52 protein-coding genes (2 of these 52 cut by a window edge) are annotated in these 56,310 nt (G+C 65.1%); 36 read left to right on the top strand and 16 right to left on the bottom strand.

Annotated elements, in window-relative coordinates:
• The 3 genes from DW352_RS06215 to DW352_RS06205 form a co-directional block, all read right to left on the bottom strand.
• Window positions 1-83 carry the 5' end (the start) of a DUF2946 family protein gene (locus DW352_RS06215; RefSeq protein WP_115689523.1) on the bottom strand. It extends 280 nt beyond the left edge of the window, so 83 of the gene's 363 nt are visible here — the first part of the coding sequence; it begins with the start codon at window positions 81-83; its stop codon lies off the left edge, out of view.
• A 137-nt stretch (window positions 84-220) separates the two neighbouring features.
• Entirely contained in the window at window positions 221-2,188 is a 1,968-nt protein-coding gene (locus DW352_RS06210) for a TonB-dependent receptor family protein (RefSeq protein ID WP_245434339.1), read from the bottom strand.
• Window positions 2,189-2,404: 216 nt separating this feature from the next.
• Window positions 2,405-2,818: a hypothetical protein gene (locus DW352_RS06205; RefSeq protein ID WP_115689519.1), complete on the bottom strand. Its 414-nt coding sequence runs from the start codon at window positions 2,816-2,818 to the stop codon at window positions 2,405-2,407.
• Window positions 2,819-3,025: 207 nt separating this feature from the next.
• Between DW352_RS06205 and DW352_RS06200 the strand changes: the two genes are divergently transcribed.
• The 4 genes from DW352_RS06200 to DW352_RS06185 all read left to right on the top strand — a co-directional run bounded on the left by DW352_RS06200 (window position 3,026) and on the right by DW352_RS06185 (window position 8,320).
• Window positions 3,026-4,576, top strand: a complete 1,551-nt coding sequence (locus DW352_RS06200; RefSeq protein ID WP_210209937.1) for an asparagine synthetase B family protein — start codon at window positions 3,026-3,028, stop codon at window positions 4,574-4,576.
• Window positions 4,577-4,742: 166 nt separating this feature from the next.
• A complete protein-coding gene (gene proS, locus DW352_RS06195) occupies window positions 4,743-6,065 on the top strand; it encodes a proline--tRNA ligase (RefSeq protein ID WP_115689515.1) in 1,323 nt (440 codons plus the stop codon).
• Window positions 6,066-6,327: 262 nt separating this feature from the next.
• Entirely contained in the window at window positions 6,328-7,596 is a 1,269-nt protein-coding gene (locus DW352_RS06190) for a lipoprotein-releasing ABC transporter permease subunit (RefSeq protein ID WP_115689513.1), read from the top strand.
• Window positions 7,589-8,320, top strand: coding sequence for an ABC transporter ATP-binding protein (locus tag DW352_RS06185; protein ID WP_115689511.1), 732 nt, complete (start codon window positions 7,589-7,591; stop codon window positions 8,318-8,320). The genes DW352_RS06190 and DW352_RS06185 overlap by 8 nt, the downstream gene beginning before the upstream one ends.
• A 102-nt stretch (window positions 8,321-8,422) precedes the next feature.
• Here the strand turns inward: DW352_RS06185 and DW352_RS06180 are convergent, their stop codons facing one another.
• Window positions 8,423-8,764, bottom strand: coding sequence for a hypothetical protein (locus tag DW352_RS06180; RefSeq protein WP_162826814.1), 342 nt, complete (start codon window positions 8,762-8,764; stop codon window positions 8,423-8,425).
• 206 nt (window positions 8,765-8,970) lie between these two features.
• Complete coding sequence (locus DW352_RS06175; protein ID WP_115689507.1) at window positions 8,971-9,441, bottom strand: HXXEE domain-containing protein; 471 nt, start codon at window positions 9,439-9,441, stop codon at window positions 8,971-8,973.
• 567 nt (window positions 9,442-10,008) lie between these two features.
• Here DW352_RS06175 and dnaE point away from each other — a divergent pair.
• Window positions 10,009-13,443 carry a DNA polymerase III subunit alpha gene (dnaE, locus tag DW352_RS06170; RefSeq protein WP_115689505.1) on the top strand — a complete coding sequence of 1,145 codons (3,435 nt, stop codon included), beginning with the start codon at window positions 10,009-10,011 and terminating at the stop codon, window positions 13,441-13,443.
• Between the two features lie 111 nt (window positions 13,444-13,554).
• Complete coding sequence (gene nhaA / locus DW352_RS06165) at window positions 13,555-15,426, top strand: Na+/H+ antiporter NhaA (RefSeq protein ID WP_115689503.1); 1,872 nt, start codon at window positions 13,555-13,557, stop codon at window positions 15,424-15,426.
• A 34-nt stretch (window positions 15,427-15,460) separates the two neighbouring features.
• On the opposite strand, the gene xth is transcribed toward nhaA, so the two are convergent.
• Window positions 15,461-16,252 carry an exodeoxyribonuclease III gene (gene xth, locus DW352_RS06160; protein ID WP_115689501.1) on the bottom strand — a complete coding sequence of 264 codons (792 nt, stop codon included), beginning with the start codon at window positions 16,250-16,252 and terminating at the stop codon, window positions 15,461-15,463.
• A gap of 195 nt (window positions 16,253-16,447) precedes the next feature.
• On the opposite strand from xth, the gene DW352_RS06155 reads away from it, so the two are divergent.
• The 3 genes from DW352_RS06155 to DW352_RS06145 all read left to right on the top strand — a co-directional run bounded on the left by DW352_RS06155 (window position 16,448) and on the right by DW352_RS06145 (window position 21,753).
• Complete coding sequence (locus DW352_RS06155) at window positions 16,448-17,584, top strand: efflux RND transporter periplasmic adaptor subunit (protein ID WP_115689499.1); 1,137 nt, start codon at window positions 16,448-16,450, stop codon at window positions 17,582-17,584.
• A 3-nt stretch (window positions 17,585-17,587) separates the two neighbouring features.
• Window positions 17,588-20,710: an efflux RND transporter permease subunit gene (locus DW352_RS06150; RefSeq protein ID WP_115689497.1), complete on the top strand. Its 3,123-nt coding sequence runs from the start codon at window positions 17,588-17,590 to the stop codon at window positions 20,708-20,710.
• 80 nt (window positions 20,711-20,790) lie between these two features.
• A complete protein-coding gene (locus DW352_RS06145; RefSeq protein ID WP_115689495.1) occupies window positions 20,791-21,753 on the top strand; it encodes a Bug family tripartite tricarboxylate transporter substrate binding protein in 963 nt (320 codons plus the stop codon).
• A gap of 78 nt (window positions 21,754-21,831) precedes the next feature.
• Here the strand turns inward: DW352_RS06145 and erpA are convergent, their stop codons facing one another.
• Window positions 21,832-22,185: an iron-sulfur cluster insertion protein ErpA gene (gene erpA, locus DW352_RS06140; RefSeq protein WP_245434338.1), complete on the bottom strand. Its 354-nt coding sequence runs from the start codon at window positions 22,183-22,185 to the stop codon at window positions 21,832-21,834.
• A 182-nt stretch (window positions 22,186-22,367) separates the two neighbouring features.
• Between erpA and DW352_RS06135 the strand changes: the two genes are divergently transcribed.
• From DW352_RS06135 to DW352_RS06125, 3 genes are all read left to right on the top strand, one after another.
• Window positions 22,368-23,576: a deoxyguanosinetriphosphate triphosphohydrolase gene (locus tag DW352_RS06135; protein ID WP_115689493.1), complete on the top strand. Its 1,209-nt coding sequence runs from the start codon at window positions 22,368-22,370 to the stop codon at window positions 23,574-23,576.
• A 130-nt stretch (window positions 23,577-23,706) separates the two neighbouring features.
• The gene (locus DW352_RS06130; protein ID WP_115689491.1) at window positions 23,707-24,168 is read left to right on the top strand and encodes a DoxX family protein; all 462 of its coding nucleotides are present in this window, start codon (window positions 23,707-23,709) and stop codon (window positions 24,166-24,168) included.
• A gap of 44 nt (window positions 24,169-24,212) precedes the next feature.
• On the top strand, window positions 24,213-24,785 hold the full coding sequence (locus DW352_RS06125) for a hypothetical protein (RefSeq protein WP_115689489.1): 573 nt from the start codon (window positions 24,213-24,215) through the stop codon (window positions 24,783-24,785).
• An 18-nt stretch (window positions 24,786-24,803) separates the two neighbouring features.
• On the opposite strand, the gene DW352_RS27285 is transcribed toward DW352_RS06125, so the two are convergent.
• Window positions 24,804-25,343 carry an HdeA/HdeB family chaperone gene (locus tag DW352_RS27285; RefSeq protein ID WP_245434337.1) on the bottom strand — a complete coding sequence of 180 codons (540 nt, stop codon included), beginning with the start codon at window positions 25,341-25,343 and terminating at the stop codon, window positions 24,804-24,806.
• 69 nt (window positions 25,344-25,412) lie between these two features.
• Entirely contained in the window at window positions 25,413-26,303 is an 891-nt protein-coding gene (gene bla, locus DW352_RS06115) for a class A beta-lactamase (RefSeq protein ID WP_115689487.1), read from the bottom strand.
• A gap of 694 nt (window positions 26,304-26,997) precedes the next feature.
• On the opposite strand from bla, the gene DW352_RS06110 reads away from it, so the two are divergent.
• The 11 genes from DW352_RS06110 (at window position 26,998) to surE (ending at window position 38,196) form a co-directional block, all read left to right on the top strand.
• Window positions 26,998-28,773, top strand: a complete 1,776-nt coding sequence (locus tag DW352_RS06110; RefSeq protein ID WP_115694262.1) for an arginine--tRNA ligase — start codon at window positions 26,998-27,000, stop codon at window positions 28,771-28,773.
• Between the two features lie 181 nt (window positions 28,774-28,954).
• Entirely contained in the window at window positions 28,955-30,310 is a 1,356-nt protein-coding gene (locus DW352_RS06105; protein WP_162826813.1) for an SPOR domain-containing protein, read from the top strand.
• 47 nt (window positions 30,311-30,357) lie between these two features.
• Complete coding sequence (gene nagZ, locus DW352_RS06100) at window positions 30,358-31,389, top strand: beta-N-acetylhexosaminidase (protein ID WP_115689483.1); 1,032 nt, start codon at window positions 30,358-30,360, stop codon at window positions 31,387-31,389.
• On the top strand, window positions 31,386-32,192 hold the full coding sequence (locus DW352_RS06095) for a segregation and condensation protein A (protein ID WP_115689481.1): 807 nt from the start codon (window positions 31,386-31,388) through the stop codon (window positions 32,190-32,192). The genes nagZ and DW352_RS06095 overlap by 4 nt, the downstream gene beginning before the upstream one ends.
• Window positions 32,193-32,296: 104 nt before the next feature.
• On the top strand, window positions 32,297-33,211 hold the full coding sequence (scpB, locus tag DW352_RS06090; protein WP_245434455.1) for an SMC-Scp complex subunit ScpB: 915 nt from the start codon (window positions 32,297-32,299) through the stop codon (window positions 33,209-33,211).
• 183 nt (window positions 33,212-33,394) lie between these two features.
• Window positions 33,395-33,628 (top strand): twin-arginine translocase TatA/TatE family subunit, encoded by a 234-nt coding sequence (locus DW352_RS06085; protein WP_115689477.1) that lies wholly within the window; start codon window positions 33,395-33,397, stop codon window positions 33,626-33,628.
• A 78-nt stretch (window positions 33,629-33,706) separates the two neighbouring features.
• Window positions 33,707-34,189, top strand: a complete 483-nt coding sequence (gene tatB / locus DW352_RS06080) for a Sec-independent protein translocase protein TatB (protein WP_115689475.1) — start codon at window positions 33,707-33,709, stop codon at window positions 34,187-34,189.
• Window positions 34,186-34,992 carry a twin-arginine translocase subunit TatC gene (tatC, locus tag DW352_RS06075; RefSeq protein ID WP_115689473.1) on the top strand — a complete coding sequence of 269 codons (807 nt, stop codon included), beginning with the start codon at window positions 34,186-34,188 and terminating at the stop codon, window positions 34,990-34,992. The genes tatB and tatC overlap by 4 nt, the downstream gene beginning before the upstream one ends.
• A gap of 177 nt (window positions 34,993-35,169) precedes the next feature.
• Window positions 35,170-35,778: a DUF2336 domain-containing protein gene (locus DW352_RS06070; RefSeq protein WP_115689471.1), complete on the top strand. Its 609-nt coding sequence runs from the start codon at window positions 35,170-35,172 to the stop codon at window positions 35,776-35,778.
• Window positions 35,779-35,927: 149 nt separating this feature from the next.
• Entirely contained in the window at window positions 35,928-37,277 is a 1,350-nt protein-coding gene (serS, locus tag DW352_RS06065; RefSeq protein ID WP_115689469.1) for a serine--tRNA ligase, read from the top strand.
• 157 nt (window positions 37,278-37,434) lie between these two features.
• Window positions 37,435-38,196, top strand: a complete 762-nt coding sequence (gene surE / locus DW352_RS06060; protein WP_115689467.1) for a 5'/3'-nucleotidase SurE — start codon at window positions 37,435-37,437, stop codon at window positions 38,194-38,196.
• Window positions 38,197-38,407: 211 nt separating this feature from the next.
• Here surE and DW352_RS06055 read toward each other — a convergent pair whose 3' ends face one another.
• Complete coding sequence (locus DW352_RS06055; protein WP_115689465.1) at window positions 38,408-38,776, bottom strand: response regulator; 369 nt, start codon at window positions 38,774-38,776, stop codon at window positions 38,408-38,410.
• A 113-nt stretch (window positions 38,777-38,889) separates the two neighbouring features.
• On the opposite strand from DW352_RS06055, the gene DW352_RS06050 reads away from it, so the two are divergent.
• Both DW352_RS06050 and DW352_RS06045 read left to right on the top strand, forming a co-directional pair.
• The gene (locus tag DW352_RS06050; RefSeq protein ID WP_210209987.1) at window positions 38,890-39,552 is read left to right on the top strand and encodes a protein-L-isoaspartate(D-aspartate) O-methyltransferase; all 663 of its coding nucleotides are present in this window, start codon (window positions 38,890-38,892) and stop codon (window positions 39,550-39,552) included.
• 114 nt (window positions 39,553-39,666) lie between these two features.
• Window positions 39,667-41,121: a LysM peptidoglycan-binding domain-containing M23 family metallopeptidase gene (locus DW352_RS06045; RefSeq protein WP_115689461.1), complete on the top strand. Its 1,455-nt coding sequence runs from the start codon at window positions 39,667-39,669 to the stop codon at window positions 41,119-41,121.
• A 67-nt stretch (window positions 41,122-41,188) separates the two neighbouring features.
• Here DW352_RS06045 and DW352_RS06040 read toward each other — a convergent pair whose 3' ends face one another.
• The gene (locus tag DW352_RS06040; protein WP_162826812.1) at window positions 41,189-42,055 is read right to left on the bottom strand and encodes a Bug family tripartite tricarboxylate transporter substrate binding protein; all 867 of its coding nucleotides are present in this window, start codon (window positions 42,053-42,055) and stop codon (window positions 41,189-41,191) included.
• Between the two features lie 238 nt (window positions 42,056-42,293).
• Window positions 42,294-43,238 (bottom strand): dihydrodipicolinate synthase family protein, encoded by a 945-nt coding sequence (locus DW352_RS06035; RefSeq protein ID WP_115689457.1) that lies wholly within the window; start codon window positions 43,236-43,238, stop codon window positions 42,294-42,296.
• Window positions 43,239-43,402: 164 nt separating this feature from the next.
• Between DW352_RS06035 and DW352_RS06030 the strand changes: the two genes are divergently transcribed.
• Window positions 43,403-44,314: a LysR family transcriptional regulator gene (locus DW352_RS06030; RefSeq protein WP_115689455.1), complete on the top strand. Its 912-nt coding sequence runs from the start codon at window positions 43,403-43,405 to the stop codon at window positions 44,312-44,314.
• A 42-nt stretch (window positions 44,315-44,356) separates the two neighbouring features.
• On the opposite strand, the gene DW352_RS06025 is transcribed toward DW352_RS06030, so the two are convergent.
• Window positions 44,357-45,328, bottom strand: a complete 972-nt coding sequence (locus tag DW352_RS06025; protein ID WP_115689453.1) for an ATP-binding protein — start codon at window positions 45,326-45,328, stop codon at window positions 44,357-44,359.
• A 217-nt stretch (window positions 45,329-45,545) separates the two neighbouring features.
• Here DW352_RS06025 and yajC point away from each other — a divergent pair, with 217 nt between their 5' ends.
• The 5 genes from yajC (at window position 45,546) to DW352_RS06000 (ending at window position 49,879) form a co-directional block, all read left to right on the top strand.
• Complete coding sequence (gene yajC, locus DW352_RS06020; protein WP_115689451.1) at window positions 45,546-45,899, top strand: preprotein translocase subunit YajC; 354 nt, start codon at window positions 45,546-45,548, stop codon at window positions 45,897-45,899.
• A 39-nt stretch (window positions 45,900-45,938) separates the two neighbouring features.
• Window positions 45,939-47,537 (top strand): protein translocase subunit SecD, encoded by a 1,599-nt coding sequence (secD, locus tag DW352_RS06015; protein WP_115689449.1) that lies wholly within the window; start codon window positions 45,939-45,941, stop codon window positions 47,535-47,537.
• A 57-nt stretch (window positions 47,538-47,594) separates the two neighbouring features.
• Window positions 47,595-48,494: a protein translocase subunit SecF gene (secF, locus tag DW352_RS06010; protein WP_115694261.1), complete on the top strand. Its 900-nt coding sequence runs from the start codon at window positions 47,595-47,597 to the stop codon at window positions 48,492-48,494.
• Between the two features lie 92 nt (window positions 48,495-48,586).
• Window positions 48,587-49,006, top strand: a complete 420-nt coding sequence (locus DW352_RS06005; RefSeq protein ID WP_245434336.1) for an Mth938-like domain-containing protein — start codon at window positions 48,587-48,589, stop codon at window positions 49,004-49,006.
• A 21-nt stretch (window positions 49,007-49,027) separates the two neighbouring features.
• Window positions 49,028-49,879 carry a phytoene/squalene synthase family protein gene (locus DW352_RS06000; protein WP_115689445.1) on the top strand — a complete coding sequence of 284 codons (852 nt, stop codon included), beginning with the start codon at window positions 49,028-49,030 and terminating at the stop codon, window positions 49,877-49,879.
• A 114-nt stretch (window positions 49,880-49,993) separates the two neighbouring features.
• Here DW352_RS06000 and trmFO read toward each other — a convergent pair whose 3' ends face one another.
• Complete coding sequence (gene trmFO / locus DW352_RS05995) at window positions 49,994-51,415, bottom strand: methylenetetrahydrofolate--tRNA-(uracil(54)-C(5))-methyltransferase (FADH(2)-oxidizing) TrmFO (protein WP_115689443.1); 1,422 nt, start codon at window positions 51,413-51,415, stop codon at window positions 49,994-49,996.
• 61 nt (window positions 51,416-51,476) lie between these two features.
• Here trmFO and DW352_RS05990 point away from each other — a divergent pair, with 61 nt between their 5' ends.
• On the top strand, window positions 51,477-52,094 hold the full coding sequence (locus DW352_RS05990; protein WP_162826811.1) for a hypothetical protein: 618 nt from the start codon (window positions 51,477-51,479) through the stop codon (window positions 52,092-52,094).
• A gap of 64 nt (window positions 52,095-52,158) precedes the next feature.
• Here DW352_RS05990 and DW352_RS05985 read toward each other — a convergent pair whose 3' ends face one another.
• Window positions 52,159-52,314, bottom strand: coding sequence for a DUF1127 domain-containing protein (locus DW352_RS05985; RefSeq protein ID WP_115689439.1), 156 nt, complete (start codon window positions 52,312-52,314; stop codon window positions 52,159-52,161).
• A gap of 449 nt (window positions 52,315-52,763) precedes the next feature.
• Here DW352_RS05985 and DW352_RS05980 point away from each other — a divergent pair, with 449 nt between their 5' ends.
• From DW352_RS05980 to DW352_RS05965, 3 genes are all read left to right on the top strand, one after another.
• Window positions 52,764-53,534 carry a molybdate ABC transporter substrate-binding protein gene (locus DW352_RS05980; protein WP_115689437.1) on the top strand — a complete coding sequence of 257 codons (771 nt, stop codon included), beginning with the start codon at window positions 52,764-52,766 and terminating at the stop codon, window positions 53,532-53,534.
• Between the two features lie 38 nt (window positions 53,535-53,572).
• Window positions 53,573-54,748, top strand: a complete 1,176-nt coding sequence (locus DW352_RS05975) for an MFS transporter (RefSeq protein ID WP_115689435.1) — start codon at window positions 53,573-53,575, stop codon at window positions 54,746-54,748.
• Window positions 54,749-54,967: 219 nt separating this feature from the next.
• Window positions 54,968-55,426, top strand: coding sequence for a MaoC family dehydratase (locus DW352_RS05965; RefSeq protein ID WP_115689431.1), 459 nt, complete (start codon window positions 54,968-54,970; stop codon window positions 55,424-55,426).
• 41 nt (window positions 55,427-55,467) lie between these two features.
• On the opposite strand, the gene DW352_RS05960 is transcribed toward DW352_RS05965, so the two are convergent.
• Window positions 55,468-55,776 (bottom strand): hypothetical protein, encoded by a 309-nt coding sequence (locus DW352_RS05960; protein WP_115689429.1) that lies wholly within the window; start codon window positions 55,774-55,776, stop codon window positions 55,468-55,470.
• A gap of 284 nt (window positions 55,777-56,060) precedes the next feature.
• On the opposite strand from DW352_RS05960, the gene DW352_RS05955 reads away from it, so the two are divergent.
• Window positions 56,061-56,310 carry the 5' end (the start) of a protein-methionine-sulfoxide reductase heme-binding subunit MsrQ gene (locus DW352_RS05955; protein ID WP_115689427.1) on the top strand. It continues 623 nt past the right edge of the window, so 250 of the gene's 873 nt are visible here — the first part of the coding sequence; it begins with the start codon at window positions 56,061-56,063; its stop codon lies beyond the right edge, outside the window.

Below are 56,310 nucleotides of genomic sequence, written 5' to 3'. Positions count from 1 at the left end.
CCGCCGCCGGCCAAGGCCATTGCGGGCGCGGCAAGCGCCCACAGCATGGTGTGCATGGCGACCGCGAAGATCGCCAGCATCATCACGCTTGTTTTAAGCCGTTGCCGCAAACCCGCGACTCCGTGTTGCCACTGGTCTTGGAAAGTCCGCCGCGAAGACCGCGGCGGCCGAGACGTTAGTTGAAAGACCCTATGCTGACTAGCACCGCCCGACGAAGCTCTCACATTTTATACCGCAGGCCGGCATACACCGCACGCCCGGTCCCCGGATTGAAGATCTCCGATGCGGCATTGGCGCTCCCGGCCACGGCGACGCTCGATATATAGCGCGTATCGAACAGATTGCGCGCTTCGAGATAACCGGACCAGCCTTTGCCGCTGTCGTAGCCGATCTTGAAGTTCAGGACCGCGTACGGATCGACCGTCAAGGAGTTGGTGTTATCGGCGTAGTAGCCTTGCGGCACCCACTCGACATTCGGTCCGACATAGAAGCCGCTCGGTTGCTTGTAGAGCACCTCCGCACGGATGTAATGCGAGGGCACTCCCGGAAGCCGGTTGTTGCCGTAGCGAGCATCTCCATCGAAGAAGAAATCGCTGTAGGTGTAAGCGAGGTTGAACCAGAAGCGATCATTCTGGGCGAAGACCGATTTGAGGAACGCAACGCCGCCCCCGAGTTCGATCCCCTGATGCACGGTCCGGTCGGCGTTGACGATCGTACAAGGTGCCCACGGTGCCGTTGTCAAACACTGCAGTTCGTTCTTGACGTCGGACCGGTAGAGAGAGATGTCCCACGTGATATCCGGCCGGCGGCCGCGCGTGCCGATCTCGTATGTGGTCGCCGTCTGGGCGCTGAGGTCGGAGCTGGACGCGCCCGCGAACGTGTTCGCGTCGAAGGTCGGCACTTCGCCGCTCCGAGATACGTTGCCGAACACCTGCCATGTCGCATCGACGTCCCAGAGCAGGCCAACCTTTGGGCTGAAGATGTTGTAGGTGCGCCGCCCGGATTGGTCGCCGTCCGACAAGAAGCGGTCCTGCTGGTCGCGGACCGCGTAGAGGAACTGCCCGCCGGTGACGAGCGCTACATTCTGCAGGAAGTAAAACGAGTTCTCCGCGTAGGCGGAGACATTCTGCGACTTCCAAAGATAAGACGCCGCCAGCGCGCCTTTCACGGCCCCGCCGGGATTTTGATAGTAGTTTATGTCGATGTCGCCATTGTGCACATTGACGCCGGCGACCAGACGGTTCCGATGACCGCCGATGATGCGGTCATCGGTCGCGCGCGCGAAGCCGCCATAGTCGTACGCCGTAAAGTCGAGCCACTGATAGATCGGATGCATCACGTGGCGGTCGAGGCCGAAAATGCCCAAGTCCACCGTGGTGGAATCGAAGCGCAACGTCGTTTTGTTGGACAGACGCAGCGAGTCGATGTTGCGCTGCTGGTCCTGCTGAACGAACGTGGGATTGGCGGCGCGCGGCGAATTCAGCGCCGTGTCTTTCGTGACCTCGCCCGGCAGCTGGGCGCGCCATCGGTCCGCATTCACATAGAAGCGTGTTTCGGCGCTGGGTGAGAATTGATAGCCGAAGTTGGCGTTCAGCCGTTCGGAATCGGTTCTGCTGTGTTCGCGATATCCGTCTTCGCGTTGTGCCGATCCGGTGAGGAACCAGTCGTAAGGACCGCTCGATCCGCCGGTCGCGGCCTGGCTGCGAACGAAGCCGAACGATCCGGTATCGATCCGGCCGTCGAAGACGGTCGCGTCGCGCCCCGTCGGCATGACGAAATTGATGGCGCCCCCGAGTGCGTTGGCCCCGTAGCGTAGGGCGTTGGCGCCTTTATAGACCTCCGTGTACCGGTAGGCGGTCGGATCGATCTCGAACAGATCGAACAACCCGTCGGCGGTGTTGAGCGGGATGCCGTCCATATAAATGTTGATGCCGCGGTTGCCGTAAGCGCGCGACAGGCCCGAGCCGCGGATCGAGAGTCGGCCATCGGGTCCCCACCGCGGCTGCACCAGGACGCCCGGCACCCAGCCGACGATGTCCTTGATCGTATTCGCCGGGCCGTTCTTGACGGCGGTGTCCGGCACGACCTCGACCCCGCCAGGCGTTTGCTCGATGGCGCGGCGGGCTTCTTCGGTGTTGGGCACGGTTAGAGCGCCGGGTGCGCCGACCACGATCTCAGGAATCTGCACACTGTCTTGCGCGCGGACGGCCGCTGGCAGACCGGTCGCGACGACGGCAGACAAAGCGCACAGCAGTTTCAGGCGGACTGTAGATTGGGAGAATGCGGGGCAGGCGACATCAAACGCACGCGTTGCGCGCGCGCGGCCACGAGGGCTCGGGCGAGACATGGATACGGTCCTTGCAACAACAGAATCGGGAAGGGCGGCCGTGACGGCCGCGGGACTTCACGCCTGTTGCGGCGGACCTCGGGCGAGCTTGGGATCGGACGTGAGGCCGTCACGTTGCGGCAGGCTGACGGGGCTGAGGAGCGCAATGACGCGCTCCGGCAAAAGCCGCCCGAGCAGCACGACATCCGGCTCGGCCGCAGGGCCCGTGGCGCTGCAGAGGTTGCAGTGATCGCAGGCCGAGGTCGGTTTGGACAGCGGCGCACCGGGCGTCGTATCGGCCGCGACGTCCGCCGGGCTGGGGCTGTGGCAGATCACCAGGAACGGGTCGATAGAATCGGCGCTGCCGGCCAAGGCCATTGCTGGCGCGGCAAGCGCCCACAGCATGGTGTGCACGGCGACCGCGAAGATCGCCAGCATCGTCACGCTTGTTTTCAGCCGTTGCCGCAAGCCGCCGCCCCAAAACTCATCCATCGCGGCTCGCTTTAAACAGAAAGGCGGCACGCGTCATCCCTCAGCGTGGTCAGCTTAAGGCAAACTTAACCCGTTAGCCATCATGGTAAATGCATCGTGAACATGCGGATTGGCGGGGTCCCCAGGGGCGTGCGCTTAAGTCCGCCGGGGGAAGTTTCTTCAATGTGCGGATTTGCGGTGGCCGTCGGTTGGCCTGAAGCCGAAAGCGTGGTCAAGCAGCTGATTCAGGGAATCCTTCATCGCGGTGACGTCACCGACCCGGTTCTAAGTCCCAATTCGACCACGGCGATGGGCACGCGCCGGCTGCGCATCGTCGATGCCGCGCATGGCACGCAGCCGCAGATTTCGTTCAACGGGCGTCTGGCGCTGTCCTTCAACGGCGAGATCTATAACCACGTCGCGCTGCGGCAGGAGCTCGAAAGCCTCGGCGTGCCGTTCCGCACCCATTCCGACACCGAAGTGCTCGCCAATGCGCTGCAGGCCTGGGGCCCGCTGGCGCTCGAGCGCCTCAATGGCATGTACGCCTTCGTCGCCGTCGATCTCGCCACCGGCGAGTTCCTCGCCGCGCGCGATCCGTTCGGCGTCAAGCCGCTCTATGTGATTCAGTCCGACACCGGCTTCGTCTTCTGCTCGGAGATGCGGCCGCTGCTCGACACCATCGAGCAGGGCGATGTGATGCTGCTGCCGCCGGGCTATGCGCTGGCGCGCAAAGCCTGCGTGCAGTTCAAATCGCCGGTCTATCCGCGCACCGAGACGCCGGTCGCCAACGATCCGAAGGCGCTCGACCGCATTCTCGCCGAAGCCGTGCACACGCGTCTGCCGCCCGATCTGCCGGTGGCGACCTTGTTCAGCGGCGGCATCGACTCGACCTTGGTCGCGCATTACGCGCGGCAGCTGCGTCCCGAGATGCCGGGCTATTTCATCGGCAGTACCAATGCGCCGGACTTCCGTTATGCGGCCGAATACGCGGCGAAGACGGGATTCGACTTGCGCATCATCCCGTTCGATGCGGAGAGCGACGAGGTCTTCGCGCAGATCGACGAGGCGGTCGCCGCGGCGGAGTCTTTCGAGCCGAACCTTATCCGCGGCGCCGTGTGCTCGTTGAAGGTGTCGGAGCGCATGCAGGCCGACGGCTTCCGCGTGGCGCTGTGCGGGGAGGGCGCCGATGAATTGTTCTGCGGCTATCCGCCGCTCGAAGTCGCCTTCGACGCGCGGGACCCGCAGGCGCGGACGATGCGCGAGGACGTGTTGGGGCTCATGCACCGCGTGAGTCTGCAACGTGTCGACCGCTGCTCGATGCGCTACGGCATCGAAACGCGCGAGCCGTTCCTCGATCCGAACGTGGTCAATTATGCGCTCGGCCTGGACCCGTCAGCGCTGGTGCGCGATCTGCGCGGCCTGGCTACCGGCAAGATGCCGCTGCGCGATCTCTACGACCTCTATCCCGACGCGCTGCCGGCCTCGATCCGCGACCGCACCAAGGTGTTGTTCAGCGAGGGCGCCGGCCTCGACGTCAGTCCGAGCAATTCGCCGTGGAAGCAGCGCTTCGAAGCGGCGATCTCGGACAGCGACTTCCTCGACGGCCGGATCGAATACGCGCCCTTCAACATCCAGACCAAGGAAGAGCTCTATTACCTGCGCAAGCTCGCCCAGGTCATGGATGTGACGCGGGTGCCGCATCTGCGCGGGCGCGCCTGGATTTCGGTATCGATCGCGCATCATGCCGAGCGACTGAAGAAGTACGCCTACGCGCTTTGATCCTCCTCCCGTCGCGCGGATGAGCCAACGGGGCGGCGCTTCGGCCCGGCCCGTTGGCCCCGCCCAGGCGACGCCGAGTGCCCCGCGGCCCGCCCGGCACTTGCCTTTCCCCGGCCGATCCGCTTTGTCTGGCGGGACTTAAAAGCCCTCAAATCCGACGGATACCATGCGCCTTTCCCGCTATTTCCTGCCCATCCTGCGCGAAGCGCCGCGCGAAGCCGAGATCGTCTCGCACCGCCTGATGCTGCGCGCCGGCATGTTGCGCCAGGAGTCGGCCGGTATTTACGCCTTCCTGCCGCTGGGCCTGCGGGTGCTCAACAAGATCTGCGCGATCGTGCGCGAGGAGCAGAATCGCTCCGGCGCCATCGAGCTGTTGATGCCGACGATCCAGTCCGCCGAGCTGTGGCGCGAGAGCGGCCGCTACGAGGCCTATGGCAAGGAAATGCTGCGCATCGAGGACCGGCACGAGCGCGAGATGCTGTTCGGTCCGACCAACGAGGAAATGATCACGGAGATCTTCCGCGCCTATGTGCGCTCCTACAAGGATCTGCCGCTCAACCTCTACCACATCCAGTGGAAATTCCGCGACGAGGTGCGCCCGCGCTTCGGCCTGATGCGCGGCCGCGAATTCCTGATGAAGGACGCGTATTCCTTCGACTTCGATCAGGCGGGCGCCGAGCATTCCTACAACAAGATGTTCGTCGCTTATCTGCGCACCTTCGCGCGCATGGGCCTCAAGGCGATCCCGATGCGTGCCGATACCGGACCGATCGGCGGCAACCTGTCGCACGAGTTCATCATCCTGGCGTCGACCGGCGAGTCCGAGGTGTTCTGCCACAAGGACTACCTCGAGATGGCGGTGCCGCCGGCGGACGTTAATTTCGACGACGTCGACGGGCTGAAGCAGATTTTCGGCCAGTGGACGGCGCAATACGCCGCGACGTCCGACATGCACGAGGCGGCCGAGTTCGCCAAGGTGCCGGCCGACAAGCAGGTGTCGGCGCGCGGCATCGAGGTCGGTCACATCTTCTATTTCGGCACGAAGTATTCCGAGCCGATGAAGGCCGTGGTGGCCGGCCCGGACGGCAAGGAGACGCCGATCCATGGCGGTTCCTACGGCATCGGCCCGAGCCGCCTCGTCGCCGCCATCATCGAGGCGTCGCACGACGACGCCGGCATCATCTGGCCGGAGCCGGTGGCGCCGTTCAAGGTGGCGCTGCTCAACCTCAAGCAGGGCGATGCGGCGACCGACGGCGCCTGCGAGCAGATGTACCAGGAACTGACCGCCAAGGGTGTCGAGGTGCTCTATCACGACCGTGACGAGCGGCCGGGCGCCAAGTTCGCCACCGCCGACCTGATCGGCCTGCCGTGGCAGGTGATGATCGGCCCGCGCGGCCTCGCCGAGGGCAAGGTCGAGGTCAAGAAGCGCGCCGACGGCTCGAAGGAGCTGATGAGCCCCGCTGCGGCGGTGGATTTGCTGACGAAGTAGTTCTTTCCCTGCCCCCGCGAAGCGGTGGGGAGGGTCGGTCTGCAATCGCTGACGATTGCAGACCGGGGTGGGGGGCTTTTGTTTCGAAGACCTCGCGCGCCGTTTGAATTGCCCCCACCCCCAACCCCTCCCCACACTCGCTTCGCTCGTGGGGGAGGCGAGAAGTGAAAAATCCTGTGCGCTGCCAAATACTTTTCCGCGACCGGCGCCCACGAAAGCGCCCGAATCGTGTGAAAACCCGTGATCCGGGACCAAGAACACGATGACCGAACCCAACGGGACGCGGCCCTTTTCCCCGTTCGAATGGATGCTGTCGCTGCGCTACCTCAGGGCGCGGCGCAAGGAAGGATTCATCTCGGTCATTGCCGGGTTCTCCTTCCTCGGCATCATGCTGGGCGTTGCCACGCTCATCATCGTCATGGCGGTGATGAACGGCTTCCGCAAAGAGCTCCTCGACAAGATCCTCGGCCTCAACGGCCATCTCCTGATCCAGCCGCTGGAAAAGCCGCTGACCGACTGGGAGGAGGTCGCCGCCCGCATCAACGGCGTGAAGGGCGTCAAGGTGGCCGCGCCGATCGTCGAAGGCCAGGCGCTGGCGTCCTCGCCGTTCAACGCCGGCGGCGTGCTGGTGCGCGGCATCCGGCTGATGGACCTGGAGAAGCTGTCCTCCGTCATCAACAATATCAAGCAGGGCTCGCTCGGCGGCTTCGACGAGGGGCAGGGCGTCGCCATCGGGCGGCGTCTCGCCGACCAGCTTTCGCTGCGCGCCGGGGATAACATCACGCTCGTCGCGCCGCGCGGCGCGGTGACGCCGATGGGCACGACGCCGCGCATCAAGGTCTACAAGATCGCCGCGGTGTTCGAGATCGGCATGTCGGAATACGACAGCGCCATGGTGTTCATGCCGCTGAAGGAGGCGCAGGCCTATTTCAACCGCGCCGGCGACGTGACCGCCATCGAGGTCTACACCGACAATCCGGACAACGTCGTCGCCTATCGGGAGGCGGTGCAGAAAGCCGCGCAGCGACCGATCTTCATCATCGATTGGCGCCAGCGCAACGCGACCTTCTTCAATGCGCTGCAGGTCGAGCGCAACGTGATGTTCCTGATCCTCACGCTGATCGTGCTGGTGGCGGCGCTCAACATCGTCTCCGGCCTGATCATGCTGGTGAAAGATAAAGGCCAGGACATCGCCATCTTGCGCACGATGGGGGCCTCGCAAGGCTCGATCATGCGTGTGTTCCTCATCACCGGTGCCGCGATCGGTGTGGTCGGCACCCTGGTGGGCTTCCTGCTTGGCCTCCTGATCTGCGCCAATGTCGAGAGCATCCGCCAGTTCCTGTCCTGGCTCACCAGCACCGAAATCTTCGATCCGACGATCTATTTCCTGTCGAAGCTGCCCGCCGATGTCGATGTCGGCGAGACCAGCGCCGTCGTGGTGATGGCGCTGGTCCTGTCGTTCCTCGCCACGCTCTACCCGTCGTGGCGGGCCGCGCGCCTCGATCCGGTGGAGGCGATGCGTTATGAGTGAGACGATCGTGGCGCCGGAGGCGGGAGCCCAGACGTCCGACGAGGAAGTGCCCGTCCTCTTCCTGCACGGTGTCGAACGGCATTATCAGCAGGGCGATGCCACGCTGAACATTCTCAACGGTGCGGAACTGGCGATCTGGGCCGGGCAATCGGTGGCGCTGGTCGCGCCGTCGGGCGCCGGCAAGTCGACGCTGCTGCACATCGCCGGTCTGCTCGAGCATCCGGACCACGGCGAGGTCTATATCGACGGGCGCGCCACGGCGATCCTGCCGGACTCGGAGCGCACCCGCATCCGCCGCAACGAGATCGGCTTCGTTTACCAGTTTCACCGGTTGCTGCCCGAGTTCTCGGCGCTGGAGAACGTGATCATGCCGCAGATGATCCGCGGCCTGTCCAAGAGCGAGGCGGCCAAGCGCGCGACCGAACTGCTCGGCTATCTCGGCCTCAAGAACCGGCTCACCCATCGTCCGGCGGAGTTGTCGGGCGGCGAGCAGCAGCGCGTCGCCATCGCCCGCGCGGTCGCCAATGCACCGCGCATCCTTCTCGCTGACGAGCCGACCGGCAACCTCGACGTTCACACCGCCGAGCACGTGTTCAACGCGCTGCACCAGCTCGTGCGCGCCTCCGGCCTCGCCACCATCATCGCCACCCACAACATGGAGCTCGCCGCCCGCATGGACCGGCGCGTGACGTTGCAGGAGGGCAAAGTGGTGGAGATGGAGTGACCGCCGATCACTCTTTCGGAGTGACGTGTGCGATACGTCTCCGTGCAGACCGGTTGTTGGAAGCTGTTGAAGAGGAGGCCGTCCGAAGACGGCCTCTCAACCTCAGAGCTTCATCAGGAAAAGAATTTCGGTAAAGGCGGGCCGATTGTCGATCGTGAAAGTCTGGCCGCCGGTTGCCGGGTTGTGGCCGCTGCTCCAAGGCGTGTTGCCCCAGTGGTAATCGCTGCCTTTGCGGCCGTCTTCCGCAACGGTGATGCTGTTTTGATCGGTGCCACCCGAATGTCCCACTTGGCCGATCGACGCCGCGCCACGTAGGAACTTGCCGATCAAATTCGGCGTCCCATTAGCACCGTCGCAGATCGCCCAACCGTGAGGAATGGATCCCGACGTGCCGTACCATGCGATAATTGCGCCTTTCGGCATGTCATGATGTTCGTCTGACATTTCTCCCCCCTTTTTGGTTCTTGCGCTCGCCACGTTAGGAGGGAAGTGCAGGGTTGATAAGTATATTTTGTGCAACTTTTGCGTATGTCCGTCCGCGCTTCCGCCCCCGCTCCATCATTCCCATCCACATCATGGCGCTCGCCGCCCGCATGGAGCGGCGCGTGACCTTGCGGGAAGGCAAAGTGGTGGAGATGGAGTGACCGCCGTCAGCCCTGGCGGAAATAGGGACGATTCTTCAGCTTCAGCATGACGACCGGGTAGGCCATCAGCAGCGCCCCGGCGGCGAAAGCCGCGATGGCGACGCCGAGGCTCAGGCGCCCCTCGTTGTGCGCCTGCCAGAACATGGCGATGCCGAGCGGGTAGAAGAACAGGATCGCGGTCGACAGGCCCGGCGAGTAGCGTCCCTTCGTGCGCGCGAACGGCAACACGTGGAAGAAGGTGGCGTTGATCAGCATCAGCGCTGCGTAAGTGAGCGGGCCGAGCGCAAAGCGCGGCGCCAATTCGGCCTGCGCGAAGCCGAGCACCACGACGACGGCATTGGTGACGTAGAAGTCGGTCCATTCGACCGGCAGGCCGATCACCGCGCGCGCCCAGTTGCGCCAGTCGAGGACGAATTCCTCGAGGATATGCGCGGCGTAAGCGGCAAGCGCGAGCCAGGCGAGGTCGGGGAGGGACATGGCCCCAACCTAATGCGATTCGCGCGGGACCGTGGCGACCCGCGCTTCCGCCGGTCGTCGCAACACACCGGCGAGGTGGAAAGTGCGGGATTTCTCCGAGGATAGCGGGTGCTAGCTCTCGCCGTTAACGGCTGATTCACCCTTTGGGCGGCGACGCTTGACTCAAGAACAGAAGAAGAACTATGTTCTCTGTACGTTCTTAGTGGAGGCCGTCATGATCAAAGCCGTGATCCAGGAAGCTGCTGCCCTCGCGTCCCTCTCGCTGTTCGTTGGCATGATCGCCATCTGGTCGCACGTCCTGGGGGCGCTGTAGCGCTCGTTCCGTAGCGTCGCGTTGCGTTGTTGCCAGTGGTGTAACCCGCGTTGGTCATGACCGGACCTGAGGGCGCGTCCCCGAGCGCCCGAGGCCGGCATGACGGGAACTGTCCGGGCCGTTCATCCTTCGAGGCTCGCCCGTCGGGCCCGCACCTCAGGATGACGGGGATAGATTGGGGGTCGGGTGGACTTACGAGACCTCGATCCCCACTGTGGGTGTCCAAGAGGAATCACCCCAAGTTACAGGCAGATATGGCCGACCTGAACTTCGTGCACCTGCACGTGCACTCGTCCTATTCGCTGCTCGAAGGCGCGCTGCCGGTCGGCAAGCTGGCGGAACTCGCCAAAGCCGACAAGCAGCCGGCGCTGGCGCTCACCGACACCGACAACATGTTCGGCGGGCTGGAGTTCTCCGAGAAGCTCACGGGCTATGGCATCCAGCCGATCGTCGGCTGCGCGCTGGCCATCGATTTCGGCGATGTCGAGCATGGCGGCCGCGGCGGGCCGGTCACGCCCGAGCGTTCGCGCATCGTGCTGCTCGCCGCGCGCGAGGAGGGCTACCGCAGCCTGATGCGGCTCAATTCGCGCGCGTTCCTCGAGTCGCCGCCGAACGAGCCGCCGCGCATCAAGCTCGACTGGCTGCAGGGTGAATCGGCGGGGCTCATCGCCTTGACCGGGGGACCGGGCGGTCCGCTCGACTACGCGATCGCGGCCGGACAGGGCCATCTCGCCGGCACACGGCTCGAGTCGCTGATGGCGCTGTTTGGCGACCGGCTCTATGTCGAGCTGCAACGCCATGGCATGGCCAACGAACGGCGGGCCGAGCCGGTGCTGCTCGATCTGGCCTACAGTAAAGGCCTGCCGCTTGTTGCGACCAACGAGCCGTATTTCGCGACGGTCGCCGACTACGAGGCGCATGACGGCCTGATCTGCATCGCCGAGGGCAAGCTGATCGCCGAGTCCGAGCGGCGCCAGCTCACGCCGGAGCACCGCTTCAAGACCCGCGCGGAGATGACGGCGTTGTTCGCCGATCTGCCGGAGGCTTTGGCGTCGACGATCGAGATCGCCGAGCGCTGCGCTTTCCGCCCGCGCACACACAAGCCGATCCTGCCGCGCTTCTCGCCAGACGAGGACGAGGCCGCGGTGCTGCGCAAAGAGGCCGAGGAAGGGCTCGCGCATCGCATCGCGACCGCCGGTCTTGCCGAAGGCGTGAGCGAAGAGGACTACCGCAAGCGCCTCGACTTCGAACTCAACGTCATCGAGCGCATGAAGTATCCCGGCTACTTCCTGATCGTGTCGGACTTCATCAAATGGGCGAAGGCGCACGGCATTCCGGTCGGGCCGGGCCGCGGCTCCGGCGCAGGTTCGCTGGTCGCTTATGCGCTGACCATCACCGACCTCGATCCGCTGCGGTTCAACCTGCTGTTCGAGCGCTTCCTCAATCCGGAACGCGTGTCGATGCCGGACTTCGACATCGACTTCTGCCAGGACCGCCGCGACGAGGTGATCCGCTACGTGCAGGAGCGCTACGGCCGCGATCAGGTGGCGCAGATCATCACCTTCGGTACCTTGCAGGCGCGCGGCGTGCTGCGCGACGTCGGCCGCGTGTTGCAGATGCCGTACGGCCAGGTCGACAAGCTCTGCAAACTGGTACCGCAGAACCCGGCCAATCCGATCAGCCTCGCCAAGGCCATCGAAGACGAGCCGAAGCTGCAGGCGGAGGCCGAGGCCGAGCCGGTGGTCAAGCGCGCCTTCGACATCGCCAAGAAGCTCGAAGGGCTGAACCGCCACGCCTCGACGCACGCCGCCGGCATCGTCATCGGCGACCGGCCGCTGTCCGAACTCGTGCCGCTCTACCGCGACCCGAAGTCGGACATGCCGGTCACCCAGTTCAACATGAAGTGGGTGGAGCAGGCAGGCCTTGTGAAGTTCGACTTCCTCGGCCTCAAGACCCTGACGGTGCTGCAGACGGCGGTGGCGCTGATCAAGCGGCGCGGCATCGACATCGATCTCGGCCATATCCCGCTCGACGACAAAGCGAGCTACGAGATGCTGGCGCGGGCCGAAACGGTCGGTGTGTTCCAGCTGGAAAGCGCCGGCATGCGCCGCGCGCTGCTCGACATGAAGCCGGACCGGTTCACCGACATCATCGCGCTGGTCGCGCTCTATCGACCGGGTCCGATGGCCAACATCCCGACCTATTGCGCGCGCAAGCACGGGCTGGAAGAGCCGGACTACATCCACCCGAAGCTGGAGCCGGTGCTGAAGGAAACCTTCGGCGTCATCGTCTACCAGGAACAGGTGATGCAGGCCGCGCAGTTGCTGGCCGGCTACTCGCTCGGCGAAGCCGACTTGCTGCGCCGCGCCATGGGCAAGAAGATCCGCAAGGAGATGGAGGCGCAGCGCGCCCGTTTCGTGTCCGGCTGCACCGAGCGCGGCATCGACAAGGCGCAAGCCGACGCCATCTTCGACCTGCTCGAGCGCTTCGCCGAATACGGCTTCAACAAGAGCCACGCCGCCGCTTACGCGCTGGTCGCCTATCAGACGGCGTATCTGAAGGCGAATTTTCCGGTGGAGTTTTTGGCGGCGACCATGACGCTCGATACCGGCAACACCGACAAGCTGTCGGAATTCCGCGCCGAGGCCGAGCGTCTCGGCATCAAGATCGATCCGCCGTCGGTCAACCGCTCGCATGTCGCCTTCGAGGTCGATGGCAACACGATCATCTACGCGCTCGCCGCGCTCAAGGGCGTCGGCAAGCAGGCGGTCGAGACCATCATCGAGGCGCGCAGCGCGAAGCCTTTTGCCGACCTTGCCGATTTTGCCGAGCGCATCAATCCGCGCGCGGTCAATAAGCGCGTGCTGGAGAGCTTGGCCGCCGCCGGCGCCTTCGACGACTTCGAGCGCAACCGCGCGCGTGTCTTCGCCGGCATGGATGTCGTGCTGGGGCGCGCGCAGCGTGCGCATGAGGGCGCGTCGATCGGCCAGAGCGAATTGTTCGGCGGCGGTGGCCAGCGCGAACCGATCGCGCTGCCGAATGTCGATCCGTGGCTGCCGGCGGAACGCCTGCGCCGCGAATACGAGGCCATCGGCTTCTTCCTGTCCGGCCATCCGCTCGACGATTATGCCGGCGTGCTCAAGAAAATGCGGGTGCAGCCCTGGGCCGAGTTCGCCCGCGCGGTGAAGAATGGCGCCACGGCCGGCAAGGTCGCGGCCACCGTCGTGTCGCGGCAGGAACGGCGCACCAAGACCGGCAACAAGATGGGCATCTTCGGCCTGTCGGACCCGACCGGCCATTTCGAGGCGATCGTCTTCTCCGAAGGGCTCGCCGAATATCGCGACCTGCTGGAGCCGGGCGCGGCGGTGCTGCTCGTGCTGGCGGCGGAAGTGCAGGGCGACGAGGTGCGCTGCCGTATCCAGACGGCCGAGCCGCTCGACGCGGCCGCGGCCAGCATGCAGAAGGGCCTGCGCGTGTTCTTGCGCGACGGCGCACCCTTGGAGCAGGTCGCGAAACGCCTCGAGCCGGCGCCGGCGCGCGCGAGCGGGGCCGGCGAGGTGAGCATGATCCTGCTGCTGGGTCAGGGCACCGAGGTGGAGGTGAAGCTGCCCGGCGGCTTCAAGGTCACGCCGCAGATCGCCGGCGCGATCAAGGCCGTGCCCGGCGTCGTCACCGTCGAAGCCTTATGAGCGCCATCACGTCTTGCTGATTGGCGGCCGTCAGGCCGCGACGGTATTGTGCCGCGGCATTGCCGTGCCGCCGCGCGGGTGTAATCCATACAATCACAGGAAGGGGGCCGGGTGTCCGCCGAAAGCTCGAATCATTGGCTCAGCCGTCCGGTCGATCCCACCTTCGATCACTCTCTCGGACCCGACAACGCGCCGATCACCCTCGTCGAATACGGCAGTTACGCCTGTCCTCATTGCCGCGCTGCAAACGACCGCATCGCAGAGGCGCGCGACCGGCTCGGCGATCGCCTGCGCTACGTCTTCCGGCACCGGCCCGTCACGGGCAGCGATCTCGCTCGCCGCGCGGCGGAACTCGCGGAGCGGGCCAGCGACAGCGAGCATTTCTGGCGTGTCCACGTCACCTTGATGACGCGGTCGGAGGCGCTGACGGAGGACGATCTCGTCGCGGCAGCCCGCGAACTCGAACTGCCGTTCGACGACGTCGGGGCGGAGGAGATCGCGCAACGCGCGCATGAGCGTGTCGAGGCGGATGTCGTGAGCGCCCGCGCGAGCGGCGTGATTATCACGCCGACCTTCTTCATCAATGGCCGGCGCTACGACGGCCCCTGGGACGAGTCGTCATTCGCCGATGCGATGTTCGGCACGCTCGGGCATCGCGTGCGATCGGCGGCGCTCGATTTCGCCGGCTGGGCGCCGTCGTCGGGCGTGCTGCTGTTGGTGGCGACGCTGCTCGCGGTGGGGCTCACCAATTCGGCGCTGGGGCCCGGCTTCGACGGGCTGTGGAAGGAATATCTCGGCATCACGTTGGGCGATGCCGCGTTTCGCATGTCGCTGCTGCATTGGATCAACGATGCACTGTTGACCATCTTCTTCTTGGTGGTTGGCTTGGAGATCAAGCGCGAATTTACGGTCGGCCATCTTGCGAGCTTACGATCTGCGGCGCTGCCGATCGCCGCGGCCATCGGCGGCATGGTGGTCCCGGCTGCGCTCTACGCGCTGCTGATCCCGGACGGCCCCTGGGCCTATGGCTGGGGCGTGCCGATGGCGACGGACACGGCCTTCGCCATCGCGCTGATCGTCATGCTGGGCCACCGTGTACCGGTCGAGTTGCGCATCTTCCTGACGGCCGCGGCCATCGTCGACGACATCGGATCGATCGGCGTCGTTGCCGTGTTCTACTCAGGCGCGTTGGACCTGAACTATCTAGCTGCCGCGGGCGCTGTGACCGTGGCGTTGGCGTTGCTCAACCGCGCGCGTGTCTACAGCGTCGCGCCTTATGCCTGGCTCGGCATCCTCTTGTGGGCCTTCGTCCATGCCGGCGGGTTGCATGCGACATTGGCCGGTGTCGTGCTGGCGCTGTTCATTCCGACGCGGCCGCCGGCCAACCTGAAGTCGTTGATGATCCAGGCCAACACGATCGTCGCCGCGGAGGCCAAGCATACCGGGGAGGCGTTGCGGCAGGGACCGTCGACGGCGGCGATCCGCGCGCTTGATGCCATTTACAACCGGTTGGAGTCGCCGGCCGATCGACTGCTGCGTCACGCGGGCGCGCGTTCGAGCTACGTGGTGCTGCCGCTGTTCGCACTGGCCAACGCCGGCGTCGCTATCAGGGGTGACGTGTTGCAGGGCCACGAACCGTTGATGCTCGCCATCATCGCCGGCCTAGTGATCGGCAAGCCGCTCGGACTGATTGCGGCCTCGGCGCTGGCTGTGTGGTTGCGCTTGGCCGTCAAGCCGGCGGAGTATTCCTGGCGCCAACTCGCCGGTGCGGGGGCGCTGGCCGGCATCGGCTTCACGATGTCGCTGTTCATCGCCGGCCAGGCGTTTCAGGTCGAGAGCGATTTTGCCGCGGCCAAGATCGCGGTGTTCGCCGCCTCGATACTGTCCGCCGTGGTGGGCGTGGCCATCCTGTGGGCGGCACCGAAGCCGGAGCGTGAAAACGAAAGCGAGGGTGAGGCCGTGCCCGCACCGCTCGCCGGGTAGGGGGCGATTGCCGCTAGCCTAGCCCCGCGGTCGCCTAGCGGCCTTCGATATCGAGGTCGACATAGACCGGCACGTGGTCGGATGGCTTCTCCCAGCCGCGCACGTGCTTGTCGATGCCGGCGTCGACGAGGTGATCGGCCGCCTGTGGCGACATCAACAAATGGTCGATGCGAATGCCGTCGTTCTTCTGGAAGGCGCCGGCCTGGTAATCCCAGAAGGTGAAAAGGCCGTCGGAATCGCTGACCGCCCGCACGGCGTCGGTGAAGCCGAGATTCATCAAGGATCTGAATTTTTCGCGGGTCTTCGGCAGGAAGAGCGCGTCGTTGACCCAGGCCTCCGGCCGCTTGGCATCGGCGGGCGTCGGGATGACGTTGTAGTCGCCGCACAGCAGGAGCGGTTCTTCCAGCTTGAGCCGCTCACGTGCAAAGTTAGTAAGGCGGTCCATCCAATTGATTTTATAGGTATATTTTTCGGTCGTCGGCGGGTTGCCGTTGGGTAGGTAGAGGCTCACCACGCGCAGGACGCCGGTCTTGGTCGATACCAGCGCTTCGAGAAAGCGCGCCTGCACGTCGCCGTCGTCGCCGATCAGGCCGGGAGCGACCTCGTCGAAGGGCAGCTTGGAAAGTAGCGCAACACCGTTGAAGGTCTTCTGGCCGTGGACTGCGACATTGTAGCCCAGCGCCTCCAGGGGCTCGCGCGGAAAGGCATCGTCCACGCACTTGATTTCCTGCAGGCAGACGATGTCTGGCTCCCGCTCTTTGAGCCAAGCCACGAGGTGATCGAGGCGTTGGCGGACTGAGTTGACGTTCCAGGTGGCGATACGCATGCGATTTGACGTCCGGCGGGCGCGAATAGGGGCAGGTGGCGCTGTGTTTACCAGCGCGCGCAGGGATATGCACTCTGCGGCGTTAATATGCTAAGACAACGGCCGGCACGGCTCCTGAACGCGGGGACAGAAGATCGGCCACGGAAAAGGGGAAATCCGGGGCTGGGCTAACAGGGTCCGGAACGAAGATTGCCGATGAACAAAAAGAAGCTGTGGTTGGGGGTCGCGGTGCTCGCTTTGGTGGGCGCCGCCGTAGCGACGCGTGGCATGTGGAAATCTGATGGCGTCACGGCGCGCTCGCCAGGACAGGCGGCGCGTGTGGTGCCTGTGGAGATTGCCAGCGCCGAACGCAAGAAAATGCCGGTGCGGCTCAGCGCCCTCGGTACGGTGACGCCGATCGCGAGCGTCGCCATCAAGGCGCGGCTGGAGACGGAGATCACCGCGGTCCATTTCAGCGACGGCAGCCTTGTGAAGAAAGGCGACCTGTTGTTCACGCTCGATTGCCGGCAGATCGAGGCCGACATGAAGCGTGTCCAAGCGGTGATCGACGGCGCCGCCGCGACGCTGGAGCAGGGGCTGCGCGACGTCGACCGCTATACGGAATTGGCGTCCCGCAACGCGACGCCCATCGTCACGCTCAACAATGCGCAGACCTCGGTCAACGTGTCGCGCGCGACGGCCGAATCGAACCGCGCCCAACTCGAAAATCTCAAGGTCCAGCTCGGCTACTGCACGATCCGCGCGCCGATCACCGGCCGCATCAGCATGGCCAATGTGAAGGTCGGCAACTTCGTCCGTCCGGCCGACACCTCGCCATTGGCGACAATCATCCAAGTCTCGCCGATCTATGTGAGCTTCGCCGTCCCGCAGAAGAATCTGCCGGATATCCGGCAGGCCATCGCCGCCGAGACCGCCACGCTCGAAGCCGTCATCCCGGGCGACACCAGGCGTGCCGGCGGGTCCGTCACCATGATCGAGAACACGGTCGATGCCGCCACCGGCATGGCGATGATCCGCGCCACGATGCCGAACGCCGACGAACTGCTTTGGCCGGGCACCTTGGTGAATACCGAGATGACCATGCGGGTCGAGGACGCCGTGGCGGTGCCGTCGAGCGCGGTGCAGATCAGCCAGACCGGCAACTTCGTATTCGTCGTCAAGGATGGTGCCGCCAAGATCCAGCCGGTCACGGTCGAGCGGCAGGTCGGTTCGGAGTCGGTGGTCAGCAGTGGGCTATCGGGCGGAGAAACTGTGGTGACCGACGGCCAGTTGCTGCTGTCGGACGGAACGCGCGTCAATCCACGTCCGATCAAGTCCGCCGCAGGCACCTGAGCCATGAACCTTTCCGAGCTCTGTATCCGCCGCCCGGTGTTGACGACGCTGATGACGGCGTCGCTGATCGTGTTCGGCATTTTCGGCTATCGGCTTCTGCCGGTGGCGGCGCTGCCGGCCGTCGATTTCCCGACGATCCAGATCACCGCCACGTTGCCGGGTGCGAGCCCCGAGACCATGGCCGCCTCGGTCGCCTCGCCGATCGAGCGTCAGCTCTCGACGATCGCCGGCATTTCCTCGATGTCTTCGTCGTCCGCGCTGGGCACGACGCAGATCACGATCCAGTTCGACCTCGGCCGCAGCATCGATGGCGCGGCGCTCGATGTTCAGACCGCGCTGTCGGTTGCGCAGCGTCGGCTGCCGATCGAAATGACGACGCCGCCGTCTTTCCGAAAGGTCAATCCGGGCGACTTCCCGGTGATCTTCCTCAGCCTGCGCTCGGATACGATCCCGCTGTCGGTGATCAACGACTATGCCGAGACGCTGCTCGCCCCGCAGCTCTCGCAGCTTCCGGGCGTCGCGCAGGTTCTGGTCTACGGCGCGCAGAAGTTCGCCGTCCGCGTCCAGGTCGATCCGGCGGCGGCGGCGGCGCGTAACATCTCGCTCGACGACATTCGCACGGTGGTCGCCAAGGCCAATTCGTCGGCGCCCGTCGGCACGTTGCAGGGCCCGCGCGAGGCGATCACGCTGCTCGCCACCGGCGCGATGAACAAGGCCGAAGCCTATCGCGACGTCACCATCACCTACCGCAACGGCGCGCCGATCAAGCTCAGCGAAGTGGCGAACGTGATCGACAGCGTCGAGAACGACCGGGTCGCGACCTGGTTCAATGACGCGCGTGCCATCGTGCTTGCCGTGCAGCGCCAGCCCGACGCCAACACCGTCGAGGTCGTCGACATGGTGCGCGGCAAGCTGCCGCAGATGCGCGCCCAGGTGCCGCCGTCCATCCGGATGGAGCCGCTGTTCGACCGCTCGCTGTCGGTCCGCGACGCCGTTTACGACGTGCAGGAGACGCTCGGCATCGCGATCGCGCTGGTGATCATGGTGATCTTCCTGTTCCTGCGAAAGGTATCGGCGACCCTTATTCCGGCTCTGGCTGTGCCGGTGTCGCTCGTCGGCACCTTCGCGGCGATGTATGCGTTCGGGTTCTCGATCAACAACATGACGCTGCTCGCCCTGACCTTGTCGGTCGGCTTCGTGGTCGACGACGCCATCGTCATGCTCGAGAACATCGTGCGGCACATCGAAGGCGGCATGCGCCCGTTCGAGGCGGCGCTGAAAGGGTCTCGCGAGATCGGTTTCACCATCGTCTCGATCACTTTCTCGCTGATCGCCGTGTTCATTCCGGTGCTGCTGATGGGCGGCATGGTCGGCCGCGTGTTCCGGGAGTTCGCCGTCACCATCGCCGTGGCCATCGTGGTCTCGGGCTTCGTATCCTTGACCTTGACGCCGATGCTGTGCGCGCGCGTGCTCAAGGGGCATCACGGCGAGGAGAAGCAGAACTTCGTGCTGCGCGGCTTCGAACGCATGTTCGAGGCTTGGCTGAGCGGCTACGAGAAGTCGCTCGATTGGGTGCTGCGCTTCAAGTCGGTGATGCTGGTGGTCACGCTCGCCACCATCGCCGGCACGGTGTACCTCTACATGGCGGTGCCGAAGGGCTTCTTCCCGACCGAGGACACCGGCTACCTCATCGGCATCACCGAAGGTAAGACCGACATCTCCTTTGCCGCCATGTCCGAGCACCAGCGCAAGGTGGCGGATATCGTGCGCGCCGACCCGGCTGTGGCCTATGTGAATTCGACGGTCGGGACGGGCGGCCCCAACACCGTCGGCAACAGCGGCCGCATGTTGGTGGCGCTCAAGCCGCGCAACGAGCGCGACAACCTGCAAACGATCATCGGACGCCTGCGCCGCAATGCCAACGTCGTGGCCGGCATGCAGATCTTCTTCCAGCCGATCCAGAACATCAATCTCGGCGGACGGCTGAACAAGAGCCAGTATCAGTACACGTTGCAATCCAACGACACCGAGGCGCTCTATCGCATCACGCCGCAATTGCGTGACAAGATCGCGCAATTGCCGGGCCTGCTCGACGTCACCACCGACCTCTACGTGAAGAACCCGCAGGTCACGGTCGAGGTCGATCGCGAAAAGGCCGGCGTCTATGGCGTGACCATCGATCAGGTGCGCCAGGAGCTCTACAACGCCTTCGGCTCGCGTCAGGTGGCGACGATCTACACGCCGGCCAACGACTATCAGGTCATCCTCGAAAGTCAGCCCGAGTTCCGGGCCGACGCAAACGATCTCAGCCGCATCTATCTCAAGACCACGAACGGCACGGTCGTGCCCTTGTCGGCGGTGACCCGCTTCGTGCGTTCGGTCGGACCGCTGCAGATCAATCACCAGGGGCAGCAGCCGGCGGTGACGATCTCGTTCAACCTAGCGCCGGGCTATTCGCTCGGCGACGCGGTCAGCGCGATCCAACGGCTGGAACGCGACGAGAACCTGCCGGCCAGCATCGCCACCAGCTTCCAAGGCACCACGCAGGTGTTCCAGGAGGCGCAGAAGGGCCAGTTCGTCCTGGTGCTGGCGGCGATCTTCGCCGCTTACGTCGTGCTCGGCATTCTGTACGAAAGCTTCATCCACCCGATCACCATCATCTCCGGCCTGCCGTCGGCGGGCATCGGCGCGATCCTGACCTTGATGTTGTTCAGGATGGACCTGTCGGTGATCGCGATGATCGGCATCGTCATGCTGGTCGGCATCGTCAAAAAAAACGCGATCATGATGATCGACTTCGCGCTCGAGCGGCGCCGCGTGGGGCTCTCGGCCGAGGCGGCGATCCGCGAAGCCTGTCTGCTGCGCTTCCGGCCGATCATGATGACGACCTTTGCCGCGATCTTCGGCACGCTGCCGATCGCGCTGGGCACCGGCGCCGGCGCCGAGTTGCGCCAGCCGCTCGGCGTTGCCGTTGTCGGCGGCCTCTGCCTGTCGCAGTTGCTGACGCTCTACATCACGCCGGTGATCTACCTCTACCTCGACGGCGTCGACCGGCTGCTCAAGCGCCGGCTCGAGCCGCAGCTCGAAGAGGTGCCGGACGCGCCGACGGCCGTCGCGGCGGAGTAGGCCGCGGGCGGCCGGGCAGGGCGCCGCTTCTGGCACGGTAGTTGCTCTCGTTTCTACCGTTCTGCAACGGAGAAACGGCCATGCGTGGAGCTCGGATTGTTGCCGCTGCGGTTTTGTTGCTGACCGGCGTGCAGGCGCAGGCCGACAACTGGCCGACCAAGCCGATCCGCGTGATTATTCCCTTTGGCGCCGGCAGTGCGACCGACGTCATCCCGCGCATCGTGCTCGACAAGATGTCGGCTCAGCTCGGCCAGCCGATCGTGGTCGAGAACAGGGGCGGCGCCGGCGGCACGCTCGGGACCGCCATGGTCGCCAAGGCGGACCCAGACGGCTACACGCTGTTGGCGACGTCGTCCGCGCATACGATCGCGCCGGCGCTGTATCCCAACCTGAGTTACGACGCCGGCCGTGATTTCACGGCGGTCGGCGTGATGGGCAGCGTGCCGAACGTCCTCATCGTGGCGCCGTCGTTGGGCGTCAAGACGGTGCAGGAGTTCGTCGCCATGGCCAAGAAAAAGCCCGGCGCCGTCAGCTTCGCGTCGCTCGGCGTCGGCTCGGCGGTGCACATGAGCGCCGAGCGATTCCGCCTTAGCGCCGGTTACGAGGCGGTGCATGTGCCGTTCAAGGGCGGCGCCGATGCGCTGACCGAGGTGATGGCCGGCCGCGTCGACTATTACTTCTGTCCGATCGCGACGGCGCTGCCGTTCATTCAGGACGGCAAGCTCCTGGCGCTCGCCGTCAGCAGCCCGACGCGCGCGGCCGCGCTGCCCGATGTGCCGACCACATTGGAGGCGGGCTTTCCGAACAGCGATTACACGTTCTGGATCGGCATGTTCGCGCCGGCCAAGACACCGAAGGATATCGTCGCCAAGCTCAATGCCGAGATCGCCAAAGCAGTGGCGTCGCCCGATGTGAAGGCGAAACTGACGACGCTTGGCGTGTCGACGGATGTGGTAACGCCGGCGCAGTACGATGCGCTCGTGAAGAACGAGTTCGGCACCTACGCGACCTTCGCCAAGACCGCAGGCATGAAGGTCAACTAGGGGCGCGGTTGCGCTGGTCCGCTACGGCCGGCTCGCTGCGATCAAGGCGACCCGCCGCTGGGTGACGCTAGTCTGGCCTCAGAGCGCGAAGCTGGTGCCGCAGCCGCAGGAGGCGGTGGCGTTCGGATTCTTGATCTTGAACGAGGCGCCGATCAGGTCCTCGACGAAGTCGATCTCGGACCCGCTCATGAAGTTCACCGACACCGGGTCGATCAGCACGACGGCGCCATCGCGCGCGATGACGAGGTCGTCGTCGGCCTTGGCGCGATCCATGTCGAACTTGTACTGGAAGCCGGAGCAGCCGCCGCCCTCGACGGAAACGCGCAACATCGTGCCTTCCGGCTCGGCTTTGAGGATTTCGCCGATCCGTTTGGCTGCCCGCTCACTGACGGTCACGCCTTCAGCCGCTGTTTCGCTCATCGCCTGCGTCATGGGCCCGGTCTCCTGGGCTTGCCGTCTTGCAACTCGATACTATTGGCAGAAGCCCTGCTGGATAGTTAAGTGCGCCCCCCGGTAAGGTCAATGCGCGGCCGGCTGATCCCTGACATGGGAATGCCGGGGTTCGGACCAGATCGTGCGCTAATCCGAATCGCTCAGGCGGGCAAAAGGCTGACATGGCAATTTCGACCCCGATCGCACGTGCGCCCTATGCGGCCGATCCCGCCCAGAGTCGCGGACGCCGTTTCAGCGAGCCGCAAAGCGCCTCTCGCAACGATTTCCGGCGGGACTGCGATCGCATCATCCACTCGGCCGCGTTCCGGCGGCTGGCGCATAAGACGCAGGTTTTCGTCTATCACGAGGGCGACCACTACCGGACCCGGCTCACGCACACCCTGGAAGTGGTCCAGATTGCCCGCTCGCTCGCAAGGGCGCTCGGGCTCGACGAGGACCTCGCGGAGTGTCTGGCGCTGGCGCACGACCTCGGCCATTCGCCGTTCGGCCATGCCGGCGAACGGGCGCTCGACGCCTGCGTGAGCGCCTATGGCGGCTTCGACCACAACGCGCAGGCGCTGCGCATCGTGACCGATCTCGAGCGGCGGTATGCGGATTTCGACGGGCTCAATCTGACCTGGGAGACGCTGGAAGGGCTGGTCAAGCACAACGGGCCGCTGTTGACGCACGACGGCAAGCCCACCGCGCGCTACGCCGAACATGGCGTTCCGGCGCCGATCATCGCTTACAGCAACCTTCAGGATCTCGAGCTGTGGTCGTTCGCTTCCGCCGAGGCACAAGTCGCGGCGATCGCCGACGACATCGCCTATGACGCGCACGACATCGACGACGGCCTGCGCGCCGGCCTTTTCGGTCTCGACGACATCGCGACGGTGCCGTTGATCGGCGACATCCGCGCCGAGATCGATGCACGCCATCCCAAGCTCGACGACAGCCGCCGCGTGCACGAAGTGCTGCGCCGGATCATCACGCGCATGATCGAGGATGTGACGACGGAAAGCCGTCATCGCGTGGCGGCGCTGGCACCCCGCATGAGTGCGGACGTGCGCCGTGCGCCGCACGCCATTATCGCTTTCTCCGAGGCCATGACGACGGCCGACAAGAACATCAAAGGCTTTCTCTATCCGCGCATGTACCGCCACAAATGGGTCATGCAGGTGATGGGCGATGCCGAGCGCGTGGTGCGCGAGCTGTTTGGTCACTACGGTGCGAACCCCGCCGATCTGCCGGCGGAATGGGGCGAGGGCCTGGAGCGCATGGGCGAAAGCGGCCGCGCGCGCCGCATCGCCGACTATATCGCCGGCATGACCGACCGCTATGCGTTGGTCGAGCACGCCCGTTACTTCAAGGACACACCGGAACTTCGTTAGCGCGATCGGGTTCCCCTTGCGATCAAGCGAATTTGACATCGCGTTGATCGCCGGGCGGCGGCGGCATCATTTAGGACTGAGCCGCCGCGTTCGTCGGCAAGGCCGGCAAAACATCACAAGGAACTCGTACATGGCGCTTCGTTCGGATTCGCATCCCGCTCTTTCGGCATTGGACGGCGTCGCCGCCAATACATCGGATGCGTTGCTTCTGATCGGCCGCATCATGCTCGGACTCATCTTCGTGCGCAGCGGCTTCGGCAAGATGCTCGACATTGGCGCGTTTGCCGCCGGCTTGCCGGCGCGCGGCGTGCCGATGTTCTTTGGCTACATCGCCGCCCCTGTGGAATTCTTCGGCGGCCTTGCGCTTATTCTCGGCTTCGCGACCCGTTATTTTGCCGTGCTGCTTTTCGTCTTCACCGTGGTCGCGACTTTGACCTCGCACCGCTATTGGGAGTTCACCGACGCCGCGATGCGTCGCATACAGGACGGCAATTTCTACAAGAATGTCTCGATCCTCGGCGGCTTCGTCCTGCTGTTCGTGGCGGGTGGTGGACGGTTCGGGCTCGACGGCTGGTTGCGGCCGCGCGCCTGACGACGCGTCTACGACGGCGCGTGTTCCTGCGCTAAGGTCCGGCCATGTCCGGCCAAGACCTCACCTGGATCGAGATGGCGGCGGAGACCACCGCCGCGGTCGAGAATCTGACGGCGAACGACGAAGTCTTCGCGCTGCTCGCCGGCGCGGTCTACGTGCTGCATCAGGATACGCTGCGCGCCTGCGCCGTCGACATGGCGCGGGCGGACGACACGGCGCAGGCCGCCGCCATCGACGCCGCGCAGCCGACACCGCTCGGCGATTTCAACGCGCGTGTCGCCACGACGATGAGTGCCCTGCAAGCGATCGAACGCGCGAACCGTGGCGTGCTGACACAGGCCGCGCTGCCCGGCGCCGATGCGACCACCGCTCACATCCATCGCTCGCTGGCTCATTTGCGGCTGACGGCCGCCCGTCTATGGCTGCTGACGCTGCAAGCGCGGGCAGGGGACGAAGGCGGTGCCGGCTTGCGCGTGGGTGTCGCCGGACTTTGGACCAGGCTCGAAACGGTACCGCGCGAGCGCTTGGCCGAAGGTGCGCGCGTCTTCGTCGGGACGTACTACACCAATATTCGCAGCGAGCCGCTCGATCTTGCCGCCTGGCCGCTGAACCCTTAGTCGCGTCGACGCGATAGATCAGCGCGGCGCTTTCTTCAGCACGTCCTCGATCGCCATGGCGACGGTGCGATCTTGGTTGGCCTTGCAATAAACGATCAGCTTCGGAATGGCCGCCTTCGTCGCGGCGATATTGAGAGCAGCCTTCTTCGCCTGGCCATTGTACCAGCCGACGTACCAGGTGCCGAGAAACGCGGCGTCTTCCTGCGAGGCATCGGCCAGTTGTCCGCAGGTCAGGGTCTGCGCGTCGATGTCGCCTTTGGCGTCGGCGTACTTCGCGACGTCAATCGCGGTTTGCGCGGCGGGTACGAGGTTCGCCGGGCATTGCTGTTCAAGCTCGGAGACGACGTTCATGCCCATGATGCTCATGTTGGGCGTGAAGGTCGCTCCCTGATTGACGCTGTAACTGGTGCCCGGGCCGGGCAGGCGGACATTCCGCGCCGCGGTCCAAGAGCCGTCTGCGTTCTTAATGAAGGCATCGCAGGGGAAATTGCTCTGAGCTTGCGCCACGGCGCAAAGCGCGACGACAAGCACGGCGGCGGTCAACAAACGGCGGAGCATGGCGGTTGTCCCGGACGGAGATCGATCTCCGCTCGGGTGACCTGCAAGCCGCGTGCCGGATAGCGGCGTTCAGAAGCTCTCGACGATAAGCCGGCCGATCTCGGCGTGCACCGCCTCGCGATCCTTCAGCGGCGCCTTGCTGCTCGTGTAGTAGATCGCGGCGAGCAGCGGCGCGCGCTGCGGCGGCCGCAATATGGCGATGGTATTGGTGCTGCCGTTCGGGCCGGTCCCGGTCTTGTCGCCGACGCGCCACGTCGCCGGCACGCCCGCGCGCAGCCGCTCGCGTCCGGTTTGAGCCGCCACCATCCAATCCTCGAGCCGCTGCCGCGACACCGGCGATAGGGCGTCGCCGACCAGGATCGCCTGGAGATCGCCGACCATGGCGCGCGGCGAGGTGGTGTCACGCGGATCGCCGGCCGGCACCGTGTTCAACGCCGGCTCCATGCGGTCGAGACGCGTGAGCATGTCGCCGAGCGAATGCGCATAGGCCGTCACAGCCTGCGGTCCGCCGAGATGGTTGAGAAGAAGATTGGCGGCCGTGTTGTCGCTCCAGACCACTGCGGCGGCGCACAAAGCGGCAACGCTCAAGCGGCCGCTGGCGACATGCTGTTTGGCGACGGGCGCATAGTCGAGAAGATCCTTGTCGCCGTAATCGATCTCGTGGTCGAGACGCGTCTTGCCGTCATCGACGCGCTTGAGCACCGCGGCCGCCAGAAGAAACTTGAAAGTGCTGCACATCGGGAAACGTTCGTCGGCGCGATGGGCAAGCTGCGCCTGGCTGCCGGTGTCGCGCACGAACACACCGAGCCGGCCGCCATGTTGGTGCTCGAGGGCGCGGAGCTTGGTCTCGGCCGGCGTCGACGTCCCGGTCGGTGTCACGGCGAACGCCGATGCCGAGATGAACGGCATTGAGACGGCGGCGCCAAGCAGCGCGTGACGGCGGGTGATGGGGCGAGACATGCGAATCCTCCGGCGGGGCGGGGGCGTGCATCCCAGCCGAATGCGGCAACAATCGGTAAGGGAGGGCGCATTGTGCACCGTCGGCGACGGCCTGGCGGCGGTCATACCTTTGACTCAGCACCCGGAATCCATTACCGGCAGCGCCAAGATGGCAGCCAGAGCGAAGCGCAAAAAGGCGAAGACCGCGTCGGCCAAGACGCGGACGAAAGCGGCTGCGCGCAAGGCGAAGGCCAAGCGCCCGGCAAACAAGCGCACGGCAAAGAAGACTGCGAGCAAGCGGGCGAAGACCAAGGCCTCCGCCAAGCGGGCGCCTCAGCGCAAGTCCGCCCGCAGGGCCACGCCGGCGCGCGGCAAGGCCAAGACTGGCAAGAAGCCCGTGAAGAAGCCTGCGACGAAGTCGGCCGCCAAGGCTACGCCAGCATCCGCCGCAAAAGCGCCGCCTAAGTCTGACCTGTCCAAGTCTAAGCTGACGGCGCAATCGAAGTCTCAGCCCAAAGTTTTGCCGAAGGCGCAGGCCAAATCCGGCCCGAGCAAATCCCGCCTCGCGAAGACCGCGCCCAAATCCGGGCCGTCGGCTGCTGCGAAAACAGCGGCCAAGCCTTCAACGCCATTACCCGCCGCTCCACAACAGGCCTCGTCCGTGACCTCCGTGCCATCTTCGGCTGCCGCTCCGCGGCTTCATCTCTTCGCGGACATGCTGGGGCGTGTGCGCGCCGCGGTCGCGCCGCTGGCGCCCGGCGCCGATCTTACCCGCGTGGTGGTCGAGCCGCCGAAGGATGCCAGTCACGGCGATATGGCGACCAACGCCGCCATGGTGCTCGCCAAGGATGCGCGCAAGAATCCGCGTGAACTGGCCGAGGCCATTGCGACCGCCTTGCGGTCCGATGCGCTGGTCGAGAAGGTCGACGTCGCCGGCCCGGGCTTCATCAACCTGACGCTCAAGCCGCATGTGTGGGGCGAGGCGCTGCACCAGGCCCTGGCGGCCGGCAACGACTTCGGCCGCAGCGAACTCGGCGGCGGCGTTCCGGTCAACGTCGAATACGTGTCGGCCAATCCGACGGGACCGCTGCATGTCGGTCATTGCCGCGGCGCCGTGTTCGGCGATGCGCTGGCGAGCCTCTTGGCCTTCGCCGGCTTCAAGGTGACGCGCGAGTATTACATCAACGATGCCGGCGCGCAGGTCGACGTGCTCGCGCGCTCGGCCTATCTGCGCTACCTCGAAGCGCTCGGCGAAACCATCACCATTCCGGATGGCCTTTATCCCGGCGATTACCTGAAGGAATGCGGCCAGGAGCTCGCCCGCGATTACGCGCAGGAGCTCAAGCAGATGCCGGAAGCCGAGTGGCTGCCGATCGTGCGCCGCCGCGCCACCGATATGATGATGGCCGAGATCCGCAACGACCTGATGCGGCTCGCCATCGTGCCCGACGTGTTCTTCTCGGAGCGCTCGCTCATCGAAGGCGAGGAGCCCGATCCGTTCGCGCCAGCGGCCGAGCATCACGTGGTCGTCGACCGCGTGGCCGAGACGATCGACTCGCTGCGGGCGCAGGGACACGTCTATGAAGGACGACTGCCGCCGCCCAAGAGCGGCGCGGTGGAAGATTGGGAAGACCGCGAGCAAACGCTGTTCCGCTCGACCGCCTTCGGCGACGACGTCGACCGGCCGCTGAAGAAGTCGGACGGCAGCTACACCTATTTCGCCACCGACATTGCCTATCACAAGACCAAGCTCGACCGCGGCTTCTCGCATCTCATCGACGTGTGGGGCGCGGACCACGGCGGCTACGTCAAGCGCATGCAGGCGGCGGTCAAGGCGCTGGGCGGCGCCAAGGCCGATCTCGATGTCAAGCTGGTGCAACTCGTGAAGCTCTTGCGCGCGGGCGAGCCGGTGAAGATGTCCAAGCGCGCCGGCGACTTCATCACCTTGCGTGAGGTGGTGGACGAGGTCGGGCGCTCGGCCGTGCGCTTCGACATGCTCTTCCGCAAGAACGACGCGCCGCTCGATTTCGACCTCGCCAAGGTCATCGAGCATTCACGCGACAACCCGGTATTTTACGTCCAGTACGGTCACGCCCGCGGCGAGTCCATCTTCCGCAACGCCCGCGCCGAGCTGGCGGACCTGCCGGCGGACCGCGCGGCGCGGGTTGCGTGGCTGCAGGATGCGGACCTCTCGCAGCTCGACGACGCGGGGGAACAAGCCATTTTACGCCGTATCGCCGTGTACCCGCGGCTCATCGAGGCGGCGGCCCTGGCCCACGAACCGCACCGGGTTGCATTCTACCTCTATGAATTAGCGAGCGAATTTCACGCGCATTGGACACGCGGAAAAGACTTGCCTCATTTACGCTTCATTATCCAGAATGATCCACAAAAGACCAAGGCGAGGCTCGCTTTGGTTCAGGGGATCGTCACCGTACTCGCCTCGGGCCTCGCGCTGCTCGGGGTCGAAGCGCCGGAAGAAATGCGTTAGGCCTCGCCTGCTAGGCCGAGCATGATGATGCGGCCATACGCGAGCGGACGAGAATACGCGCAAACAATCTACCGGGGACAGAATGGCGGACGATTATAGTCAGCGACCCTACCGCTCTAGCGAATCCATTGCCCGCGCCGGCCAGGCGAAGGCGCCCAGTGCCGCGTCTGGCACGGATCCGTTGGCGGAACTTGCAAGGCTGATCGGGCAAAGCGATCCGTTCGGCGAATTTGGTCGCGAGAATGCGCGCCGGGCTGCCGAGCAGCAGCATGCTCAGCTGCAACAGGCGGAGCCGGCACCGGTTTATGCGCAGGCTCCCCTAGTCGCGCCCGCGGCGCCGGTCGAGGACTACGCGGCGCACGAGCATCAAGCCTATCAGGATTACGCGGCGCAGCCGCAGCAGGGTTATGACCCGCAGCAGCACGGCTATGACCCGCAGGAATACGGGCACGTCGCGCAAGGTTACGGCCAGCCTGAGTACGATCCCGCCGCCTATGCCGATCGTAACGCGGAAGGCTTCCAGCAGGGCGCGGTGCCGGCCTATCTGACGCACGGTCAGTACGATCCGAACAATCCGCCCTACGGTGCCGAGGAGCAGGACTTCTACGACGACGAGCCGCCAGCCAAGCGGCGGATGAGCATCATGGTCGTCGCCGGCGTCTTCGCATTGGCCGTCGTCGGCGCCGCCGGCGCTTTTGGCTATCGCGCGGTGTTCGGCTCGTCCGGCATCAGCGGCCCGCCGCCGGTGATCAAGGCGGAAGCGTCGCCGAGCAAAGTCGTGCCGGCATCGGCGTCCAAGGACGCGCAGTCGAACAAGATCATCACGGACCGCGTCGGCTCGCAGGGCGAGAAGCTCGTCTCCCGCGAGGAGAAGCCGGTCGACAACGTTCCGCTCGCGCTCGACAGCGCGACGGGGTCGGCCAGCACCGAGCCGAAGAAGGTTCGCACCATCGCCATCACGCCGGACTCGCAGGGCAACCCGGTCGTCGCCGATGCCGTGCCGCTGTCGGCATCCGCCGCGCCTCTTGCGCTCGTGCCTGAGCAGCCGATGCGGCAGGTGCAGACGCAGCGCGTGACGACCACGGCGCCGGCCCCCGCCGCGGCGGCCGAGCCCACGCCGTATCCGGCGGCGCCGTCGCGTCCCGCGCCGCCGCAGCAGGCCGCTGCACCGGCTCCGGCACCGAGCAATGCGCCGCTCTCGCTGAATCCGAACGCCGCGCCGCCGGCCCGGACGCAGCAGCCGGCCCGCACGGCCTCTTTGACCCCCAGCCGGGCGGCGCCGAGCGGTACCGCCTACGGTGTTCAGGTCACCTCGCAACGGAGCGAGGCGGAAGCCGAGGCTGCGTTCCGCGCCCTGGTTGGCAAGTATGGGGCGCAACTCGGCGGTAAACCGCACTTCATCCACAGGGTCGATCTCGGCGCCAAAGGCACCTATTACCGTGCCCTGGTCGGTCCTTTTGCCAGCGGAAACGAGGCGACCGAGGTGTGTTCCAGCCTGAAAGCCGCCGGCGGGCAGTGCATCATCCAAAGGAATTAGGGGCCCGCAGGGTTGCCCCGGTCTTCGGCGCGGGCTAATTCGCGTCGATGACGGCGCGCGCATTCATCACCGGTCTGGCCGGTCTCACGATTTCCGCCAATGAGCGCGCCTTTCTTCGCGAGGCGGCTCCTTGGGGGCTGATCGTCTTTAAGCGCAACATCAGCACGCCTGAGCAACTAATTGATCTTACGAGTGCTTTCCGCGACGTGGTCGGATGGGAAGCGCCGGTTCTGGTCGATCAGGAGGGCGGCCGGGTGCAGCGGCTTGGCCCGCCGCACTGGCCGGCCTATCCGCCCGGCGCGCGCTACGGCGAACTCTATGACCGCGATCCGGCCTCTGGCCTCGCCGCCGCCAAATTGGCAGGGCATCTGATCGCGGCCGACCTGCGGGCGGTGGGAATCGACGTCGACTGCCTGCCGATCGCGGACGTTCCCGTGTCCGGCGGCGACCCGGTCATCGGCGACCGGGCCTATGGCACCGAGCCGGGCAAGGTCGCCTCGATCGCCGCGGCGGTGGCGCAGGGCCTGATGGCCGGCGGCGTCCTGCCGGTGCTCAAGCATCTGCCCGGACATGGCCGCGCGACGGCCGACAGCCACCACAAGCTGCCGGTGGTGGATACCGACCGTGGAACTCTGGAAGCGACGGATTTCGCGGCCTTCCGGCCCCTGGCGGGATTGCCGCTCGGTATGACCGCACATGTTGTGTTTAGCGCGATCGACCCCATCGATCCGGCCACAACTTCGGTCACAATGGTGCAACAAGTGATTCGCGGCTTCATCGGGTTCCGGGGCCTGCTGATGAGTGACGATGTGTCGATGAACGCCCTGTCGGGCAGCATTGCGGAGCGCAGCAGCGCCTCGCTTGCGGCCGGCTGCGACATCGTCCTGCACTGCAACGGCAAGCTCGACGAGATGATGCAGGTCGCATCGGTCGCGCCTTTGCTGTCGGGCGATGCGGCGCGGCGCGCCGACGCGGCGCTCATGGCGCGCAGCGCGCCGGAAGAGTTCGACATTGCCGCCGCGCGCAAGATCTTCAACGAGATGATCGGCGGCAACGCCCAGGAACGGATGACCTCATGAGTGCCGCCGAGTTTCCCGCCCTCGAGACCGATCGCAGCGACGCCGAACCGGCGATGATCGTCGACGTCGAAGGCTATGAAGGGCCGCTCGATCTGCTCCTGGTGCTCGCGCGTCAGCAGAAGGTCGATCTTGCCAAGATCTCGATCCTGGCGCTCGCGGACCAGTATCTCGGTTTCGTCGAAGCGGCGCGTAAGCTGCGGCTCGAACTGGCCGCCGACTATCTCGTGATGGCGGCGTGGCTCGCTTATCTGAAATCGCGTCTGCTGTTGCCGGAAGCGGCGCCGGGCGAGGGGCCGAGCGCCGAGGACATGGCGCTGGCTTTGGCCAACCGGTTGCGCCGCCTCGAAGCGATCCGCGAAGCCGCCAACAAGCTGATGGAGCGGCCGCAGCTCGGCCGCGATGTCTATCCGCGCGGCGCGCCGGAGCCGATCGCCGAAGTGAAGCAGCCGGAATGGACGGCGACGCTCTACGATCTGCTGTCGGCTTACGCCGTGCAGCGCCAGCGCACCGCGCTGTCGCGCGTGCGTTTCAAGAAGCGCAATGTGTGGTCGCTCGCCGAAGCGCGCGCGACGCTCGAGCGGATGATCGGCACGTCGACCGACTGGTCGCGCATCGATCAGTTCCTCATCAGTTACGTGGTGGAGCCGACGCAGGCGGCGACGGTGTTTGCCTCGTCTTTCGCATCCGCGCTGGAGTTGGTGCGCGAAGGCGTCGCCGAGATCCACCAGAAGGACTCGTTCTCGCCAATCTTTATGCGCAAGCGAGTTGCTGTGAACGGCGGCCCCATCGCGCGTGACGCGTAAAGCCGGCGCCGTTACAAAAGAAGACGTACAAGGAGACGTTGTCGATGCCGAGTGCAGCTCCAAAGCTCGAGGTCGTTCACGCTGATGAGCCGGCGGCGCAGCCTATGGCCGAGCAACCGACCGAGCCGCAGGCGCGTCCCGAAGCGCTCCGTCTTCTGGAGGCGCTGCTGTTTGCCGCCGCCGAGCCACTCGACGAAGCGACGCTCGCCAAGCAGTTGCCGAACGACGTGAACGTCAAGGAGATGCTCGCGCTTCTCGAGACGGAATACGCGACGCGTGGCGTCAATCTCGTGCGCATCGGCCGCAAGTGGATGTTCCGCACGGCTTCCGATCTCTCGTGGCTGCTGACCAAGCACACGGTGGAGAGCCGCAAGCTGTCGCGCGCGGCGATCGAGACCTTGGCGATCATCGCCTATCACCAGCCCGTGACGCGCGCCGAGATCGAAGAGATCCGCGGCGTGCAGACGGCCGGCGGCACGCTCGACGTGCTGCTCAAGACCGGCTGGATCCGCCCGCGCGGGCGCCGCAAGGTGCCGGGCCGGCCGATCACCTACGGCACCACGGACGAGTTCCTGACGCATTTCGGTCTGGAGGAGGTCAGCGACCTGCCGGGCCTCGAGGAACTCAAGGGCGCGGGCCTGCTCGAAGGCGGCCTGCCGACGGGCTTCGCGGTGCCGGTCCCGTCCGACGATTCGACGCTGCGAGACGACGAGGACCCGCTCGAGCCGGGCGATCTCGACCTGGCGCTGGCGCCGGCGGTCGAGAACGCGGAAGGCGAGGCTGGCGCGGAGGCGGAGACCGCCGCCGACGATACTGCCGAGGCCGAAGCGGTGCTCGAGGTGGACGCCGAAGCGGTGCTCGAAGTCGAGGCCGAAGCGGTTCTTGAGGTCGAGGACGAAGCGGTCCTCGAGGTAGAGGACGAGGCAGCCGACGAGGCCTCCCAAGCGGTGTCCGACGAAGCATCTTCGGACGACGAAGCCGCCGACGAGGCGCCAAGCGAAGACGAGGGCGGGAAGTAACGCGTCCTGGTCCGGCTTTGGACGCGTTCAGCGCCGAAATCACGGTAAATTCCACCAGTTAGGACGATCCGGGCGACAATCCGTCATCCGGAAGTCCTTGTTTTTGCCGTGTCCGGGGCCTAGTTTCTAAAGCGAAAAACAGGCGGGGCGCGCTTCATGAAGCGTCTTGCGGAGGGTTAGCCGATGGGTTCGCTGAGTATCTGGCACTGGATGATCGTCATCGTGGTCGTGCTCCTGCTGTTCGGCCGGGGCAAGATTTCCGATCTGATGGGCGACGTTGCCGGTGGCATCAAAGCCTTCAAGAAGGGCATGGCCGAAGACGACACGCCGAAGGCCGAGCCGCCGAAGAGCATCGAGACTGCGGGTGCCCCGCCGAAGACCGAAACCGAGCGCCGCGCCGAAGGTGTGCGCTCCTAAAGCGAGAGCGGTTCGCGGGGGCGCGTTAGGGCCGACGCCGCGGCGTTATGTGTGCCGCGGGGGAAGTTGAGCTAATCCATGTTCGATATCGGGTGGGGCGAGCTCGTCGTCATCGGCGTCGTTGCGCTAGTCGCGATCGGCCCGAAGGAGCTGCCGGGCGTGCTCCGTTCGCTCGGCCAGTGGATGGGCAAAATCCGCCGCATGTCGGCGGAATTCCAGAGCCAGTTCCAGGAAGCTCTGCGCGAAGCCGAGGTCGCCGACCTGCGCAAGGAAGCCGAGGACATCAAGAGCTCGGTCTCGAGCTTCGCGCATTACGATCCGCTCGCCGATACATCGCCCCCTTCGACGCACACCGAAACGCCTTCCGAAGCCACACCACCCGAAGCCACGCCGCCGGAAGCAACGCCGACGACCGGGCCGGAGAGCGCGTTGCCGGCACCGGCCGAGCAGCATGTCGACGTGCCGCTGCCTGATCCTCCGGCGCCCGTGACGAGCGCCGATTTCTCGCCCGAAGCCGCGACCGAGCCGCCACCGGCCAAGAGCGCGGGAGGCGGGGTATGACGCACGAGGACATCGAGGCGACCAAAGCGCCGTTGATGGAGCACCTGATCGAGCTGCGCTCGCGGCTCATCAAGGCGCTGCTCGGATTCGGCGTCGCCTTCGCGATCTGCTTCGTCTTCGCCAAGGACATCTACAACATCCTCGTCTGGCCTTTCGTCTGGATCGCCGGTCCGGAGAACTCCAAGTTCATCTACACCGCGCTGCTCGAATATTTCGTCACGCAGCTCAAGCTGGCAATGTTCGGCGCGGCCTTCCTGTCGTTCCCGATCGTGGCGAGCCAGATCTACATGTTCGTCGCGCCCGGTCTTTACCGGCATGAGCGGCGCGCTTTCCTGCCGTACTTGATCGCGACGCCGTTCTTCTTCGCGCTCGGCGCGGCGGTCGTCTATTTCCTCGTGCTGCCGATGCTGGTGCGTTTCTCGCTCGGCATGCAGCAGGCGGGCACCGCGACGGAGGCCTCCATCGCGCTGATGCCGAAGGTCGGCGAGTATCTCTCGCTGATGATGTCGCTGGTGCTGGCCTTCGGCGTGGCCTTCCAGCTGCCGGTGATCCTCACGCTGCTCGGCCGCATCGGCATCATCACGTCCGATCAGCTCAAGAGCAAACGGCGCTATTTCATCGTCGGCGCCTTCGTGCTCGCCGCGGTGCTGACGCCGCCCGATGTGATCAGCCAGATGTCGCTCGCCGTGCCGCTGCTGCTGCTCTACGAGGGCTCGATCTGGTCGGTGCGCATGGTCGAACGCAAGGCGCGGGCCGAGGCGGCGGCGAAAGCCGCAAGCGCGGCGGAAACGCCGGCGAACTGAGCGGTTGCGGCGTTCGCAACTGGCTCAAGATTGACAATCTACATTATCGATTTGTTGACGCTGTTAACGGCGCGCTCGCCGTTTAATTTTTCGTTGGGGGATTGGCCTGTATGCATATGTCTGGGACGTCCGCGGACCCGGTGAGATTTTGGTGCGCGGCTAAGTAGGAAGTGTGCGATGACCGGGGAAGCCGAAGTACTGCTTTCCGAACTCAACGGCGTGCTGCGCACCGTGTCGCGGACTCGTCATATCGAGATGCTGCGCCAGGTCGCCAACCTGTTCCTGTCGAACGCGCCGATCTACACGGCCGAGCAGCGTGAAGTGTTCGACGTCGTGATCAAGCGGCTCGCGCAGAACGTTTCCTCACGCGACCTCATCGATCTCAGCGGCCGCCTCGCCGCCATGGATGCGGCGCCGGCCGACACCGTCGCCCAGCTTTCGGCGAGCGACGATATCGCGGTCTCCGGGCCGATCCTCGAAAAGTCGAATGTCCTCACCGACAACGATCTCATCGGCATCGCCAAGACCAAGAGCCAGAACCACCTGATGGCGATTGCCAACCGCCGCCACATCAACGCGATCGTCACCGACGTGCTGGTCGATCGCGGCGACAGTGCCGTGAAGCAGAAGGTGCTGACCAACGAGGGGGCCGAGATTTCCGAGTTCGGCTTTGCCTGCCTCGTGAGCGCCGCCAGCAAGGACAGGAAGCTGGCCGAGATCGTTGCCAAGCGGGACGATGTGCCCGCCGAGCTGCAGTCCTTCCTGAGCGTCGCCCTGGCGTCCTGAGCCCGAATTCGAGCGTCCGGCACGGCGCCCCAGGCCGGGCTTGACTCCGTCATGCCCGGCTTTATGCCGGGCATCCACCCTTGGATATTTCCAAGCAGAAATGACGTGGGTGGCCGGGACTAGCCCGGCCATGACAATGGGCGCCTGCCATGTACGACATCAAATCGATCCGTGAGAACCCCGAGGCTTTCGACCGGGGCATGGCGCGCCGGCCCAACCTGAAGCCTGACGAGAAGGAGCGTTTCTCGTCGAAATTCCTCCTGGCGCTGGACGAGAAGCGCCGCGCCGCGATCACCGCCTTCGAGCAGGCGCAGGCGCGCCGCAACGCCGCCTCCAAGGAAGTCGGCGAGGCGAAGAAAGCCAAGGACGAGGCGCGCGCTGCCGCGCTGATGGCCGAGGTCGCCGAGCTCAAGACGACGATGCCGGCGCTCGAGGACGAGGCGAAGAAGCTGGCGGCCGAAGTCGACGCGGTGCTGGCGTGGATTCCCAATACGCCGCTCGACGAGGTGCCGGAGGGTGCCGACGAGCACGGCAATGTCGAATACCGGCGCCATGGCGAGAAGCGCGATTATGCCTTCGCGCCGAAGCAGCATTTCGAGCTGGGCGAGGCGCTCGGTCAGATGGACTTCGAGCGCGCCGCCAAATTGTCCGGCGCGCGTTTCGTCGTGCTGCAGAAGAGCGTGGCGCGGCTCGAGCGCGCACTCGGGCAATTCTTCCTCGACACGCATACGCAGGAGCACGGCTACACCGAAGTCAATCCGCCGTTGCTGGTGCGCGATGAGGTGATGTTCGGCACCGCGCAATTGCCGAAATTTGAGGACGATCAGTTTTGGGCGGTGAGCGGCGAAGTATTCGCGAACAACGCCGCAGCAAGCGACATGAAGGGCAATCGGTGGGGCATGATTCCCACCGCCGAAGTGCCGCTGACCAATCTCGTGCGCGAGTCGATCCTCAGCGAAGACGAACTGCCGCTGCGGCTCACCGCGCTGACGCCGTGCTTCCGCGCCGAGGCGGGCGCGGCCGGGCGCGACACGCGCGGCATGATCCGCCAGCACCAATTCACCAAGGTGGAACTGGTCTCGATCACCGCGCCGGAGAAGTCCAGGGAAGAGCACGAGCGCATGCTCGCTTGCGCCGAAGCGGTGCTGAAGAAGCTCGACCTGCATTACCGTGTCGTCACGCTGTGCACCGGCGACATGGGCTTTGCCTCGCAGAAGACCTACGACATCGAGGTGTGGCTGCCGGGGCAGGGCATGTTCCGCGAGATTTCCTCGTGCTCGGTGTGCGGCGACTTCCAGGCGCGGCGCATGAACGCGCGCTATCGGGCCAAGGACAACAAGCCGACCTTCGTGCACACGCTCAACGGTTCCGGCGTCGCCGTCGGCCGCGCGCTGATCGCGGTGATGGAAAATTATCAACAGGAAGACGGCTCGATTGTCGTGCCGGATGCACTCAAGCCCTATATGGGCGGCCTGACGAAGATCGAGAAAGTGAAGTGATCAAATCTCTCTCCGTCATCCTGAGGTGCCCGCCGCAGGCGGGCCTCGAAGGATGAACGGCCGGGACCTTGAAAGAATTGGCCGTCGCCCTTCGAGGCGCGCTTCGCGCGCACCTCAGGGTGACGGATCGACGAAACGGCAAGTGGTAAGGAAATAGATGCGCATTCTTGTCACCAACGACGACGGCATTCACGCGCCGGGCCTTGCCGCCTGCGAGGAGATCGCGCGCGCGCTCTCCGACGACGTATGGGTCGTTGCGCCCGAGACCGATCAATCGGGCGTCTCGCATTCGCTGTCGCTCAACGATCCGTTGCGCTTGCGCGAGGCGAGCGAGCGTCACTTCGCCGTGCGCGGCACGCCGACCGACTGCGTCATCATGGGCGTGCGCCACATCATGCCGGAGAAGCCGGATCTCGTGCTCTCGGGCGTGAACCGCGGCCGCAACGCGGCCGAGGACGTGACCTATTCGGGCACGGTCGCCGGCGCGATGGAGGGCACCGTGCTCGGCATTCCCTCGTTCGCGCTATCGCAGGCTTACTCGTTCGCGACCAAACGCATGCCGCCTTGGGAATGCGCGATCAAGCACGCGCCCGGCGTCATCCGCCGCGTGCTCGAAACCGGCATGCCGAAGGACGTGCTCGTGAATGTGAACTTCCCCGATTGCGCGCCGGAGGAGGTCGCCGGCATCGCCGTCGCCGTGCAGGGCAAGCGCGATCAGGAGCTGCTGCGCATCGACGCCCGCCAGGACGGGCGCGGCAATCCCTATTACTGGATCGCGTTCGGCCGCGGCGGCGTTTCCGGCGCGACACCCGGCAGCGATCTCGCGGCCTTGAGCGAGAACCGAATCTCGGTGACGCCGCTGCGGCTCGATCTCACCGACGAGCCGTTCATGACCAAGCTCGCGGCTGTGTTCAGCTGAGTGTCGTCACTGGCGACGATGTATTGACCCGGTCCCGTCATACTGAGGTGCGAGCCGCGTGGGCGGCGAGCCTCGAAGGATGAATGGCCGCGGCACATCGGCTGCCAATCTCGGGCGAGCCTGAGATCGGTGGCCGTCGCCTTTCGAGGCGCGCCTTCGGCGCGCACCTCAGGGTGACGGGTTTGATGCCGTGCGAGTGAGTGGCTTACGTCTAAGCCGCCGTTGCGAGCATGTTGGCCAGCGTCTCCTTCAGACGCTCGGCCTGGAACGGCTTCTGCAGCGCCGGACGCGCGCGGTAATGCGCGGGCAGGGAGCCTTCGCCGTAACCGGTGACGAAGACGAACGGCAGGCCGCGTTCGGCGAGGATGTCGGCGACCGGGAATATCTCTTGTCCATCGAGATTGACGTCGAGGATGGCCGCTTGGAAGTTGCCGGTGGAGGCGTGCTCGCGCGCTTCCTTAATGGTGCCGACAGCCGCGGTTACGCTGTAGCCGAGATCGGTCAGCATATCCTCCAGCAACATCCTGATGAGGTACTCGTCCTCGACTACCAGTAAGTTTGCCATCGAGGCTTCGGTCATCGCGCGCTCCCCGCATGCCGCATTTAAGTCTGACATAGGTCATTCGGTTCCAACCGAATTTATCCTAGCCTGTGTGCAACGTGATAAAAATAGCCGTGAAGAGGGGCCACACTTTGTCGGACGGACCGCGAAATCGCCAGGACGTCGGCCGCATGGAATTCCTGTTGACCTTGCGCCGGCGGGGAATCAGCGATGCGGCCGTGTTGCGGGCCATGGACGAAGTGCCGCGGGAGCGTTTCGTCGACGCGGACATGGTCGGAAATGCCTATGTCGATCAGGCCCTCCCGATCGCCTGCGGGCAGACCATCAGCCAGCCTTATGTGGTCGCCTACATGACCGAGCAGCTCGGCCTGCGGCCGCAGGACCGGGTGCTCGAGGTCGGGACGGGCTCGGGTTACCAGGCGGCGGTGCTATCGCGGCTGGCGCAGCAGGTGGTGAGCATCGAGCGCTACCGCACGCTCGCCGACAAGGCGAAAGAGCGCCTCGCGGCCCTTGGTTACGACAATGTCGACGTGATCGTCGGCGACGGCCTGGAAGGTGCGCCTGATCGCGCCCCCTTCGACCGTATTATCGTCACGGCGGCCGGCAGCACAGTGCCTCAGGCTTTGGTCGATCAGCTGACCGAGGGCGGCGTCATGGTGTTACCGCTCGGGTCTCCCAACGGGCCGCAGCAAATCGTGCGGCTGACCAAAGGCGAGGGTGGAACTCTCGAACGCCACGACCTGATTGCCGTGCGTTTTGTGCCGCTTTTGCCCGGCAAAGCGCGGGAACTGTGACGTATTTGTCGTTCCGCCCGTCGGCTATCTAACAATTTGGTAGCGTTAAAGGCTTTTTTACGCGCGGCTGTTTAATTCGAACTCTACCGTTAATGCGTATGAGTGAGTAACCACATGCCGCGCCCCACCGTGCCTTATCGGTCGCATGTCTGGCCGCGTGTCGCAGTCCTTGTGGCGGCCGGTATCGGTCTCGCCGGTTGTGCGGACTCCGCGCGTTTTGACTCCAATCCCTACGCCTCGAATCGGCAGGCGCCATCACGGTCGGAGACGACCGGTTCGATCGGCGGCAACCGGCCCATGTATCGGCCGGCCGTCGAATCGCAGCCTTTGCCGGCGCCGAGCCGCCCGGCGACGGTCGCCGCGAGCCCGAGCTACTCGTCCGGCGGCGGCTACGCCTCGGGCAGCAGCTACGGCTCCGGTGGCGGTTATGCCTCCGGCAGCGCCGGTCTCGGCACCTACCGGCCGAGTGCACCGGTCGCGAGCGACGTCACGGGCTCCGTGCAGGCGCCGCCGCCAGCGCCGCCGCCGCCGGCCGGTCATTGGACCTGGGACGGCGGACGGCCGGTCACGGTCGGCCGCGGCGAGACGGTCGAGACCATCGCCCGCCGGTATGGCGTGCCGGCCTCGGCCATCATGCAGACCAACAACGTTTCGAGCCCGACGGCCGTGCGCCCGGGCCAGCGTCTCGTGATTCCGCGTTATGTGAACGGCGCCACGGCGCAGGCGCCGTCCGCGCCCGTCCAATCACATGTTGCGGCCGTTCAGCCCGCTCCGGCGCCGGCCCCCGTCGCGCCGCGCGTCGCCGCCGGCGATCAGGTTCATGTCGTGCAGCCGGGTGAGAGCCTCATCGGCTTGTCGCGCCGCTACAACGTGCCGCTGTCGACGTTGGCGAAGGCCAATCACGTGCCGGTCTATCACAAGGTGGCCATGGGCGACCGCGTGACCATTCCGGGCGCCGCGCGCACCCAGGCCGCAATGCAGCGGCCCGCGCCGGTGCAACAACCGGCCACGCAGGTGGCGTCCGCGACGCCCGCTTGGCCGCAGCCGGCGCAACCGGCCGCACAGCCGCCGCGCGTTGCCGCGCCGGCCGTCGCCAAGGTCCAGACCGTGCCCGTGGAAACGGCGCGCATTGCCACCGAAGCGCCGGCGGCTGAAAGCGTTGTGAAGCAGGCGGAAGCGACGGGCGCGATGCCATCGTTCCGCTGGCCGGTGAAGGGCCGCATCATTGCCGGCTTCGGTCAGAGTGCCAATGGCGGCACCAATGACGGCATCAATCTCGCCGTGCCGGAAGGCACGCCGGTGAAGGCCGCCGAGGATGGCGTGGTCGCTTATGCCGGCAACGAGCTCAAGGGCTATGGCAATCTCGTGCTCGTGCGTCACTCGAACGGCTTTGTGTCCGCGTATGCCAATGCGAGCCAGCTGCTCGTGAAGCGCGGCGACAGCGTCAAGCGTGGGCAGACGATCGCCCATGCCGGCCAGACCGGCAACGTGACCTCGCCGCAGTTGCATTTCGAGATCCGCAAGGGCTCGACCCCGGTCGACCCGACGAAATATCTCGGCAACATCTAAAACGCGCGCCGCTGACGCGATTGATTACGGCCTGGCCTTGTTGCCAGGCCGTAATGCTTTTGGGCGTTCAGATCGCTTGGAAGTTCGCCGCCTTGAGCAAATCGGCATTGCGATCGCGATAACTTCGCGCGAACGCTTCGAACTGCGGCGGCGTTTCGGTCACGGCGGCGACGCCGATCTTGGTGAGCTTGCCTTCGCCGTCGAGCGTGCGAACGGCTTCGTTGATCGCCCCGTTTAGGTCCGCGGTTAAGTCAGCGGGCAATTTCTTCGGCCCCCACACGCCGTACCAGGACGAGTGATCCATTCCATTGAGGCCGCTCTCGGCCATGGTCGGGATTTCCGGCGCCAGTGCCGTCCGCTTCGCTGTCGTGACGGCGAGGCCTTTGACCTGCTTGGCTCTGGCCAGAGGCAACAAGGCAAGAACCGGATCGATCAGCAGTTGGATGTGGCCGCCGGCGACGTCATTCAACGCCGGTGCCGTGCCGCGATAGGGGTTGATCAGCAGATTGAGACCTGCAAGCCGGTTGAAATCGAGCTCGGCCAGATGGCCGGGCGCGCCGAGCGCGGAGGTGCCAAAGGTCCATTTGTCCTGGCCCTTGCGTGCTTCCGCGATCAACTCCGCGATCGTATTTGCCGCGATCTTCGGCGATGCCACCAGCAGCATCGGTGCTTCGCCAACGCGAGCGATGGAGGTGAAGTCGGCGATCGGATCGTATGGCGCGCTCTTCATGACCTGCTGCGCCATGACATGCGTTCCGGCCGAGAACAGCAGCGTCGTGCCGTCGGGCTCGGCGTTGAGTGTCTGATGTGCGCCAATGGAGCCGTTTGCGCCGGGCCTGTTCTCGACGACCACCGTAAGCCCGTTTTTCTGTCGCAGTTCTTCGGCCAGCAGACGTGCGAAGACATCGACACCGCCGCCGGCTGCGAACGGCACGATGAGGCGAATGGGGCGATCGGGAAGTTTTCGTGGTTGTGCGAAGCTCGGGGCCGTCACGAGTGCGGCGGAAGCCGCTGCAATGGACGACAGTAAGAATCGACGGCGCGCAATCGGCGAGCCCATCGCGCGTGCGAACGAACGATCTGCATTGCGTGCAGGCATCATCTTCCTCCCATGACTTTATTGTTGCTTCGGCGGAGCGGATTTTCCGCTCCGCCGTTTTGTCGCGATAGCTTTAGGCGGCGCGCGCCGCCGACCGGCCGACAAGACCGGCCGATCGGAGCGCATCGGCGATTTCGACCTCCGCGCCGGGCGGGAGCGGCAGCAGCGGCGAGCGAACGGTCGCGTGCTCGAGGATGCCGCGCGCAACGAGTCCGTGCTTCAGCGCCACGGTACCTTCCATGTGCGAGCCGCGATGGTAGACGGTGCGTGTCACCGGCAGCAGCTTGTCATGGATGGCGCGGGCTTTCGCATAGTCCTTGGCCTTTCCGGCGGCGATCATCTCGATGAGCGGCTCCGGGGTCAGACTGCCGTAGCCGACCAGCGCACCGTCAACGTCGAACATCGTGTGCAGCAGATATTCGTCGTGGCAGGTGAGAAGCTGGAGATTCGGTCGCTCGCGACGGACCACCGGGATTTCAGTGTCCCAACGGCGCATATTACGCACGCCGTTCTTCATCGCGAACACGCCGGGCTGGGCGGCAATATCGAGCTGGGTTTCGAGATTATAGGTCGCCTTGGTGGCGTCGGGGTATTGGAAGAGAATGAGCGGCAGACCGCTCTCTTGATAGATGGCGCGATAGCGATCTTGCGGCGCGCCCTTCTGATAGCCGAAGCGCAACCAGCCGTGCGACGGATAAACGAGGCCTGCCTCGGCGCCGGCCTTGACCGCGCGCTTTGCTTCGAGCGCCGCGACCTTCGTGCCTTCGAGCGTGATACCGGCGATGACCGGGATCTTGCCGTCGACCGATTTGACGAAGCTCTCAATAACCGCGCACTGCTCGTCTGGGCTCATGAACGTGCCTTCGCCGGCGTGCCCGAGCACGACCAGGCCTTTGACGCCCTCGAAGCTGCCGAGCCAGGAGCCTAGCCGCTGGATGGCGGCGTGGTCGACGTCGCCGTCGCGGGTGAAGGGGGTGACGGGGGCGGGGACGAGGCCTCTGAGATCCAGCGCTTCCATGTGGGTTTCCTCCGTTGGAATGGTCTTTGCGGATCGTCCGCGTGGACGGCCGGATGGCGGTCCGCGGATCGGTCGCCAAAACCCTAGGCCGAAGCCAACTCATATCTGAAGACTCAGAGCGGATATTTCAGCTATACTTAATATGATATAGCTGGAGATCGCCCGTGGATTACGCCGCCTGGAAGCTGTTCGTCGATGCCGCCGAACTCGGCAGCCTCAGCAAGGTCGCGCTGGCCTATGGCACCAGCCAGCCGCACATCAGCCGGCGCATCAGCGAACTGGAGCAGGAGTGCGGTGGCCGGCTGTTTCAGCGTACCGGTCGCGGCGTGGCCCTCACCGAGCTCGGCCAGCGGATTGCGCCGCAGGTCCGCGCCTGGATGGCCAGCACCGAACAGTTGGCGAGCGATGTACGCGCGTCAGCCGGCACGCCGATCGGCAAGGTGCGTTTGGGCAGTCTGCCCTCCACGGCGCATCCGCTTGTCAGTACGCTCTACAAGCGGCTGAAGGAGCAATACCCGCTCATTCAGCTCGCGGTGCGGGAAGGGCAAGGGTCGCAGCTGGAAACCTGGCTCGAGGACGGCACCGTCGATCTGGCCATCCTTTACCGCACCAGCGGCGAGCCGAAGGGTGGCGACGTCTATCTGGTCGAAACGTCGACCTATCTCGTCAGTGCGGCCGGCGACCCATTAACCGCGCGACCGACCGTCCCGTTTTCGGCGCTGAACAATCTGCCGCTGGTGCTGTTCTGCCGCCCGAGCAGCTGGCGCAATTACCTTGAACAGGTCAGCGGCCAGCATGGCTTCTCGCTCAATGTCGCGCTGGAGGCGGACTCGCTGCGCCTGCAAACTCAGATCGTCTCCGAGGGCGGCATGTACGCGCTGCTCGGGCCTTACGCCGTGAGCGGCGCGTCGCACGAGTGTCGGCTTCAGTCCGCCAAGCTTGTCGATCCGGTCATCACGCGTCACATCGCGCTGGCCATGTCGCGCCATGGCACCATGACGCTGGCCTGCCGTACGGTCATGCAGGTTGCCCGTGAAATCGTGCGATCGGGCTCCGCCGGCCTGCGCCGGACGTAGCCGCAATGACGCGGCCAAATCCGGCACAGCGGAAATACTGGCTCAGCTCAAAGCCACGCCCAGCCGGCCGGCGAGGTCCTGGATGAACTGCCAAGCGACGCGGCCCGAGCGTGAGCCGCGGGTCGTCGACCATTCGAGCGCGTCGCGACGCAGTTCTTCGGCGTCCGCCTTGATCTTGTAGTGCGTGACGTAGCTGTCGATCATCGCCAGGTATTCGTCCTGGCTGCAGCGGTGGAAACCGAGCCACAGGCCGAAACGATCCGACAGCGACACCTTTTCCTCGACCGCTTCGCCCGGATTGATTCCGGTCGAGCGCTCGTTCTCGATCATGTCGCGCGAGAGCAGGTGGCGCCGATTCGACGTCGCGTAGAAGATCACGTTGTCGGGGCGGCCTTCGATGCCGCCTTCGAGCACGGCCTTGAGCGATTTGTAGCTCGTGTCGTCGGCGTCGAAGGAGAGGTCGTCGCAGAAGACGATGAAGCGATAGCGCGAGCCGCGCATCAGCGCCATCAGCTCGGGCAGGCTCTCGATGTCCTCGCGATGAATCTCGACGAGCTTGAGCGGCCCGTCATTGCGGCCTCCCGCCAGTTGCGCATTCACCGTGGCGTGCGACGCCTTCACCAGCGACGACTTGCCCATGCCGCGCGCGCCCCACAGCAACGCGTTGTTGGCCGGCAGCCCCTTGGCGAAACGCTCGGTGTTCTCAATGAGCGTGTCGCGCACGCGATCGACGCCTTTTAAGAGCGACATCTCGACGCGGTTGACGCGCGGCACCGGCGCGAGCCGGCCGTCCGGGTGCCAGATGAAGGCATCGGCGGCAGCGAGGTCGGGCAGTGCCTTCGCCTTCGGCGCCAGCCGCTCGAGGGCGTTGGCGATGCGCTCGAGCACGTCGGCGCTGGCCAGAGCATCGGCTTTGCCATTGCTGGCAGGCTTGGCGGACGTCTTGGCGGATTGCTTGGCGGACGCCTTGGGCGCCGCTTTAGGCTTCGATTTGGAGGATTTCGACTTGGCCATGGGGACATTCTTTCGAGAATGACGCTGCTCTTAGCGGGCGGGGGGTGTGGACGGCAAGGGCGCCTGGAAAAGGCCCCAATCGGCGGCTTTGGCAGGGCCGTGCGGCGTTGCTTTTGACCGGGCGGCGGTTATAGTCCCGCGCAAATTTAGGCGGTGGCGGCGGGTTTTAGGCCCGGCCGGCGCGGCACGGCCAGAACCGGAACGAGGATCTCCAACGATGTTTACGACGCCCGCTTTTGCCCAGGGATCGCTGTTCGGGGGCGCCGGCGGCGAGGGCGGCATGATCATGTCGCTCCTGCCATTCGTCCTGATCTTCGTGATCATGTACTTCCTGATCCTGCGTCCGCAGCAGAAGCGCGTGAAGACGCATCAGGAAATGGTCAAGAATGTCCGCCGCGGCGACACCGTCATCACCAATGGCGGTCTCGTCGGCAAGGTCACCAAGGTGATCGACGACGATCAGGTCGAGATCGAAATCGCCGACGGCGTGAAGATTCGGCAGATGCGGCAGATGCTCACCGACGTGCGCTCCAAGGGCGAGCCCGTGAAAGAGGATGCCGCGGCGAGCTGAGCGGCTTCCTCGTAGTTCTTCAATCGAAGTCGAGACGTCATGTTATATTTTACCCGGTGGAAGGCGGCGGCGATCGTTCTGACGGCGCTCGTCGTCTGCCTGTTTGCCGTGCCCAACTTTTTTCCGTCTTCGGTTGTCGAGAGCTGGCCGAAGTGGGCGCAGCGCCACATCGTGCTGGGCCTCGACCTGCAAGGCGGCTCGCACATCCTTCTGGAAGTCGACAGCAAGGCCGTCCGGCGCGAGAAGCTTGAGTCGCTGCGTGACGACGTGCGCCGCACGTTGCGCGACGGCCGCATCGGCTATACCGGCCTTGCCGTGCGCGGCAACAGCGTGGAAGTGCGCGTTCGCGATGCCGCCAGCGTCGATCAGGCGTTGACCAAGCTGCGCACACTGTCGCAGCCGCTCGGCGGTATCCTGAGCGCGACCGGCCAGAGCAGCCTCGACATCACGCGTGACAACGACCTTATCCGGCTCACCGTCACCGAGCCGGCGATCATCGAGCGCGTGCGGCAATCGGTCGATCAGTCGATCCAGATCATCGAGCGCCGCGTCAACGAGCTTGGCACCGTCGAGCCCTTGATTCAGCGCGAAGGCACCGACCGCATCCTGGTGCAGGTCCCGGGCCTGCAGGACCCGACCCGCCTCAAGCAACTCCTCGGCAAGACCGCCAAGCTCGACTTCCGCATGGTGGACACCTCGATCCCGGCCGAGCAGGCGCAGGGCCGCGTGCCGCCGGATGACGATCTGCTCTACAGCAGCACCGGCCAGCCGAAGACGCCTTATCTGATCGAGAAGCGCGTTTTGGTCTCCGGCGCCGATCTGACGGACGCGCAGCCGGGCTTCGACCAGCGCACCTCCGAACCGATCGTCAGCTTCCGCTTCAACACGTCGGGTGCGCGCAAGTTCGCCGAGGCGACGCAGCAGAACGTCGGCAAGCCCTTCGCCATCGTGCTCGATAACGAGGTGATCTCGGCGCCGGTGATCCGCGAGCCGATTCTTGGCGGCTCCGGGCAGATCTCCGGCAACTTCACCGTGCAGAGCGCCAACGACCTGGCGATTCTGTTGCGCGCCGGCGCGCTGCCGGCGCCGCTGACCATCATCGAGGAGCGCACCGTCGGTCCCGGCCTCGGCCAGGATTCGATCGCCAAGGGCAAGCTGTCGTCCTATGTCGGCGCCGCGCTCGTCATCATCTTCATGCTCGTGACTTATGGCCTGTTCGGCCTGTTCGCGAACATCGCCGTGGCGGTCAACGTCGCCATGATCTTCGGCATCCTGTCGCTGCTCAACGCCACGCTGACCTTGCCCGGTATCGCCGGCATCGTGCTCACCGTCGGCATCGCGGTCGACTCGAACGTGCTGATCTACGAACGCATCCGTGAAGAGGTGCGGGCGGGGCGCACGCCGATCAACGCCATCGATGCGGGCTTCTCGCGCGCGCTGGCGACGATTCTCGACTCCAACATCACGACCTTCATCGCCGCCGCCGTGCTGTTCTACATCGGCACGGGCCCGGTGCGCGGCTTCGCCGTGACGTTCGGCATCGGCATCCTCACCACGGTTTTCACCGCCTTCACGCTGACGCGGCTCATCGTCGCCTATTGGGTACGCTGGTGGCGTCCCAAGAGCGTTCCGATCTAAGGGGAGCTGCCGTTGCGCCTGCTTCGTATCGTTCCGGACGACACCAAATTCGACTTTATGCGCTTCAGGCGCATAAGCTTTCCTATTTCGGCGATCGCTTCGATCCTGGCCATTTCTCTCTACTTCTTCCACGGCCTGAACTTCGGCATCGACTTCAAGGGCGGCCTGCTCATCGAAGTGCAGACCAAGTCGGGCGCGGCGGCCGATCTCGGCGGCATGCGCACGACGCTGGGCGGCCTCGGCCTCGGCGAGGTGCAGCTTCAGGAGTTTGGCGCGCCGAACGACGTGTTGATCCGCATTGCCGAGCAGCCGGGCGGCGATGCCGCGCAGCAGGTGGCGGTGCAGAAGGTGCGCACGGCGCTTGGCGACTCCGTCGAGTACCGGCGCGTCGAGGTCGTCGGTCCGCGCGTGTCGGGCGAGCTGTTGTCCTACGGCGTGATCGGTCTCGGCCTCGCGATCCTGGGCATCCTGATCTATCTGTGGTTCCGCTTCGAATGGCAGTTCGCGCTCGGCGCCATGATCGCCAACGTGCACGACATCGTGCTGACCATCGGCTTCATGTCGGTGACGCAGATCGACTTCGATCTGACCAGCATCGCGGCGCTGCTGACCATTCTCGGCTATTCGCTCAACGACACGGTCGTCATCTACGACCGTATCCGCGAGATGCTGCGGCGCTACAAGAAGATGCCGATGCCGGAGCTGCTCAACGGCGCGATCAATCAGACCTTGTCCCGCTCGGTCATCACCCACTTGACGGTGTCGCTCGCCTTGCTGGCGCTGTTCCTGTTCGGCGGCCAGGCCATCCACTCCTTCACCGCGACCATGCTGTTCGGCGTGGTGCTGGTCGGCACCTACACCTCGGTGTTCATCGCGTCGCCGATCCTCATCTATCTCGGCGTCGGCCGGGGCACCGACGCCCTGACCGGCCCGGCGTCCAAAGACAGCAAGCCGTAACGGCCTGTCCCGCTCGTCCCCGCGAAAGCAGGGACCCAGCGCGCAAATTGCGGCGTTATTGATTGTGATTCTGGATTTCCGCTGGCGCGGGAATGAGCGGAGTGTGGGGCGCTGTCGGCTCCTTGACGATGATGACGGATATCGAAACCCCGCATCTGCCGCGTCCGGCGCTGATCGACGCCTACGGCAATGGCGGCTTTCGCTTCGGCGGGATGTCGCATCGCGGTTCGCTGTTGTGTTTTCCCGACGGCATCTGGGCTTGGCCGGTGACCGGCCTGAGCGAATTGACGACGTCGTCGCTCGAGGCGGCTTTCGCCCGGGCGGAACGTCTCGACTTCTTCCTGATCGGCGGGGGCCGCGATCCGTGGGTGCTGCCGGAGCGGCTGCGCGACCGTTTCGCGCGCGCATCCTTGACCGTGGACGCGATGCCGACCGGCGCGGCGGTGCGCACCTGGAATATCCTGCTCGCGGAGAACCGCAGGGTCGGCGCGGCGCTGATCGCGGTGGATTGAGCGCGGCGCGAGAGTGATCCGATGAAAAGCAATTTCGATCACTGCGCGGCGCTGGTGCGCGAGACCGACCGCGACCGCTATCTCGCGACATTGTTCGCGCCGGAGGCGAGGCGCGAAGGCTTGTTCGCGCTCTATGCGTTCAACGGCGAGATCGCGCGCGTGCGCGACGTGGCGCGCGAGCCGATGCCGGGCGAAATTCGGCTGCAATGGTGGCGCGAAGTCCTCGAAGGCAAGCGCGACGGCGAGGCGGCCGCGCATCCCGTGGCGGCCGCGCTCATGGCCACGGTGAAGCGTCACAAGCTGTCGCAAGAAACGCTGATCGCGCTGATCGATGCGCGTACCTTCGATCTCTACGACGATCCGTTTCCGACGCTCGACGATCTCGACAATTACGCGGTGCTCACCTGGAGCGCGCTGCTGTCTTTGGCGGCGCAAATCCTCGGCGCGGCGAATGAGGCGAGCGGCATTCTCCTGCGCCATGCCGGCATCGCATTGGCCATCGATCATCTGCTGCTGTCGCTGCCGCGGCACGCGTCAAGGCACCAGCTTTATGTGCCGTTGGAGGTGCTGCAACGTCACGGCGCCAAGAGCGACGAGTTGTTTGCCGGGCATGACAGCGAGCAACTGAAAGCCGCGCTGGCCGAGCTGCGGCGTCATGCCCGCCGGCAATTGCACGCGGCGATGATGGAAGCGGGGCAGGTGCCGGTGCAGCTGATGCCGGCCTTGCTGCCGCTTGCGCTGGTCGGGCCGCAGCTCGCGCGTATGGATCGGCGCGGCTATGAGCCGTTCCGGCCCGAGCCTTTGTCGCGGCTGCGGCGGCAGTGGTTGCTGTGGCGGGCGGCGCGGGATCCGAAGCGGATATTTGCGGTGTGATTGCTGTCGTTCCGGGCGACTGAGCGTAGCGAAGGAGGCCCGGGACCCATACGCCGCAGTCTACCGAGAGGGCACGGCGTATGGGCCCCCGCCTTCGTGGGGGCGACAGAAGTGCTACTCCGCCGCCGCCTTTGTCTGTGCGCCGATCCAGGTCCCAAGATCGGTCAGCGCGCGCCGGCTGATCGCGCTCTTCTTGGCGAGCTCCCGTGCCTTGGCGCGGCCGAGCTTGCTCTTGCGGTCGAATTCCGGCGGCTCGGCGAGCGGCGGAAACAGTCCGAAGTTGACGTTCATCGGCTGGAAGGACGACGGGCCGCTGACGATGGTCTCGATGTGACCGCCGGTGATGTGCGCCAGAACGGCGCCATGCGCGGTCGTCGGCGGCGGCGGTGCGAGTTGCTCGCCGCGCCGTTCGGCGGCGGCAAAGCGCCCGGCCATCAGGCCGACGGCGGCGCTCTCGACATAGCCTTCGCAGCCGGTGATCTGGCCGGCGAAGCGCCAGCGCGTGTTGGCTTTCAGCCGCAGCGTGGTGTCGAGCAGCTTCGGCGCGTTGATGAAGGTGTTGCGGTGCAGGCCGCCGAGCCGTGCGAATTCGGCATTCTGCAGCCCCGGGATGGTGCGGAAGACGCGCACTTGTTCGGCATGCTTCAGCTTGGTCTGGAAGCCGACCATGTTGTACAGCGTGCCGAGTTTGTTGTCCTGGCGCAGCTGCACGACCGCATGGGGCTTCACGTCGGGCTGATGCGGATTGGTCAGCCCGATCGGCTTCATCGGCCCGTAGCGCAAGGTCTCGCGGCCGCGCTCGGCCATCACCTCGACCGGCAGACAGCCGTCGAAATAGGGCGTCGCCGCTTCCCATTCCTTGAACACGGTCTTGTCGCCGGTGATCAGCGCGTCGACGAACGCTTCGTATTGCTCGCGGGTGAGCGGGCAGTTGATGTAGTCGGCGCCGGAGCCGCCCGGACCGGCCTTGTCGTAGCGCGACTGGAACCAGGCCTGCGTCATATCGATCGAGTCGCGATGCACGATCGGCGCGATCGCATCGAAGAAAGCGAGCTGATCCTGGCCCGTCAATTCACGGATACTGGCGGCGAGGTCGGGCGAGGTGAGGGGCCCTGTCGCGATGATGACGCTGTCCCAATCATCGCGCGGCCGCGCGATCTCGCCGCGCTCGATCGTGATGAGCGGATGCGACGTGAGCGCTTGCGTGACCGCGTCGGAGAAACCGTCGCGATCGACCGCGAGCGCGCCGCCGGCGGGCACCTGATTGGCATCGCCGGCGCGCATGATCAGCGAGCCGAGACGGCGCATCTCCTCATGCAGCAGCCCGACGGCGTTGTGCTCGGCATCGTCGGAACGGAAGGAGTTCGAGCACACGAGCTCGGCGAGGCCATCCGTCTTGTGCGCGTCTGTGGAGCGCTCGGGGCGCATCTCGTGCAACACGACGGGGATACCGTTCTGCGCGAGTTGCCACGCGGCCTCGGAACCGGCCAATCCACCGCCGATCACGTGCACTGCTTGTAATTCGTCTCTCGTCATTCGATGATGAATAGGTCGTCGCTGCCACGGCGGCAATGGTTGAGTAGTAACGGGTTCCGTCATGCGCGTATCGCCCCGGCTTGTGGGATTGGCCTCCGTTCTGTGGGCCCTGGCATCGCCATTTGCATTTGCCGGCACCGCCGACGTCGTCGCCGCCACCTTCGACGCCTATTCCGTCGTCGCGCCGACGCCGGAGCGCGTGATCGTCTGCCACGGCTTCGGCTGCAAGTACCGGTCGGAGGTGGCGCTCTCGGCGGCGGACCGCGCCAAGCTCGCCCAGATCATGGCCGGCGGGAAAGGCTCGGCCGTGGCCGAGCGTCAGGCGATCGCCGGGGCTTGGGCCTGGTTCGACAAGCGGATCGCGACGGACGCCGGGACGCGCAATCACGTCGCCGCGGCGGGCGCCCAGTATATGTTCGACGCCAACCAGTTCGACTGCGTTGACGCCAGCCGCAACACGACGAGCCTGCTGCTGGTCCTCGACCAGCTCGGGCTGCTGCGGTTCCACGCCGTGGACGTGCCGAAGTCGCGCGGCGCCTTCATCGACGGGCGGCCGTTCCACTACACGGCGGTGCTGCGCGAAAAGGCGAACGGGATCGAGTGGGCGGTCGATTCCTGGACCCGGGCCTACGGCCAGCCGGCCGAGGTGATGACGCTGGCGCGCTGGCTGTCGAGCTGACACCCCCGAAAACGAAAACGCCCGCGTCGAGGCGGGCGTTTGCTGTCGTCAGATAGCGGAAGCGTTAGGCGTCGTGCGCCGCGCTCCAGGCCACGCGCGGGATGTCCGAACGGCTGATGCCGAGGTCGGCCAACTCGCGATCGCCGAGCCGATTCAGCTCGTTGAGGCTCTGGTTGTAGCGCTTCCATTCACGGATGAAGCGAACAATGTGGGCAAGCATGGGAAGCTCTCTCTATTCTCTGGCCGGCCCTCTCTGGCGCCGGCGAACTCCGTTGCGCGCAACATAGGCATATCGTGCTGCAGGAGTAGGCATTATGTTGCGCTGCAGCTATTCACAAAATGCATACGTGATCACATTGATTATTAAGGGAAAATTTGAAAAATGACAGAATGATTATCGCTTCCGGCGGTCGGGCACTTCGCATCTGCAACAGGAAGTGAGAGATCACGGCGCCAGATGACCCATATTCGTTCTCGATCGATGGGATTCGGAAAACGACGCGCCAAAAAATCAGGCAATCGGGTCGATTGAGTACCTTTCGAGCAAATCAGAGCCAGGCGGCCCCATGCGCCTACCGCATGGTTCACTGTTAGGGCCTCAGTCGGCGGCCCGTCGCCCGTATTCGCACGCAAAATGGTATAGAGGGATGCCGAAAGAGGGGGACTTCGATGCCGAGAGCCTTGGGTGCCGCAGCGCTGCTGTCGATCAGTTTCTGGCTGGCTGGGAGTGCGCCGGTCTTGGCCGCCGAGGTCAAGGTGCTGACCACCGGCGCCTTCAAGCAGATGGTCTTGACGCTCGTTCCCGATTTCGAGCGGCAGAGCGGCCATAAGGTGGTGGTCGACAACGACACGGCGGGCGCCGTCAAAAAGCGCATCGAAGGCGGCGAGGTGTTCGATGTCGCGGTGATCACGCCGGGCGCCATCGACGCGCTTGCAGCCGAAGGGAAGATCGCCGCCGGCAGCCGCGTCGACTTGGCGCGTGTCGGGGTCGGCGTCATGGTGCGGGACGGTGCGGCCAAGCCCGATGTCGCCACCCTTGACGCCTTCAAGGAAGTGCTGCTGAAGGCCAAGAGCGTCGCCTACATCGATCCGGCGAGCGGCGGATCGAGCGGCATCTATCTCGACAAGCTGTTCGAACGTCTCGGCGTGGCGCAAGAGGTGCGCGCCAAGGCCAAGTTGAAGAAGGGCGGTTACGTCGCGGATCTGCTGTTGAACGGTCAGGCCGAACTCGGCCTGCATCAGATCAGCGAGATCGTGCCGGTGAAAGGCGTCACGCTGGTCGGGCCCTTGCCCAAGGAAATCCAGAACTACACGACCTATTCCGCCGGTGTGTCGGCGGCGAGCGACAAGAAGGATATCGGCCAAGCCTTGATCAAAGCCTTTACCAGTCCGGCCGCAGCGGCGGTGCTGAAGGAAAAGGGCATGGAGCCGGCGAGCTGAGGGCTTGCGCCTTGTCACATGCACTGCGTGAGCGGGGGTTGGATCGGCGCATCGTCATCACGGCCCTCGGCGTTGCGCAGATCCTGGCCTGGGGCAGTTCGTTCTATTTCCCCGCTGTCTTCGCGGCGCCGATCGTACGCGACACCGGTTGGTCGCTGGGCTTTGTGGTCGGCGGCACATCGTTGGGACTGCTGGTCGCCGGGCTGATCTCGCCGCAAGTCGGACGGCTGATCGATCGCCATGGCGGGCGGCCGGTGCTGCTGGCGAGTTCGCTGCTGTATGCGGCGGGGCTTACCGGCGTCGGGCTGGCGCCGAACCTGCCGGCGTACCTCCTTTCATGGGTCGTGATCGGCTTCGGCATGGGCACAGGGCTTTACGACGCCGTCTTTGCCGCGCTCGGCCGTCTTTATGGCAGCGACGCCCGTGCGCCGATCACCAATCTGACCTTGTTCGGCGGCTTCGCCAGCACGGTTTGCTGGCCGCTCAGCGCCTTCATGATCGATCATCTCGGCTGGCGCAGCGCCTGCTTCGTTTACGCCGGTCTGCATCTGCTGATCGCGTTACCGCTGCAGATGGCCGTGCTGCGCGGCGATACCAAAGCATCGCCGGTCGCCGCCGCCGAAGGCGCCGCGCCACCGACCGCCCGCGCGAACGAAGGTTTGATCTTTGCGATCCTGGCCGTTGTTCTGTCGATCGCCGCCGGCATCGGCTCGACCGTGATCGTGCATCTGATGCTGTTTCTGGAAGCGCGCGGCGTCGAGCTCGCCGTCGCGGTCGGCCTCGGCACTTTGTTCGGGCCGGCGCAAGTCGGCGCGCGCATCGTCGAACGTCTCTTCGGCAACCGTTATCACCCGATCTGGACGATGGTCGCGTCGTGCCTGCTGATGGCGATCGGGCTGGCGCTGCTCATGGCGCACTTTCCCGTGCTGGCGCTGGTGATCCTGCTGTATGGCGCCGGCTACGGCATTTCGTGGATCGGGCGGGGGACGCTGCCGCTCGCGCTGTTCGGCCCGATCCGCTTTCCACGCCTGATGGGGAAGCTCGCTTTTCCGAGCCTGATCGTTCAGGCCCTGGCGCCGTCAGCAGGTGCCTTGCTCATCGAGCGCGTCGGGGCGAATGCAACCATCGGCGTGCTGACCGTCTTGGCCCTGGTCAATATCGGCCTCATCGCCGCGCTGTGGCGGCTCTGCCGAACCGAGACTAGCGTGCCGTGACGACAGCAACGTCGACAGGATTGTCTTGCTCGCTTTGCGCCGAGCTGAGGGAAAGAGCGAGGCCGAGCAAAGCGAGTGCGAAAATGCTGATGGCAAACCGAATGAGGATCATGACACGTACCGTTCTGAAATGATCAACGTCGCCATTGAACACGCTCGAGGCAACAACCGTTATGATGTATGTCAAAATACCGCCAAGCCTTGTGAAAGCATGACGATATGATTTTGCCTTTGCAGATGCTCTATTTCGAAGACCTCTCGGTGGGCATGACCGAGACGCTGCGCAAGACGATCGAATCGTCCGATGTCGTCGGCTTTGCCGAGGTGACCGGCGACCGTAACCCGATCCACCTGTCGGAGCATTTCGCGGCGCAGACGCCGTTCGGCACGCGCATCGCTCACGGCCTCTATACCGCCAGCCTGATCTCGGCGGTGCTCGGCACGCGGCTGCCGGGGCCGGGCGCCGTCTACATTTCGCAAACGCTGAACTTCCAGGCGCCGGTCAAAATCGGCGACACCGTCGAAGTGAAAGTCACGGTCGCGGAGCTGATGCCGGAACGGCGTCGCGCGCGGCTCGAATGCACATGCAGCGTCGATGGCGAAGTCGTTCTCCACGGCGAAGCCTGGGTGAAGGTGCCGTCGAAAGAAGGGGGCGGGCGTCCGATGCCGCGCGTGTAGCGGCGACGGACGCCGTCGGCCGAACGAAAAAGGCTTGCCGCTTATAGGCCTGGCTTCAGGCCGAACACGCAGCGACGGCTTCCATCGGGGCGACGGCAGATCGTCAACTGACCGTCCGGAGGCGACACGGGCATGGCTTCATCGTAAGGCACAAGCTCGCCGTCGATCATCCATCCTTGCGCGTTCGATCTGATCTGCGAATAGCTTTTGCAATCGTAATCGCCGCAGCACCACTCGCCGGCGGCATTCTTGAAGCCGCCGCGATTGATCCAACTGTCGTGTGCAAAAGCAGAAAAGCTGAACAGGGTCGCCGACACAATCACCAGATTACGAAGCCAGGGTTTCGACATAAGTGGCCTCCTCGGCGCATCGCCGCGTGTGTGACCAGCCCTTTCCCCTGTGGCGTGCTGCCGTCGTCCGGCTCATCGGCAGTTCGTAACGCGCAACCTTGTGATCGGTTGTGACGAATCGAACAATGCAAACAATGTTAGTACGTTCCACGGCTTTGGAAAGGTAGAATTGTGCAATGCGGAACTGGCGTAAAATCAAGCAAAATAGCGCAATATCTCGACATAATACCGCGCGCGCCAGCGCGCGTGTGCATGATGGCCGACATTCCTAGGGAGCCCGTGCCGTGAGTTCTGACTGGGCGTTATGGCGCGACCGACGCGGTCGCGTGTCGGCCTTGCGCATCCTGGCGCTTGCCTTGCTTTTGTTTCCGATCGCCAAGGCGGTGTTCGACGTACAGGACATCGTTCAGGGCGCGCGTCCGCTCAACGATGTCATTCATCGCACCGGGTTCTGGACGCTGGTGTTCCTGGCCGTCACCTTGGCGATCACGCCGTTGCGGTCCATCGCGCGCTACGGACAATTGATCGACGTGC

The sequence above is a fragment of the Pseudolabrys taiwanensis genome (assembly GCF_003367395.1).
Lineage (GTDB): Bacteria > Pseudomonadota > Alphaproteobacteria > Rhizobiales > Xanthobacteraceae > Pseudolabrys > Pseudolabrys taiwanensis.
Note: the sequence above shows the minus strand (reverse complement) of the source record. Positions and strands in the feature narration are given on the sequence as shown.

What these genes read in the sequence shown, in the direction of transcription:
- DW352_RS06205 (WP_115689519.1), bottom strand. Translation starts at nt 2,818, where the DNA reads ATGGATGAGTTTTGGGGCGGCGGCTTGCGGCAACGGCTGAAAACAAGC.
- proS (WP_115689515.1), top strand. Translation starts at nt 4,743, where the DNA reads ATGCGCCTTTCCCGCTATTTCCTGCCCATCCTGCGCGAAGCGCCGCGC.
- DW352_RS06190 (WP_115689513.1), top strand. Translation starts at nt 6,328, where the DNA reads ATGACCGAACCCAACGGGACGCGGCCCTTTTCCCCGTTCGAATGGATG.
- DW352_RS06185 (WP_115689511.1), top strand. Translation starts at nt 7,589, where the DNA reads ATGAGTGAGACGATCGTGGCGCCGGAGGCGGGAGCCCAGACGTCCGAC.
- DW352_RS06180 (WP_162826814.1), bottom strand. Translation starts at nt 8,764, where the DNA reads ATGTCAGACGAACATCATGACATGCCGAAAGGCGCAATTATCGCATGG.
- DW352_RS06175 (WP_115689507.1), bottom strand. Translation starts at nt 9,441, where the DNA reads ATGTCCCTCCCCGACCTCGCCTGGCTCGCGCTTGCCGCTTACGCCGCG.
- dnaE (WP_115689505.1), top strand. Translation starts at nt 10,009, where the DNA reads ATGGCCGACCTGAACTTCGTGCACCTGCACGTGCACTCGTCCTATTCG.
- xth (WP_115689501.1), bottom strand. Translation starts at nt 16,252, where the DNA reads ATGCGTATCGCCACCTGGAACGTCAACTCAGTCCGCCAACGCCTCGAT.
- DW352_RS06155 (WP_115689499.1), top strand. Translation starts at nt 16,448, where the DNA reads ATGAACAAAAAGAAGCTGTGGTTGGGGGTCGCGGTGCTCGCTTTGGTG.
- DW352_RS06150 (WP_115689497.1), top strand. Translation starts at nt 17,588, where the DNA reads ATGAACCTTTCCGAGCTCTGTATCCGCCGCCCGGTGTTGACGACGCTG.
- DW352_RS06145 (WP_115689495.1), top strand. Translation starts at nt 20,791, where the DNA reads ATGCGTGGAGCTCGGATTGTTGCCGCTGCGGTTTTGTTGCTGACCGGC.
- erpA (WP_245434338.1), bottom strand. Translation starts at nt 22,185, where the DNA reads ATGACGCAGGCGATGAGCGAAACAGCGGCTGAAGGCGTGACCGTCAGT.
- DW352_RS06135 (WP_115689493.1), top strand. Translation starts at nt 22,368, where the DNA reads ATGGCAATTTCGACCCCGATCGCACGTGCGCCCTATGCGGCCGATCCC.
- DW352_RS06130 (WP_115689491.1), top strand. Translation starts at nt 23,707, where the DNA reads ATGGCGCTTCGTTCGGATTCGCATCCCGCTCTTTCGGCATTGGACGGC.
- DW352_RS06125 (WP_115689489.1), top strand. Translation starts at nt 24,213, where the DNA reads ATGTCCGGCCAAGACCTCACCTGGATCGAGATGGCGGCGGAGACCACC.
- DW352_RS27285 (WP_245434337.1), bottom strand. Translation starts at nt 25,343, where the DNA reads ATGCTCCGCCGTTTGTTGACCGCCGCCGTGCTTGTCGTCGCGCTTTGC.
- bla (WP_115689487.1), bottom strand. Translation starts at nt 26,303, where the DNA reads ATGTCTCGCCCCATCACCCGCCGTCACGCGCTGCTTGGCGCCGCCGTC.
- DW352_RS06110 (WP_115694262.1), top strand. Translation starts at nt 26,998, where the DNA reads ATGCTGGGGCGTGTGCGCGCCGCGGTCGCGCCGCTGGCGCCCGGCGCC.
- nagZ (WP_115689483.1), top strand. Translation starts at nt 30,358, where the DNA reads ATGACGGCGCGCGCATTCATCACCGGTCTGGCCGGTCTCACGATTTCC.
- DW352_RS06095 (WP_115689481.1), top strand. Translation starts at nt 31,386, where the DNA reads ATGAGTGCCGCCGAGTTTCCCGCCCTCGAGACCGATCGCAGCGACGCC.
- scpB (WP_245434455.1), top strand. Translation starts at nt 32,297, where the DNA reads ATGGCCGAGCAACCGACCGAGCCGCAGGCGCGTCCCGAAGCGCTCCGT.
- DW352_RS06085 (WP_115689477.1), top strand. Translation starts at nt 33,395, where the DNA reads ATGGGTTCGCTGAGTATCTGGCACTGGATGATCGTCATCGTGGTCGTG.
- tatB (WP_115689475.1), top strand. Translation starts at nt 33,707, where the DNA reads ATGTTCGATATCGGGTGGGGCGAGCTCGTCGTCATCGGCGTCGTTGCG.
- tatC (WP_115689473.1), top strand. Translation starts at nt 34,186, where the DNA reads ATGACGCACGAGGACATCGAGGCGACCAAAGCGCCGTTGATGGAGCAC.
- DW352_RS06070 (WP_115689471.1), top strand. Translation starts at nt 35,170, where the DNA reads ATGACCGGGGAAGCCGAAGTACTGCTTTCCGAACTCAACGGCGTGCTG.
- serS (WP_115689469.1), top strand. Translation starts at nt 35,928, where the DNA reads ATGTACGACATCAAATCGATCCGTGAGAACCCCGAGGCTTTCGACCGG.
- surE (WP_115689467.1), top strand. Translation starts at nt 37,435, where the DNA reads ATGCGCATTCTTGTCACCAACGACGACGGCATTCACGCGCCGGGCCTT.
- DW352_RS06055 (WP_115689465.1), bottom strand. Translation starts at nt 38,776, where the DNA reads ATGACCGAAGCCTCGATGGCAAACTTACTGGTAGTCGAGGACGAGTAC.
- DW352_RS06045 (WP_115689461.1), top strand. Translation starts at nt 39,667, where the DNA reads ATGCCGCGCCCCACCGTGCCTTATCGGTCGCATGTCTGGCCGCGTGTC.
- DW352_RS06035 (WP_115689457.1), bottom strand. Translation starts at nt 43,238, where the DNA reads ATGGAAGCGCTGGATCTCAGAGGCCTCGTCCCCGCCCCCGTCACCCCC.
- DW352_RS06025 (WP_115689453.1), bottom strand. Translation starts at nt 45,328, where the DNA reads ATGGCCAAGTCGAAATCCTCCAAATCGAAGCCTAAAGCGGCGCCCAAG.
- yajC (WP_115689451.1), top strand. Translation starts at nt 45,546, where the DNA reads ATGTTTACGACGCCCGCTTTTGCCCAGGGATCGCTGTTCGGGGGCGCC.
- secD (WP_115689449.1), top strand. Translation starts at nt 45,939, where the DNA reads ATGTTATATTTTACCCGGTGGAAGGCGGCGGCGATCGTTCTGACGGCG.
- secF (WP_115694261.1), top strand. Translation starts at nt 47,595, where the DNA reads ATGCGCTTCAGGCGCATAAGCTTTCCTATTTCGGCGATCGCTTCGATC.
- DW352_RS06005 (WP_245434336.1), top strand. Translation starts at nt 48,587, where the DNA reads ATGAGCGGAGTGTGGGGCGCTGTCGGCTCCTTGACGATGATGACGGAT.
- DW352_RS06000 (WP_115689445.1), top strand. Translation starts at nt 49,028, where the DNA reads ATGAAAAGCAATTTCGATCACTGCGCGGCGCTGGTGCGCGAGACCGAC.
- trmFO (WP_115689443.1), bottom strand. Translation starts at nt 51,415, where the DNA reads ATGACGAGAGACGAATTACAAGCAGTGCACGTGATCGGCGGTGGATTG.
- DW352_RS05990 (WP_162826811.1), top strand. Translation starts at nt 51,477, where the DNA reads ATGCGCGTATCGCCCCGGCTTGTGGGATTGGCCTCCGTTCTGTGGGCC.
- DW352_RS05985 (WP_115689439.1), bottom strand. Translation starts at nt 52,314, where the DNA reads ATGCTTGCCCACATTGTTCGCTTCATCCGTGAATGGAAGCGCTACAAC.
- DW352_RS05980 (WP_115689437.1), top strand. Translation starts at nt 52,764, where the DNA reads ATGCCGAGAGCCTTGGGTGCCGCAGCGCTGCTGTCGATCAGTTTCTGG.
- DW352_RS05965 (WP_115689431.1), top strand. Translation starts at nt 54,968, where the DNA reads ATGATTTTGCCTTTGCAGATGCTCTATTTCGAAGACCTCTCGGTGGGC.
- DW352_RS05960 (WP_115689429.1), bottom strand. Translation starts at nt 55,776, where the DNA reads ATGTCGAAACCCTGGCTTCGTAATCTGGTGATTGTGTCGGCGACCCTG.